We start from the raw sequence: 57671 nt of genomic DNA on the forward strand, positions 1-57671 counted from the left end.
TTCGTAACCGTTTGGCGCTTCTATTTCCACTAGATTATAGTTACCTATTGGTAAATCTTTTGATGTCGCTTCTCCTTTTTCGTCTGTTACTAACTCACCAACTACTTTTTTACTTGAATCTTCAATATGAAACTTCGCTCCAAGCAATTTTTTATTATCATTATTACTATCAACTTTTTTTATTTTTATTTTTCCTGTACTAGGCTTGTTCCAATGTTGCCAGTTAAATTTGAAATTGTGAAATTCAAATCCACCAGTTTGTTGTACCGTACTGACAAATGCTTGTCCATTAATTGAGCCGCCTTTTGTTTCTAAAACAGCATTTGGAGCAAACACACTCCCAACAACACCATATCCCTCTGTTGTGATCTTTTTCGCATTTGGAAAAACCCAAATCATTTTCCCGTATAGCTCAGTAAACGGTGAATTAGGAGAATAGGGTTGAGATGTAGGAATTATATCCGTAGCCCTACCAATATTGTTCGTGTCATATAGAATGGACCCATTTTTAAATGTAACCTCTATTGCATCCGAATACATAACGATAAAATCTTTTCCTTTAGCATTGGGTAAAAATACATCTCTTATATCTAAATTGATTTTCCCTGTCAATTCTGATGAAACATAAATATTAGGATTGTTTATATCTTTTCCAATACCATAACTCATATTTGGAATTGGGGTATTCGTTTTATATTGACCTGCATTTTTACTAACTTGGTTGACTATGTTGCGAAATTCATTAAATTTCGCGTCAATTTCTAGTTTTTCTTTATAAACGATACGATCATACGAAGATTGTATAATACGATCTGGATCACTCTCTTTTGTCATTACGACTATTCCGTTTTGAATGATAAAAGATTCCTCTCTTGATTTTTTAAATTTTCCAGACAATAACAAGGATGGATATCCCTCATCACCCCATTTTTCCCCAACTATATTAGATGTTCCTGCTGCTGCACCTACAATCGTATAACCTGATGCATCCATATCACCTTGAACTGCAATTGCTCCTTCAATATCGCCACCTACTGCTTTATGGTTACCAAAGACAACAGCATTATAACGCGATATATCACCTAGACCTTCTAAGTTTATCGTGGATCCATACACTGCTTTTGGTACATAGACAACAAAACTTATACATAACATTAACAAAACCATAAAATGAATACTTACCAGTTTTAATCGTAGCCTCAATTCCTTTGTTCCCACCTTTACCGTATTTTTTCTATAGTCGAATAAAGTGCACTTTTATTAGTGATCCTTCCCTACATATGTACTTTGCTGTTCCCTAAGTTTTTGGATACACTATTCATTAATCCGGGATAGATACATTCTATCTAATTATTTTTTTCTTATAAATTACGACTAGAAGCGTACATAACAATAGGATTGGAACTATTACCGTCCACTTATTAAACATAGATACCTCTGTACTCATTCCTTGTTTTTCTTCCTGGTTGAACTCTACACGCTCACCCCGAACTAGCAATCTATTGGTGTTTACTCCATAAGGCGTGCACGTAATTAATGTTGTATAATCTTTATTTTCTACAATTTGTAGATCGTCCGTTTCGTGTGGTAAAACTACTTTAATTTGATCTACTTTATAAGCAAGAACTTTGTCTAAAGAGTGAACATAAAAACGGTCTCCCTCACTCAACTTATCTAAATCTGTAAATAATTTTGCTGATGGTAAACCACGATGCCCTGTTAAAATAGTGTGCGTATTTTCTCCACCTACCGGGAGCGAAGAATAATCTAAATGACCTACCCCGCGACTCAATACTTCCTCAGTGGTCCCTTGATAGATTGGTAGTTTTATATTAATTTTCGATATTTCAATATACCCCATTACATCACCTAAATTTAACGCATCGGCATACGATTGATGATTACTTTTTTCTTCAGAAAATGGATCTGCAAATGTTTTCGTGGAAGTTTGAACTTGTTTATTATATTCGGCTGCTTCTTTTTCCCTACGTTCTACTTCTTTCTTTTGTAGTGATTTAATCTTCTTATCGTAAGAGCTAATCTCAGAATAATGTGCACGAGTCGCCAACCAATTACTAATAGTAGGATATAAAAAAATACCTAATCCAAATAAAAAAATACCTCCTAAAACAAGATTTCGTTTCATATTTCCACCTCTGTATATACTAAAATATTGAAAAGAGGGAAGCATTTTGCTTCTCCCCTTTTCACATCACATCGTTACATATTCCTAAAATCTTAATTATTAGCAAACTTTTTTCTAAAGAAAACAAATGCCGCTGTAACCATTAACGCAAGGCCTAGTACAGTGAAAAGAGTCGTTCCTATACCACCCGTTACTGGAAGCATCCATCCACTTTTATTATTTTCTATCGTTAATTTAACCGTTTGATTATTTTCGCTAATCTTTACATCAATGGGGTCTTTTAATAATTGATAAGAAGCTGTAGTACCATCTTCTTTTGTATAAGTTGGTGCTTTCGTTTCAAAAATTTGATAGTCTCCATACGGAATGTTAGTCCATTTAATGACACCATTTTCATCTGATACACCTGTGACTTCTTTTCCTGCTACAACAACTATTTTCCCATTTTTATCTTTAAGTACAAACTCTGCACCTTTTAATTTCTTCTTATCAGCACCATCAATTTTAGTTAACTCGATAATTCCAGTTGTCGGAACAACAACTACAGGTTTAGATTCCTTTTCTCCAATTACATCATTTTTATTTATAAAATCAATTTTTGCTGTATTTAAAATTTCGGAACCAGAAGCTACTCCTTCTTTTACTTGTGATTTAATTTGTAAATGAAATTCTTTTTTACCATCTAATTTTGTGAAATCTTTTACTGTAGCTGTTACTTTTTGACCTTCTACAGCTACCTCTACAATACTTGTATTTACTTCCGCTCCATCAATCTTCACAATCGGCTTTCCTTGAATCATTAAACGATTGTCCAAAGTATCTGTTACCACATATTTTTTGTATTCTTTAATGTCTTCTGGTATTAATGTTTTGATATCATAATTGTAATTAGTTAAAGGATTTATTGGTAGCGCTTCCAAATTTCCGTTAATCTTTTTATTAATAGTTGGTTCTTCATAGTTTTTCACTTCTACTTTAACTACTGTACCAGAAGTAATTGTTCCATCTTCGTTAATAGTTCCGGAGGTCTTTATAAAAAACTCTCGTTTAGTCGGATCTATTACATACCCTTTCGGCGCTTTTGTCTCTTGGAAATAGTATTCCCCATACTCTAATCCTTGCACGCGAATATGCCCATTACCATCTGTTGCTAACTCTTTTTTCACTTCCGTACCATCTTTTTTAAATAAAGAGAATACTGCGCCTGCTAACGCTTTTTCATTTGCACCAGTCTTTACTAAATCAACTGCACCACGTTTAATCTCATTTTTTGGATACATATGAACATCATAGTTTAGCACCTTACCCTCTTTATTCGTTAATGGAATATCCACTGTATACGTATTTGGATTTAGGTTAACATGCGGAGGTCCAGCCACTTCTTTCACTTCATAACGTCCTAGCGGAAGATCTTTTAATACAGCTTGTCCGTTATCATCTGTTACTACTTGAGTTGGGGTCGCTCCCATTACAGGTTTCACATCTTCTTTTACGATTTTCCCATCGTTTGAAATTTTTTCAAACGACGCAACCCTTTTCACTTCAAACGTTACACCTTTTAACGGCTTCGCATTTGTTGGCACCTCTTGATTTGCAGAGCCATCACCTTCTAGCCCTGGTGCTCCATCTTTTTCTTGTTCATACTTATGAATCGTTAAAGTACCTTTGGATGGTGAAGTTGCCTTTACTAATACACTAGACCATGTAGAAAATGTTAAGAAAAGCACTAAAAGCACACTAAATATTTTTTTCATTTCTCTTATCCCCTTTACTACTTCTATCATTTTAAAAATCTCTTTATTACTATTACCCTCTTAAAAGCAATAGTGTGCCAAGTATCAGATTTAAACGAGTAACATAAAACATAGTCGTCCAACAATCCGTTGTTTACAATCACTTTTTCACTCTTCTTATTTTCTATTATTACGTTGTCTCTCCGTATGATATATGTAGTTTTCTCCCCTGAATTACACTTATATCTCTACTTCAAAAATCGTTACATATTAACTTCCATCGCTAATTTTCATTAATTCCTCCCTTCCTATCACTATTTAAAATGCAATCTTCATCATTTTTTCATACATATAGCAATAACCAGTAAATAAGTGTGACGATACATATTTTACGTTACTCCCTAAAACTATTACCTGTATATTCAAATAATATGTGCTAACCATGTTAAATTATGGTATTATTCTTAGAAGTTTATAATTTTTTATATTTTTTATAGATATAATTTTTCCGTTTCTACTTATGAAAAAAGGAATATGTAAGCATTCAACTATTACGCACAACTGTAAGGAGGAAGAATATGACTAAAAATCTCAGTCTAGTTGAGATAGAGTACATTTGCAATATGTTTTTCCAATCTTTTGAAATCCCAGTTTATTTTTTAGATTGTAACAAAAATATTCTTATAGAGTTTACATCAAAAAATGATTCACATTCGTTGTATGCATCAAACATAGAACAGTTACATGTGCTTTTTCAGAAAAATGATACATATAATTCCCCCATTTTCAGAACTCACCAACATCTAGGGCACTTCATTTTAATTCACATAAAGAGCCATTATATGGTGAATGGTACTGTTATTATTGGGCCCTTGGCACATGTAAATTTTTCTACAAGTAAAACGGATAGTAATCTGAATTTTATTTCTAATTATAAAAAAAATTTAGATGTAAGTACCTTTTCAAATAACAGTGACTCACTTTGTATAAGTCCTAGTAGAATTTTAAACGAAGATGTATATTTTCCAATACAAAAAGACGAATCTATTTGTCATAATTTGTATATAGAGCAACAACTACTTGGAGCTATAGAAAACGGGGATAAAGAAAGCGCACTCAAATATTATTACGAATTCCAACAAGAAACTTTTTCATCCTTATCTTCATTCCATCAATTAAGACGTCATAAAAACATTTGTATTTCATCCATCACACTTGCTACTAGATATGCTATAAAAGGAGGACTTCCTTCCGAGATTGCTTACAAGATTTACGATCTACACATCCAAAAGACAGAGGATTTAAAAGACACAGAATCTGTTTGGGATTTATTAAGAAATGTTTTCTGTACTTTTGCGGACCGTGTAAAAGCACAAAAAGTACAGCAACATTCAAAGACTATCGCTATTTGCAAAAACTACATTTTTAAAAATATTTACAATCAAATATCTGTTAAACAACTTGCTAAACTTGCAAACGTGAATTCAGATTATTTATCTATTTTATTCAAAAAAGAAGTCGGTATTTCATTAATTGAGTACATTCAACGTGAACGAATCGAAGAAGCAAAAAAATTATTAATATTTACAACCTATCCCTTATCAGACATATGTGCTTCGCTGAATTTTAGTGATCAAAGCTATTTTACTAAAATTTTTAAGAAATTCACCAACGAAACACCTGGTAAATACCGAAAATCTCATATTGTCATTTAGAATGAATCTTTCATTAAAACAAAGTGTTTTTAGTAACTTATCAATGAAAGATTAGAGTTACTCCCAGATTCATGACCTTTTGGCTTTAGGCTATTTTTAAATCAAAAAAACACGTTACTATTCTTTTATTTTAATGAGAATAGTAGCGTGTTTTATATGTAATGTAGTTCTGTAGACAGTATAGCATCCAAGCGCAAAGTTTTATAGAAGCCCATAGCACCACTAACTACTAAAATCTTATTAAACAAAAAATTTATCTAATAATTATTTTGTGAAAAAATCCAAACTATTTTTTCGGTTAGTGATATTCTCTCTTTGGTATCCATAACATAATTTACATATAAGGCAGACTTCCTTATTTCGTTTTACTTACTTTCTACTTTATTTCTTTTAGGTAATGAACTCTTTTTTTCAAATGAATAATCCCTACTATTATTTTTGTATCTTTCTAAATTTACGAACCAAAGTGAGTACTGTACCTACAATAACCATCCATACGCCCATTGCTGTACTGTTAGTTGTACTGGCCCCCGTATTGGGAAGCTCTTTATATGTAGATTCTTTTTTATCAGAATTACTGTTGTTCGGGATATTACTGTTATTAGCAAGGCTATCTGCTTTTCTATTGTCTTTATCTTTCACATATATTTTTTGTATTTTATTTACCTCGTTACCCGCGGAATCTCTAACACTATATATTATTTCAAAAGTACCAGATTTAGATGCATCTACAGTTCCTTCATGCTCTACTTTAGAAGTAATGTCACCGTCCTCTTTATCAGTAGCTAACACTCCTACCATTGGATCAAATTGATCCCCCTCAGTAATTGTACTTGTAGCAGGTACTTTTAGCATCGGTCTTTCATTTTTTACTTCTTCTCTAACTTTGACCGTTATAGTTTGTTTCGCAGTTACTTCATGACCTTTAGAATCTGCAACTGTGTATGTTAATACGTAAGTACCGGCTTTAGAGGTATCTACTTCACCATCAACTTTTACTTTAGAAGTAAGATCGCCGTCTTCTTTATCAATAGCTTTTACTTTTTCCATTGGATCGAATGAATCTCCTACATGAATTGTCGCTGCAGCAGGCAATGTTAATGTAGGATTTAGATCTGATGTTTCTCCATTTCCCTCTACAATTACAGTCTGTGTTGCCGTTGCATTCCCTCCTTGAGAATCAACGACAGAGTAATCCACAATGTATTTGCCTGGTTTAGAAGTATCTACATCACCTTTATGTTCTACTCTATTTGTTAAATCACCATCTTCTTTATCAATAGCTTTTACATTTCTCATCGGGTCAAACGTATCACCTACACGTAGTGTACTTGTAAGCGGTACAGTTAAGTCAGGGACTTGGTTTGCTTCAGTTTTTTCGTTTTCTTTCACTGTCCCTTTAATTTTTGCTGCATCAAAAGCTTTTTGGACTGCTTCAACCTCAATTGAGTTCGCTCCATATTTGTTTGATGCAACTTTAAGACACGCTAATCTTAATTCAGAGAAATTAGAAGTCATGTTCAATTCATCAGTATTTGCATAATAGAAAATATCAAACATTTTATCTTCACCAATACCATTTACAGTTACACCGTTATGTGTGCCACCTTTTGCAATTAAATACGCGACTTTATTAATAATACTTGAGTTGAAATGAACACCCTCATTATCCTCTCCATTTAAATCACTGTATTTACTATAATCATCTGGATACGGTACTCCATCAAAAAATTTGACTGCAGATGGATTTGTCATATTACGGAGAACTGATCCACTTTGTTCTCCTATTGTCCAATTAAATTCCCCATTATTTATATATTTCTCAATAGCCGTTCCCATAATATCAGATAATGCCTCGTTAATTGCTCCAGATTCTCCGGAAAATTCAAGATTAGATTCGCTAGATGTAATAGCATGTGTAAATTCATGGCCCGCTATGTCAAACGCTTTTACCATTGGATCACCGTATATAAGCATACTAACATTGTTAATATTAGCACTAAATGCATTCCCCCAATTTTTAGGATCATCTGTTTCTCCGGAATCCCATGCATGTACAACTGATACTACTTTTTTTCCCTTATTATCAAAACTATTACGCTTATATTTGTCTTTATAAAAATCATATACCTTTGTTGCTATGAAATGGGCACTTACCGCCTTTGGATCATTAAATGTTGTTGAAGTGCTAGTTGCTAATATACCAGGATAATACCTTCCTTCAAAAGTAATATCTCTATAATTTACATCGTAGGTCTCAATTCCTTGCCCTCGTGTGTAATCAGCAAGCGCATATTTTCCGTTACTCTGTTCTGAAATACCAAATGTGCGAGTTATACCTACATCATCTATTCCTGTTCCAGTTAATGATATGAAATTACTTTTTTTAGTTTCCTTTAAGGATTCAACATGCTCTTCACTTACTTTTAAATCTGATTCTTGTACCATGTTTTTCAACATATCACCATTTTGAGCATTCACTAAATAAGTTCCAGATACATAGTTTGGTGTTGCAGCAGCAAATGTAACTTGATATGCATTGCTAGCCTGCCCATTATTTTCATCGACAAAAATAACTTCCTTAACTTCTGGCTCAGAAATAAATGTAATATCTTTCCCGTACTTCGTATAAATATATTGTTTTGCTTCTTCTTTTGATAAATTAATAGGATTCTTTAAATCTTCTTTTGCTAAATTTTGTGCGCTGTCTCCTGAAACACTTTTAATAATACCCTTTTTATCTACATGAGCAGTCAATTGGTGTCCATATACTTCTTTTCCTTCATATATTTGTTGCATACGCACAAGTGTAGTTCCATCATATGAACCACGTTTTTGAAGAACCTTGTAATCTACCCCTTTATCTCCACTAACTTGTTTTGGAGACAAAGCATGCTCCGTCTTTTCCTTAAGGGCATCTTTCACTACATTCTCTGGCGTCTTTTGTGATGGTTGTGTAAGTTCACCTGTACGGAACGAATCCTCTTGAATATCAACTTGCATTTTGCCCATTTCCTCTGCATAACCTACTCCATATGGTGTTACGCTTGTTAAAGCTACTCCTGTTGTTAATGCGACTATAGCTATTTCTTTTTTATTTTTCATGTTATTTCCCTCGTATAATTTCCTAAAATATGAAACTGCTAAAATTTATACAATTTATTCCTATCATAAAAAGATGACTTCTGTAATCAACAAAAGTCATCTCTTCAATATGTAATATCCCTAATATATTTTCAATGCATAATTTCTATATAAAAAGGAAAAAGCATTCATTAACGAGCATTTTGCAATACTTTTATTAGGTCATTTATATTTTCAACTTTCTGCTGAAACTGATCAAATCTACTATGTAGCAATGAAGGATTTTTATCTTCAGTTGAAATAACTTTTTTTAATTCCTGCTCTAATTTATCATATGTATCAAAGAAATTATCAAATTCTACACTTACAAGTTCTTCATTTTCTCGATAAAATCTTTTTGCTTCTATATAAGTCATATATGATTTATTTAAAAATCCTAATGAAATTAAATATTTAGAAGTGTTTTCTTGATATATAGCAATATTACATGCTATTTTAATATCAGAATAAGTCTTTTGAACAAAACAATGCAATTCAAAAATCTTAAACTTTAATACATTATTCATTTCATCCCCTCCATCCTATCTATTTTACAAAAAAAAAGAATATTATACAAAGTAAAATATCAATATAGTACAAAAATAAAAAGCGAAAGATTAAATCCCTCCGCTTTTATAGTAATACATACATTTCATATTGTGCTAAAGAATTCTTTTCAAATCCAGTTTTCTTTAAAAATCCTTCTAGTAAATTGTTGTTTGGAAACCCAATTGATAAACTTGCCACATTCAACTCATCTCTTGCAACTTGTAATAATTTTGATCCAATACTACGATTTCTATAGTCTTTGTCTACGAAAATAAAACTAATTTTACCTTGTTCATTCATACAAATAGAACCTTTTAATTCATTATCGACATATGCGCCATAAAATGTATTATTTGTTTTTTCGATATAATCCATATCATTTTGCCAATTTATATGGAAGTGTAACCATTTCTGAACTTCAAGTTTAAAAGCTGGAAATTCTAATTGTTTTACTTCAATTCCCTTACAGTCTTTAGGTATTATTTTAGTCAAATCTTTTAAATTATAATAAGATAGATCGTACACTTTTTCATAGCCTAACTTGGTATAGAAATGAATCGCACGGTCATTACCTACAATAACTTCCAGAAAAAGTTGCTTACAATCATTTTGAAGCGCCTCTTCTTTATGCAGTTCAAATAACTTTTGGCTCACACCAATACCGCGGTAATTCGGATGAACCGCTAATGTTCCACAGCGCATTGTTTTTATGTTTTCATAATCTTTTATCCCACCCAGTATTACCCCTACAGATTTGTTACCGTCTAAGGCAAGAAAGGAATGTTTTAGTGAATTCCCTTCTGGCCCAAAAAACCTTTTTATAAAATCTTCTTTTGAAACTTCCATTTTTATGATGTAATCTGAAAACCCATCTTTAAAAGCTTCATATACTAAATCTATACTTACTTCACTGCATTTTTTGTAATGAATCATATAAAATTATCCCCCACTTACTCGTGTTAAACTTAGCATTCAAATACATAAAATGTACTAGTGCCAATCTACCCATCATTCTTTAACTTTTAAATATACCATTTAATTTGAAATAAACGGGCACTTGCCTACATATCTCTCACTATTAATTTGTTTTATAACAAACGCTGCAATATCACTATTTTGAATCTTGATTCCTGGCATATCTACTAAACTCTCTTTTATATTTCCAATGCTCTTCCCTTCCATAACAAATGGTAGTCTAACAATTGTCCAATCTACATCACTATCTTGAATAGCTTGCAATTCTTTATATTTATCTTGCATCATCTTTGATAAAAACACTTTAAACAAGGTAGCTCCTATTTTATTTATAATTCTCTTCTGATCTCCCGTAACATCTAAAGACCCTCCAGAAATTAAAATATATCGTTTTATTTCAAATTCTTTCATTGCTTCTAAAATATGCTTTGATACTGTGCTAAAAATATAAGATTCATTTTTGGGTTGACCTACCGCATTAATTACAGCTCGACACCCTTTAAGTAATTTGCGTATTGAAGAAAAATCACGTGCATCCCCATCAATAATCTCTACATTTTCATTAGTTATCGTCATATTATTAGAATTTCTTGTTAATATTTTTACTTGATATCCCTTTTCTAACGCTTGCTTTACAAGGAATTTCCCGGCTTTTCCGTTTGCACCCAGAATAGCTATTTTATTTGTACTTTCCAATATTAACCCCTCTTACTATCTATTATTTACTACATTAATCTCATACACTCGTAAAAAAGCAATTAAATGCTCGCACGCTCGTTCACAAGCTAACATTTTAAAGATTTTTTGTTCCTCTTTCGTTTTATCATTTGCTTGATCTGAAGCAGCTTTTAAACATAGAAAAGGTTTTTTATTGATTTGGCACACATAAGCGAAAGCTGCTACTTCTTGATCAACCGCTAATGCTCCATATACAGTATGGAGTAAATATCTCATTTCAGAACTACGGATACGTTGATCTCCAGATAAAAATGTACCAAAATGAATCGGATCATAAGATCGTATCTTTTTTATTCTTCTTACAATTGACTTTGTTGTTTCAATAGGCGCTGTTCTACCATTGTATAAATTAAAAACATCTTCCCCCGAACCAGCAGCAGTAACATCGTGTTGTATTGCATTAAGAGCTACTACAATATGACCATTTTTCACCTTATTTGATAAACTTCCGCATATCCCTGTCATAAACAACTCATCTGGCTGAAACTCACTAATTAATAATTGTACACAACTAGCGCAGCTTACTTTGCCAACTCCAGTTATAACCGAGATAATTTCCAGATTATTTATATAATGAAAATGAAATTCCCAAGCTGCTCTTTTTTCAATGCGTTCGCTTGGATAATATTGATGCAAATACGTAAGTTCAGGTTCCCATGCGGCTACGATTGCAATACGTTTCATTACACGCTTCACTTCCCCCATTGTTGTCATTTAAATAAGTTATCTATACTTTCTCGTTCATAATCTAGAATCCATTTTTTATATTTCTCATATAAGTTTCGTATTGTTTCTTTATTCTTCGCAATTACTTCACATCCTCTATCATCATACATAAACATGATAATATCTTTTGTTGCATTTATGAGAAATACATCTGGATAAGAAATTTCTTTTAACTGCCAAAATGCTTCTTCTAGCCAAGGATATATAACTTTCAATATAACGCAGTATTTAAATATCCCTTTCATTTGTATTCGTTACGAATGTTTTAATCCCCTTTTTATACGTTACATGAAATTTTATGGAGAATCATTGCTACAAAATACATAAATGTTTGATATTATAGTAATGTTAATGATTTGTAAGGAAAGGAACTACATAATGAATAAAAACATATTAATTATTGATGATGATAAAGAAATTGTTGAGTTACTTGCTGTTTATTTGCGAAATGAAGGCTATAACATTTATAAGGCATACGATGGCGATGAGGCATTGCAAATGATTTCTACGTATGAAGTTGACCTTATGGTTTTGGATATTATGATGCCAAAACGAAATGGATTAGAAGTTTGCCAGGAAGTTCGTGAGAATAATACTGTACCTATTCTTATGCTGAGTGCAAAAGCAGAAGATATGGATAAAATATTAGGTCTTATGACAGGTGCGGATGATTATATGATTAAACCATTTAATCCATTAGAATTAGTAGCTAGAGTGAAAGCTTTGCTACGAAGATCATCTTTCCAAAATGCTACTACCCAAAAGAATGAAGATGGTATGATTCGCATTCGTTCTGCTGAAATACACAAACATAATCATACCGTTAAAGTAAATGGAGAATATATTAAACTTACATCTATTGAATTTGATATTTTATATTTACTTGCGAGTAATACTGGAAGAGTATTTAGCTCCGAAGAAATTTTTGAACGCGTTTGGAATGAAGATGGTTATGGTTCAAATAAAACTGTAATGGTCCACATTAGTAATTTACGAGATAAACTTGAAACAGTAATGAATGGAGAGAAGTTTATTCATACTGTTTGGGGAGTAGGCTATAAAATTGAGAAATGAAGCATTTGATATATTAAAAGATATCCCAAAATGGAAGATGATTTTTTGGTTCTTGTTAGCTATCACACTTACCCCTATTACTGAATTAATTATATATCGTCTTGTTACAAGTGTAATTGAAAGTTCACTTACGTTAAGCGAACTTGGAAAAGAGTTCATTAGAATTTTTGGGTATGAAAAATATAAAGGAATAAAGGAATCTCTATGGTTGATGATTGTCTCTTATTTATTTTTATTTTCTATTTTCTCATCCTACCTATACATTTTTTATCGTCACGAAAGAAAGCTTTACTATGAAACTTGTATTAAAAAAATGATAGAAGAGATTCGTTATATTGCAAATGGAAACTTCAATCATAAGGTTTCTATCGTAAATCATAATTATCTGGAAGAGCTAGCGACCGGGGTTAATCAAATTATTGAACAATTGAAAGTCTCAATTGATGAAGAAAGACAGGCAGAACAAGCAAAAAGTGAACTTATTACAAATGTATCACATGATTTACGTACCCCTCTTACCTCTATAGTTGGATACGTGAATTTAATCCACCATGATAATTATAGAGATGAAGTGGAATTACGTCATTATATACAAGTCATTTACGATAAAGTAACCCGTCTTAATGCATTAATGAATGACTTGTTTGAATATACACGTGTTCAAAATAAAGAGTTAAGTTTATATTCTGTCCCCATTGATATTGTAGAGTTACTTGGACAATTAACTGTTCAATTCCGCATACAAGTTCAAGAAGCAAATATAGAATGTCGACCTTCTTTCCCATCTCAAAAACTCATGGTATTAGCTGATGGAGACAAATTAGTACGTGTGTTTGAAAATCTTATTATAAATGCCATCGCTTATGGAAACGACGGTGGATATATCGACCTTGCTGCCTATGAAAGCAATAATATGATTACTATAGATATAACAAATTACGGCCAACCTATTCCTAGTACAGATTTACCTCATATTTTTGAACGTTTTTATCGCGTTGAAAAATCACGCTCTACAAACACTGGTGGATCTGGACTCGGATTGGCAATTGCAAAAAGTATTGTCGAATTGCATAAAGGAACAATCGAAGTATATAGTGATGATAAAAAAACAACTTTCACTGTAAAACTACAACCATATAAATGTTAATACAGCTTAATTTTAAGTCCAATTTCTTACCAAATAAGAAATTGGACCTTTTATTTTCCATTAACATCCAAAATTTAATAATCCTTTATAATTCTTTAGAAATTCTTTACCTTTTCTTTCTTCCTAATTAAGCATTCTTTTTTACAATAATATTATTGATGTCATAGTAGGAGGATCACTTATGCAATTCTTGAAAAAGTTCACAATTTTATTATTATCTTTTGTTATTACAGCACTAATCGTTTTATATTTTTACCTTTATGTAAATGGTCCAATTATTCAAGCTAAATCAGCTATTTTAATAGATGCTAATTCAGGTGAAGTTGTTTATAAAAAAAATGAAGAAACTCCTATACAATCAGCTACCTTATCTAAATTAATGACAGAGTATATCGCACTGGAACAACTGAACGAAGGAAAAATACAGTTAGATGAATTAGTAAAAATAAGTAACGAAGTTTTCCGAGCAGAAACGAGTCCTATAAAAGTAACTTCGAAAGATAAAACGACGGTTCGTGATTTACTTCATGCTTTGTTTTTGACAGGGAATAATCGTTCCGCACTTGCCCTTGCAGAACACATTGCTGGAAACGAAGATAACTTTACGCTTTTAATGAATGAAAAAGCAAAACAACTAAAGTTATCACAACCTTCCCCGTTTCTAAATGCTACTGGAATGAATAACGATACGAATAAACAATCAACTACAACAACGATAGACGTAGCTAGACTAGCAACACAATTAGTAAAAGACTTTCCAGATGTATTGAATATTACGAAACTAACCTCTTACCAATTTACCTTCAAAGATTCCAAAGTTTTCAATACCAATAAAATGATATATTCCCTTAATAAAAACATTAAACTCCAAGGTGTTGACGGCTTACAAACTAGTTTTTCAACTAATGGTAATTATAGTTTTGTCAGTACAGCAAAACGAGGAGATACTAGACTTATTTCAGTAATATTAGTCGCCGATGATGAAAACAGTACTTTTATTGAAACAAAAAAATTACTACAGTACGGTTTTGATCCTTCTTCGTACTCTGCACTCCAATCTTTTAAAGATGCTGTTACATCTTGGACAGTTTTGCTTCAGTTTAAAAATTTGATCATACAAACATTGTTGATTTTCTTCATTATTACAATTTTAATGTTTTTACATATACGTCAGAAAAAATCCGAGGATTTCAACTAAGAAATCTTCTTATATATAAAAACCGGCTTGCCTTTACAGTGCAAGCCGGTTTCTAAGTCTATAGTCCTCTTCCAATTAAATTCGCTGAAATAGGTTGAAGATTTAACTCCCTCGCCCATATAGATAGTTGACCGATATGGTGAATTTCATGTACAATTACGTGCCTTAAAACCTCACCATATGTATATGTTTTATCTGTCCACGAAGCTTTTAATATTTTACCTTCTAAGTTAGCTGACCATACTTGTAAAAAATCTTCTAATTCTCGTTTATATAAATCAGATAACGCTTTCACTTTCTGGATTGATTGATACTCTTTAAACTGCGGTGCATTATCTTCTTTTCCTTGAAGCGCACTAATCCAGCTATATTCAACATCTACAATATGAAACAATGTTTCTAAAATACTCCCAACACCACCAACACGTTTGCTGAGTAATTCTTCCTCTGAAAGTTGCTCACACCACTTAAACCAATCATCTCTTACCTGCCAATTGTATCGAAATAAAGTGTACATATTTATCTCTCCCCTACTCCAATTATCCACCTAACAGCATCTATTACATAATGTGGCTCATCTTTTTGAATATAGTGACCGCTTTGTTCTGCAATTACAAATTTATTATTGCTTGATAATCGTAATAATTCTTCTTGCAACTGTAACCACTTCAGTTGTGCAGCTTGCGAATAAAAAGCTTTTTTACCAGCAGCTAACACGACAAGTGGAATATTTCTCGTTGACTGACAATGTTTATCTGCTTCGCCTAGACTAAACATAAACTCTTCATAAGAACTTTCATATACAAATTGTTTATAGTAAGCTTCTTGAAAGTCTGGGGACATGATTGGTAAAAAATCTTCTTTATAATTTTCTGGTGTCGAATCCACCAAAACAATTCCCAGCATATCTTCTGGATAAAAAGCCGTAAATAAACGTGCATTTATACCACCAAAAGAATGTCCTACAAAAATATAAGGTGGTTTCAATTGTAATTGCGCTAAGCAACTTCTTAAATTTTTTACCATTTCAGAACTAATACGTTGCTTGGAACTCTTCCCACTTTTTCCTAATCCAGCTCGATCATATGTAATTACCGTCCCAAATTCAGTCAGCTCTTCAGCAATATGCTCCCATGCCTTGGAATAATCTCCATAACCTGCTTCCATTATAATAACAGGTTGCAACTGCTTTCCTTGGAATACTTTTGAATACATTTTAAAATCATCAACTTGTACATATTCCTCTATACATTTAACCATTGACGATCACTTCTCTCTGATTAAGTTCCTCTTCAATTTGATTAATTATTTCATCGACAGATAAAGATCCATCCAAAACAATATCTGAATTTGGCTTTACGGTATGAAGTGCCTCCAAATAGGCTTTTCTAGCATATGTTATATAATGTTTTAAATCATTATGTATTTCACTCATTGTATCTTCCTTAAAATCTCGCAAAATTCTTCTAGCCATCGCAATATCTAAAGGCGTATCGATAAATATAGTTACATCAATAAATTGTCGCATTTCACTATTTAAGTATGCAAAAGGATAATCTACAATAATATAATCTACATTACTATCCCGTATAAGATGCTGAATATCCTTAATTAATGGTGTGAGTACCCATTCATCATAATTTGCTCCATCATCAATCCATTTACAAATATCTGCAGGACAGTTATCAAAGTTATAGCTATCAAAATATAGTGCTTTTGAATTTATTAACTTGTGAGTTAATCTTTCTGTAACAGTAGTTTTACCTCCTCCTGAAACAGCTGCAATTGTAATGATTTTCTTCTTGTTATTCATAATTTCCCGCCCCCCTTTTAATTAACATAACATAATTATAGAAAACAATTATTTTCTAGCGCTCCATTCATATTCTAACATACTCATTTCCCATAAATTCCAATATGTTTCCCCCACTTTTTTTGACTCTCTTAGTAAGCCTTCTTTTACAAATCCTATTTTTTCATAACATGAAATAGCTGACGTATTAAAATCATAAACACCTAGAGTAACTCTATGTAGTTTTAATTCTTCAAATGCAATTTGCAGTACTGCTTTCATCATATGTTTCCCTATAGAACGCCCTCGCATTTTCGTATCACCAACTAACACTTTTCCAATCCTTGCAGATTTATTTATATTGTCAATTTGTCCGAGTGAAATATGACCAATAACGTCTGAATTCTCTTCATCTATTACTTTGAATGCAAGTGTATTTGAGCTTTCTATATATTTTTCTAATTGCTGTTCATTTAAAGGGTATGCAAATGCATTTCCTGACCATTGTATTAAAAATTCTTCGGAATCAATCCAATTTATTAATTGTTTGAAATCAGTTCTTGTAAATTGTTTCAGCTTGATCACTCTCATTCTCCTTTCACACAATCTTTTATACACCTTCAAATTTATTTCTATATGAAAAATATATTCCCTTTTAAACAAAATAAAAAGCCATTCATAAGAATGGCTTAGCATCAATAAAGCATAATTACTCTTTATTTGCTACGTCAACACCGTTAAAATCAAACTCATCAGCAACAGTTGTAGCAGGTGGTAAAATTGCTTCAATTTTACAAAGAGATATAATTGCTGCAACTGAACCAGGAATAGCAGCTAGCTTAACAACATCGCAAGTTACAGAAGAAACAGTACCTATATAAGTACGTCCTTCAGTGTTAATTCGCACTGTTTTATTAATTAATTTTTTAAGTTCGTCTCTAATTCCTTGTACACAAGAGCTGTCACATTTCTCATGCTTTTCTTTTTTACACTCTTCAAAAACATCCCAACAATCATCATGTTTACACGTACATTTTTTTCTACAATTATTAAATCGAGAACCCAAATCCTCACCCCCTAATCCTTTCTATTAGTAAAGTATGTCCAATAGCTTAAAAGTGTACGAGACAAAAGCATAGAAACAAAAAAACAAACACTTGTACTAAACTTTTTTTTATATATTAAAAACGAATATACTACTGTATGAATACTCAATTCATATACTCCAAATATGTAGCATTATTAGTATAAACGTGCTTTCAACGACAATAACATTCTTTTCTTTATTAATAACAAAACGGACCTCTAACAATTAAAGGCCTGTTTAATGAGTGGACTTGGATTTAATTCTGCTGAATTTAAAATTTAGACAACCTCTTTCTCAAACGAACCTGTTTTTCTTTTAATAAGCCGGCTCCTTTAAGAGGGACCAGCTTTTCCTATTACTTCACATATACATAGGCTTTGTTTGCAGTAATATAGTATGTTTTTCCTTTACTATTGTGCACCTTGTATTGTAGTGTTCCTTTAACACTTACTTTTGCATCAATAACAAACTCTAATCATACATTAACAGAACCAGCAACGTCTTTATCCTACCAAGTTGGTGAATCATAGAAACGTAAATTATTCCTTTTAGAAACACCACGTTTTCCTCCAATAGATGAATCTACTGTACTTTTTTATCGAACTTCACATAAAAGAATCGTATTTAATCTATTGCTCTTCGCCAAGATTCAACCAGCCATCTATGAGTTTTAAAAATGTACGCACCATTTTGTCTAACTAAAAGACCACATACACCAAAATCCCGAACACTCGCAAATTCTAATGCTCCTATAAATTTTTGAGCATATAAATTAGGGAATGCACGATTTGTAAGCAAGAATTTCTGACCATTTCGCAATGGAACATTCTAAAATTAGTATTATTATGGAATTTCCTCATATTTTATTAACTTCCTTATTAGAAAAAGATTATTTTATATAGATTACTATAAGCATCCATAAAGCCAAGGCGCCAATGATAGCGAGCACTATACGTGTAGATAGTACCCTTACTTCAAAGTCTGTTTTCTTGGAAGGTTCAGGATATGCAATTATGTAGATTCCCTTTAATAATGCAAGCCATGCAATAAACGTTAGGAACCCCTGCCAGTTGAATACCCATACATTATGTAGGATTACACTACCTAACCCTAGGAAAATCGATAGAAAACCATACATAATACCAAATCCTCTGTCTTCAACCACTAATTTTTTCAATTCACGTAGTACCGATGGACGTACGAAAAGTATTCCCGATACAATAACCGTTACCCATCCCCAAAACAATCCTAAAAAAGTACTAGTTTCCATTATTAATTCACTCCCCTCAATTATTTATATTTCAGATATTCCCCCCTTTAGAACAATTCCAACATCTTTATATATAGGCGAAATTCTGCTCTTTTTTAATACAAATAGGGCATATTCTATGCCCATCCTTAATCACCTTATTTCTCTACGAAATGAAATTTTCACATCATTCTTCGTCATCATCTATCCGAATCAACCAAAGTCGCTTTGTACTATTACCACACACTTTTTCATAGCTTGGAGCTAACATGCACCGAAGCCAATATAATGATTTATTCGCCTTTTCACTAACCTCTAAAATTGTCCCCTCTTTAATAAAATGATCACCTTGATACAATGTATACTCGCTTGTCCCATGGAATCATCATTATTCCCCTCCCTATTAAAATAGCATTTTTGTTTCAAATGAGGCTCTCATTAATTCGGATGAATTCACCAGTATTTTCACCAAAAAATTCATGATATCTTTAATTAGTGGAGTACTTCATTACTTAACCATTATCTTCAAGAGCCCCATAGACAATCGGGGTTTCTTTTATTTAAATAAAAATTTTGTTTAAACTTTACAAAACTCACCTATATTAAAATATCTTCTAAAATCCCTATTGAACATTTATAATACTTTTAAATGGTTTAAATTCTACAATCAGTAATGGAGGCATTTTAATGGGAAACATCCCAAATGTATCATCACAACAATCAAATCCTAATATACCCTCACAGCAAGTGAACCCTAACACCCAACAAGGTAATAATAAAAAAACAAGACACCGTATTATAACTATTTTGGCTTTAATATTACCTATTATTTTTGTCCTTCAATATTCTCTTAATAACCAACAAGAAATGATTAAAGAAAAACAAATTACGCTTAATACGGAGCAACAAAAATTATCTTCTTTAAAGAAGGATGGTCATTCCCTTAAGAATGATGTTAAAGCTTTAACAGATAGTGAAGAAGAAATTTTAAAATTCGCAAGGAAACTGTATGGATTTTCCAAACCGAATGAAACTATTTTTAAAATAACTGAATAAAATTACACTGCATTACCCAAAAGGCGATTTGAAAATACTCGCCTTTTTATATTTAATTTCTAAAGGAATCATACTAATCTCTCTTTCTATCAAATAAAAATTTTGTTTAATTTACTAAAATACAACCGCTTGTCCATTTCACTTTGCTTTATCATTACATTTACTATTAGTAATACGATTTTTAGAGGTGATAAATAATGGACGAGTTTTTATCTTTTGCTGCACTTAATCCGGGGTCTATTGGACCTACACTTCCACCTGTTCAACCCTTTCAATTCCCTACTGGTCCCACCGGTTCTACAGGAGCTACGGGTTCAACCGGACCAACTGGACCAACTGGACCAACTGGATCAACTGGACCAACTGGACTAACTGGACCAACTGGATCAACTGGACCAACTGGACCAACTGGTTCAATTGGACCAACTGGACCAACTGGACCAACTGGACCAACTGGACCAACTGGATCAACTGGGTCAACTGGATCAACTGGATCAACTGGACCAACTGGATTTAATCTTCCTGCTGGGCCTGCATCTATTACTTTGACTTCTAACGAAACCACGACATGTGTATCCACTCAAGGAAATAATACTTTATTTTTTTCGGGTCAAGTATTAGTAAACGGTAGTCCTACTCCAGGAGTAGTGGTCAGTTTTTCATTTAGTAATCCTTCTCTTGCTTTCATGGTTCCTCTTGCTGTCATTACAAATGCTTCAGGTAACTTTACCGCTGTATTTCTAGCTGCTAATGGGCCTGGAACAGTAACCGTTACTGCTTCACTTCTTGATTCTCCTGGAACAATGGCTAGCGTCACTATTACCATTGTGAATTGTCCGTAATGGTTTTATCTTTAAGTACTAAGCAATTTCTGATAAGATGAGCACTGATTTACAGTGCTCATCTTATCATTGGGATGTTCCTTTCAAATGAAATTTCGAAACACCCTACTAAAATAAAGCTTTTATTAAGAACTAATGACCTTTATATTTCTTAAACTTGTCATCACAAGTGATTTTTATAATTAGTTAAATTCTCAATATAGTTTATGTATATAATTCCATTCAAAGAAACATAATACCCACGTAACTATTTAAAAACACTTCGTTTTTATATCTAAATTCAAAAAGGAGCTACATAACATGGATAAAAAAAATCTATTAAGTCAACAACTTGATTATGTGTCATCGGATGCGCTGAATACTCCTAGTAAAGCCCAAGAGCAAATGCAAGAAACATCTCAGGAGGCACATGATTCAAACAAAAAGGACAGTACTCAAGCTTTACATGGCGACGATTTACCAATTTCAGATGTATATAGAACAACGAACAAGCAGTAAATTTGAAAGGGAAAAATCTTAAGAACGAGTGAACTTAATTCTTTTCCCTTTTCCTATTTAATTAACACTTTTATATGAAAACCGTACACTTTTTTGACACATCCACTATCACAATCTCCTGAAAATTCGTGATAATATTAATTTGTCGAATACGCCAAATTTCGACATTGAACGACAATGATATCTCCTTTATTGAATCCCTGTCCCCCAGGGATTTCTCCTTTTATTCATTACTTTTTTCTTCACTAAATTTTCATTCTTAACAAAATTCAATTACTCCATTGGATAGATATGCAACAGTATCCTATTTTGATAAAAACTAAAAACAAACAGACATACTTAACACTAATAGTAGATTTTTTAACTTCAAATTTACTTTTTCTCTCTTATCTTTTTGTAAACATTAAAAATGAGCTCTATTTACATAGAGCTCATTCGTAATTTTATAGTTTGCTAGACTGTAACCCCTGAATAACCGGAACTATTTCAGGATTTACAAGTGATGATAAATCCCCTAATTCTTTTCCTAAGTAAGCAGCTTTAATGACGCGTCGCATTACTTTAGAATTACGTGTTTTTGGTAAATCTTCTACAACGTGAATATCTTTTGGACACAATGCTTTTCCGATATGAGAGTTTACTAAACTCATTAATTCTTTCTTTAACTCTCCTGTGAATGTTACATTGTCCCTTAATACTACAAAACAATGACAAACTTCACCTTTTACATCATCAGGTACACCAATCGCGGCAGCTTCTATGACATCATTATGCTTCACAAGAATAGATTCATATTCTGCAGGTCCAATACGTTTTCCAGCAATGTTTAACGTATCATCTGAGCGTCCTGTAATAATATATTGCTCACCATCATAAATCACCCAGTCACCATGAACCCATTTATTTTCAAAACGTGACCAATATGTGTTCACATAGCGTTCATCGTCTTCCCAGAAGCTTTTCGTCATACCAACCCAAGGTTTCTCTAAACATAATTCTCCAACTTCATCACGAATTGGATTACCTTGATCATCGAGCACAACCGCTGCCATTCCTGGTAAAGAAGCGTTAAAGCTAATCGGTGCAATTGGTTTAATAAGGACGTTTCCGAAAATTCCACCAGAAATTTCAGTACCGCCTGAATAGTTACAAATTGGTACATTACTTTTTCCAACTGTTTCAAATAGCCACATCCAAGGATCTGGATTCCAAGGTTCACCTGTTGAGGCGAATACTTCTAAACTCTTAAGCGAATGTTTATTTACATACTCATCACCTTTTGCCATTAACGCACGAATTAAAGTTGGTGATATACCGAGATGTGTAATTTCATATTTATCAACTGTCTCCCATAAACGATCTGCCTCTGGAAAGTCAGGAACACCTTCGTACATGACCATCGTTGCTCCATTTATGAGAGAGCCGAATAGTAGAAATGGTCCCATCATCCATCCCATATCAGTTACCCATAATACGCGGTCACCTTGTTTGATATTCATTCCAAATCCTGCATCAAATGCAGCTTTCAAAGGGAAACCAGCATGTGTATGTACTGTTCCTTTCGGTTTCCCAGTTGTACCTGATGTGTAAATGAGCATTAACGGATCATCACTATGCATTTCTTCAGCATGTGTAAATGGTTTTTCTTTTTCTAGCGTACTCCATGAGAAATCGTAATGATGCGGTGTAAAATCATTTCCTGCATGACGAACGATAACAACTTTTTCAACAGTTGGACAATGCTCACAAGCTTTATCTACTTCATCTTTTAATGAAACAATTTTACCGCGGCGTGAAAAACCATCTGCAGTAATGATCATTTTTGATCCTGCCGCTTGCACGCGAGTCATGACTGCATCAGACGCAAATCCTGAGAAAATTGGTGAAATAATTGCTCCGATTTTCATAACAGCTAGCATCGCAACAACTGTTTCTGGAATCATCGGCATATAAATTGTTACACGGTCACCTTTTTCAATACCCGCATGTCTCAAACCGTTTGCAACGCGACTTACCCAGCTGTCAAGTTCTTCATATGTAAATGATTTTGAAGTTCCATTTTCCCCTTCATACTGAAGTGCTGGTTGCGTTCTTGTTTCATCATCTGCAAGCCAGCGTGATAAAACCGATTCTACAACGTTACATGTTCCGCCATTATACCACTGTGCAAACGGCGTACCATTTTCTAAATCTAGCACTTCTGTATAAGGTTTCATCCATTGATAGCCAACCGCTTTCTCAGCTTCTCCCCAAAACCAAGCTGTTTCTTCAATAGATTTATTATAAAACGTTTCATAATCTTCATAGCCCAATGATTTCATCCAACCATATAAACGCGTTTTTTCTTTATACTCTTCTGTTGGAAACCAAACTGCTTGTTTCAATGTTTTCCCCTCCTTGACTTTTGAGCAAGAAAGCCCTAAATAGGGCTTTTAAACTGGATAAACTGGATGTTTACGATCCGTAAATACTTGATATTTACTCATATACATTTCGAATCGTCCTTTTAACTCTTCTCGTAAATTGTTTGGATGAACAATACCATCAATGACCATCTCTGATGCTAAATGGTAAATATCAATATCTTTCTTATACTCTTCGCGCTTTTCAGCAATGAAGCTATCACGCTCTTCTTCTGGTAAAGCTGCAATCTTATTTGCATATACAGCATTGACCGCGGCTTCTGGACCCATTACCGCAATAGAAGCTGTCGGTAATGCTAGGCAGCAATCTGGTTCAAAAGCTGGACCTGCCATCGCATATAAACCAGCACCATATGCTTTACGAACAACGATAGAAATTTTCGGTACAGTTGCTTCACTCATTGCAGAAATCATTTTTGCACCGTGGCGAATAATACCAGCACGCTCTACTTTTGTACCAATCATAAATCCAGGTACATCTGCAAGGAATAATAATGGAATATGATATGCATCGCATAAATTAATAAATTTCGCTGCTTTATCAGCTGAATCGTGGAATAATACGCCGCCTTTCATACGCGGTTGATTTGCAATAATACCAACTGGCTTACCATCAATACGTGCTAAACCTGTAATGAGTTCTTGAGCAAATAGTTTTTTCACTTCATAGAAAGAACCTTCATCAATAACTCTATTAATGAGATCTTTCATATTGAAAGGAGCATTTTGATTTTCTGGAATGATTTGTTCTAACGTTTTATCGAATTGTTTCGGTTCTTGAGGTGTAACCAATGGAGTCTTTTCTAAGTAGTTGTTTGGAAAATATGAAATGTATTGTCTTGCTTGTGTAATCGCATCTTCTTCGGTCTTACATAAAACATCTCCACATCCTGATACAGAGCAATGCATACGTGCTCCGCCCATTTCTTCTAAGGTTACCTTCTCGCCGATAACCATCTCAGCCATACGAGGAGACCCTAAATACATAGATGCATTTCCTTCCACCATCATAACAACATCACAAAAGGCTGGAATATATGCGCCACCAGCTGCAGAAGGTCCAAATAATAAGCATACTTGCGGAACTTTACCTGATAATTTCACTTGATTATAGAAAATTCTTCCTGCACCACGGCGCCCTGGGAACATTTCAACTTGATCAGTAATACGTGCTCCAGCAGAGTCAACTAAATAAAATAACGGAACACGTAATTTTTCTGCCGTTTCTTGAATACGTAAAATCTTTTCAACTGTACGCGCGCCCCATGATCCAGCTTTTACAGTTGAATCATTTGCCATCACGCATGCCGTACGACCATGTATTTTACCCGTTGCCGTTATAACACCATCAGCAGGTAATCCAGTTTGTTCACAGTTTGCAAATAATGCATCTTCTACATATTCACCATTATCAAATAAAAGCGCTAAACGATCTCGAACGAATAGTTTTCCCTTTTCTTTGTTTTGTTCATGATATTTTGGTGCGCCGCCTTGTTTAATCGTTTCAACTCGTTCTTCAAATGTATTCGATTGTTGTTTTTGGTCTAACATATTTACTCCCCCTTATACATTGGTGTGCGTTTTTCCTTGAATGCTTGTAATCCTTCTAATCTATCTTTCGTATGGATTACACCTTCATACGCTTGTTTTTCCATTTGTAATCCGGTATGTAAATCAACTTGAATACCGTTTGAAATTGCTTCTTTTGCTAATCGAACAGCAATAGGACCATTACTAGCAATTTTCTCTGCTATTTCAATTGCTTTCTCTTCAAGTAAATGAGCTGGTACAACAAATTCTACTAAACCATATTCTTTTGCTTCTTGCGCCGAAATACGTCTTCCTGTATAAATTAATTCCTTCGCTCTACCAACACCAATTAATCTTGGCAAACGCTGCGTACCACCTGCTCCTGGTATAATTGCAAGTGTAGTTTCAGTAAGACCAAGACTTGCAGATTCAGCCGCAATTCTAAAATCACAAGCTAAACTTAATTCCGTACCACCACCAAGTGCGATTCCATTTATAGCAGCGATAACTGGCTGTGGTAATTGTTCAACCATTTCCATAGTGATGCGAATCATACTAACAGCATGACGAACTTGTTCTTCATTCATGCCAGCGCGTTCTTTTAAATCAGCACCAGCACAAAATGCTTTTTCACCAGCACCTGTTAGAATAACTACTCTAGTATTTGACTCTTCACTTATTTGAGTTAATATGTTTTGTAACTCTTCTAATAACGTTAAAGATAATGAGTTTGCTTGTCTTTCACGATTTAATGAAATCTTTACAACGTGAGGTGTTACATAATCAACTGAAATGTTTTGTAATTGTAGCATCTTCTCACCTACTTATCGTTTTATGTTGAAGCGCTCTATACACATGACTTGGTAATTGGATATTTAACTTACTTTGAATAAATTGACTCGCTCTCAATAACTTCTCTTCATCAATATTCGTTTGGACCCCTAACTTATGGAGCATATAAACTAAGTCATCAGTTGCAACATTACCTGATGCTCCAGGTGCATATGGACAACCCCCAAGGCCACCACAAGAACTATCAAATGTTGTAATACCGTATTCTAAAGACTTAACTACATTCGCCAGAGCCATACCGTACGTATTATGGAAATGCATTGCAAACTGCGAAGCATCGTATTTCTTTAATAAATGTTCTAATACTCGCTCTACTTGTAGTGGATTCGCTACACCGATTGTGTCACCAAGCGAGACTTCATAAATGCCGTATGAAAATAGTTGATTACATAATTCGTCAACTGCTGCGGTACTTATATCCCCTTCATAAGGACATCCAAATACAGTAGAAACATAGCCTCTTACCTTTTTCCCTTCGAATAATGCCTGTTTTGTTATATCTTCAATTACAACTAATGCTTCTTTAATTGATTTATTAATATTACTTTTATTATGAGATTCACTTGCTGATAAAAAAACATTCACCTCATCTACATTTTGCAAAAAAGCTCGTTCCAAACCATTTTGATTTGGAACAAGCGCTGCATATGTAACATTTGGATCCCTTTTTAGCTCAGAAAACACATCATTTGCATCTGCTAATGCAGGGACCCATTTAGGGTGAACGAATGAGGAAACTTCAACGTACGATAATCCCGCCTCTGTAAGTAGTTGAATCCATTTTACTTTATCTTTTGTGCCAACAATCTTTTTTTCATTTTGTAAGCCATCGCGTGGCCCGACTTCTTTAATGACAGCAAAATTAGGTAGTTTCAATTCGCTTCCCCCTATATCTCCCTATTCAATTTCTAGTAATACATCTCCTTCATTTACAAAATCGCCTTCTTGCACATTAATTTTCATAACTGTGCCAGCTTCTTCTGAAACGATTGGAATTTCCATTTTCATAGATTCCAAAATGACGACATCCTGCTCTTCCTCTACTGTATCTCCTACTCCTACAACAATCTTCCATACATTTCCTGCCATCGATGCATATACTTTCGTCATCATTTTTTCCCCCTTAATATTTTTAAATCTTATTTTTTAACAAGTTGTTTCGTTACAAAACCTGTTGTATAAATACCACTTTTGAACACATCGTCTTCCAATACTTGAATTAGCATTGGTGTGTTCGTTTTAATGCCTTCTACTTTTAACTCTTCTAAAGCATCATGTAATTTCGAAATTGCTTCTTCACGAGTTTCACCATGAGCAATAACTTTCGCAATCATTGGATCGTAGAAAGGTGTAATCGTTACTTGATTCTCCAAAAAGTGATCAATACGTACATTTTTTGGAAGCGTTAAATCTGTAATTTTCCCAGGTGATGGGAAGAAAGTTTTCGGATCTTCTGCATAAATACGTGCCTCAATGGCATGACCACTACGTTTTACATCATCTTGTGTAAACGATAATTTCTCACCATATGCAATTAGAAGTTGTTGTTCTACAAGATCTAAACCAGTAATTTCTTCTGTAACTGGATGCTCTACTTGTAATCTCGTATTCATCTCTAAGAAATAGAAGTTCTTCTGATCATCTACAAGAAACTCAACTGTACCTGCATTTGTATAACCTAGAGCTTTGGCAGCTTGTACAGCAACTTCACCCATCGCTTTTCGCGTACCTTCATCTAAAAATGGTGAAGGTGCTTCTTCAATTACTTTCTGATTTCGGCGCTGCACTGAACATTCACGCTCCCATAAATACACTGTGTTACCATGTGTATCTGCTAAAAGCTGAATTTCAATATGATGTGCATCTGCAATATAGCGCTCTAGGTACATTTCTCCGTTACCGAAGAAGTTTTGTGCTCTTGTTTTGTTACTTTCAAATGCTTTGGTGAGCGTTTGCTCAGTTTCCATCAACTGCATTCCAATGCCTCCGCCGCCTGCGGATGCCTTCAGCATTAATGGATAACCAATTTGTTTCGCAATTTCAATTGCTTCTTCAGCAGTTTCAATATTTGTAGTAATACCTGGAACTACTGGGACATCTGCAGCTTGCATCGCGATACGTGATTCGATTTTACTTCCCATCTTCGTAATGATTTCTTCTGAAGGACCGATAAATACGATTCCTTCTTCTCTACAGCGAACCGGAAAAGATGGATTCTCTGATAATAATCCATATCCAGGATGGATTGCTTCAGCATTTGTCTTTTTAGCTATTTCAATAATTTTTTCAAGGTTTAAATAGCTTTCTTGGACACGTGGCCCACCTACTAAGTAAGCTTCATTTGCCATCTTTACATGAAGTGCATTTTCATCTGCTTCAGAATAAATAGCAACTGTGCGAATACCAAGTTTTTGACAAGTTTTCATAATACGAACTGCGATTTCTCCGCGATTTGCAATTAATATTTTTTGAAACATAGTGATTCCTCCTTTTTATCTACATCCTAAATGTCTTGCAATTACGAGACGTTGAATTTCAGAAGTTCCTTCACCAATTTCTAATAATTTTGCATCACGAATATGTCGTTCTACTTCATATTCACGCATATAGCCGTATCCACCGTGAATTTGTACCGCTTGATTTGCAATACGACTAGCAGCCTCAGATGCGAAAAGTTTTGCCATAGCCGCTTCTTTACCGAAAGGTTTATCGTTATCTTTTAACCAAGCTGCTTTATGTACTAAATTACGTGCTAGCTCTACTTCAGTCGCCATATCAGCTAATTTAAATTGAATCGCTTGGAAATTAGAAATTGACTTTCCAAATTGTTGACGTTCTTTCGCATATTGCAGTGCACGTTCAAATGCAGATTGCGCAATACCAACAGCTAATGCTGCGATTGAAATACGTCCTCCATCAAGTGTATATAAGAATTGTTTAAATCCTTTATTTACATCACCAAGAATATTTTCTTTCGGTACACGTACACTATCAAGTACGATTTCACACGTATTAGAAGCACGAACACCCATCTTATCGTAAGGACTTGAGATTGTTAATCCTTCGCTTGTAGTCGGTACAATAAATGCCGAAATGCGTTTTCTACCATTGTCTTCAACACCGTTGACAGCGGTTACAATAATTGTATTTGCATACTCTGCATTTGTAATCCAACACTTCTCACCACTAATAACATACTCGTCTCCATCTAATACAGCTTTCGTTTGTGTACCACCTGCATCAGATCCAGCGTTCGGCTCAGTTAATCCGAAAGCACCTAAAGTTTTACCTGATGCCATTGGAACTAAATATTTCTGTTTTTGTTCTTCTGTACCGAAATAATAAATTGGAGAAGCACCTAATGAAATTGTTGCAGCGTAACTTAATCCTGTCCCACCACAAGCACGACCAATTTCTTCAACTGCTAACGCGTACGATACAGTATCGCCACCTGAACCTCCATACTCTTCAGGGAATGGGATTCCTAATAATCCTAGTTCGCCCATTTTTTGAAATGTTTCATATGGAAATTCCGCAGTTTTGTCATAATATACAGCTTTCGGTGCGATTTCCTTTTCAGCAAAGTCACGTACCATTTCTTTAATCATTTGTTTTTCGCGAGTTAGAGTAAATTCCATTCCGCTACACACCCCTTATCGAATATTGAGTTTCGACAGCGTGCGAGTTTCTACTACAAACATTACTACATAAAGACAAGAATATTAGTTAGATAATTGTTATAATTCTGTCATAATCTAATTTTAAAACAGATTCTGTACTAATGCACAAAAAAATTCCTACATTGTTCTACAACAACATAGGAGTTTTCTTGTCGAATTATGTAATTTAATGTTTAATAATCTCTACCTTTTCCCGAATCTGAAATCTCAACTAAAGATTCAGGGTATGGTTCGAAATATGTTTGTCTTAATAAATACTTTTCATCAAATCGAAGAGCCCACGATTTTAAAATTGCAAGTAAGCTACTGAGCGGGACTTTCTTTTCTATATATTTTTGTATCAAATCTAAAAAATGATCTTTTTCTTGTTTTTTCAGCTTAGTTTTAAAATATCCAAAAATATGCTCACATACATTTACATTCGATGTATAGCGGGGTGTGCGCATAAATAATTCATATAAAGTCTTCTCATAGTTTTCAAATACCACTTCAATCGTTTCATTTTTTTGATTTGCAATAATACGCCCTAATTCCTTTTGTTTTACCTGATTATATGCCATAAATAAATATTTATTGTCCGACTGAAACGATACAAGGTCTTTCATATTTTTATTATGTTTAATCCCTTTGTAATATGCGATTGTAAATAACCTTGTAAAGAAATGTTCTCTAATAATAAAATTCGACAATCTACCTTCTTCTTCAATTGGAAGATGCGAAAATTTTTTTATTACTGCTCCGCCAAATAATCCAGATCCCTTTCCTTTTGCTGGCGCTTTTTCAAAACCAGAATAAATTTTCACATCACGTGTACCACAACTTGGCGAACGATTCTTTAAAATAAAACCATCCACATCGGATATCGTTTGTAAAAAGTCATTTGAAAACTGCTCCATTTTTTTAGTTACATCTTCACGCGTCGACGGTTGCACAAGTCTATTTACGCCATTTTCTTCTACTATTCGTATCGTTTCGCGAGGAATGCCTAAACCAATTTCTACTTCTGGACAAACCGGGATAAACGTAACAAATGGCTGTAAATTTCGTATTGTTAAATCTGGAATCATCTCTGCATTATAACGACAAGCATCAAATTCTAAACATTTACTTACAACAATTTTCGGTTTAGCAAATTGGCGCATCATATTACCTCCGTGGTGTTAATCCGTACAATATAAATTGAATCGTATTTTCAATTTCCACTTCATCATCCCATTTTTCTTCAGGCAATAATAAAAATCGTGTTAATAATAAACCTAATACAGCTGATAAAGTAAGTCGTAATATGGAAGATGGTGGCATCTCAATAATTTCACCTTTTTCTTGAAACTTTACAATCAACTTTTTAAAATGTGAAAGTAACTCTGTTTCTACTAAATGTTGTATTTCATTTTTCAGTTCTGGTTGAAATGGCACTTCTTGAATCAATATTTTTATCATTGGAAAATGCTTTTTTGCAAATTCAAATCTATTATGAATAACAACTCTCAGAAGCCCTTCATATGATTCATACTCTGATTTAAATATTTCCTTTGCGAAGGCTTGTACGAAAAATGGTGCAGCAAACTTTGTTAATGTCGGCATGACGACTGCTAACAATAAATCTTTTTTCGTTTTATAGTAGCGGAAGATTGTTCCTTCCGCTACACCAGCCCGCTTTGCAATTTCACTTGTTGAAGTTGAAGCATAACCCTTTTCACCAAACATATCAACAGCTGCCTCTAATATACGCATTTGACGTTCATTTCGTTTATCCGTATTTGTTGCTGCAATTAATTCTTCCAGCCAATCCTTCTTCATCTATAATGCCCCTTTATATCATCATTATATTTTTCGATGTTTCTTTAATGCAAATACATTCCCTACTGCAAATAATAGAGAAAAAAGTAGTAATACAGTTAAATCTAATGCAATCTCTGTAAATCCTTGATTTCGAATCATCACTTGTCTCATCGCGTCAGCGCCATATGTGAGCGGAAATAATTTCCCTAACATTTGGAGCCACTTATTCATAGATTCAATTGGAAACAAACCAGAAAAGAAAATTTGTGGCACAATGACAAGCGGTATAAACTGGATCATTTGAAATTCATTATTTGCGTATGCGGATAAAAACGTCCCTAAAGTTAAAGCGGTTAAAGAAAGCATACATGTAATAAGTAGCGTTAGCCAAATGGAGCCAGCTACATACAAGTCTAAAATATAAACTGAAAAACTTACGATAATAATGGATTGTATGAATGCAAAGATTCCAAAACCAATAATATATCCTACAACTATTTCCCATCTTCTTACCGGCGTCGATAGTAACCTTTCTAAAGTACCACTTAAACGTTCTCTTACAAAAGACACCCCTGATAAAATGAATACAAAGAAAAATGTAAAGAAACCAATTAATACGGGACCAAGCCCATCAAACATTGTAAAGTCTTTAGAGCCATGTAAATAATTCACTTCAGGTTTCATAATCGATACGTCGTTCTTCTCTGTACTTTTTTGTAATATGTGGAGCACAGCACGATTTTTTGACGAATCACTACCCTCTAATACAATTTTCATTTTTCCATTTTCTAAACGAATTACTGCATCTACCTTTTGATTTTCTAACTCAGACATTGCCTTTTCTTTACTATATTCATAAATTGATGCTTCCTGATTTTTCATCACTTTTACAATTGGAGCGGGCATATCAACAATAGCAATATGCGGTACATAGTCTTTTTGTGTAAACACTAGCGACAATAACCAAAGTAATAACATAGGTGCTCCAAACATCATGGCTAACGAACGCTTATCTCGAAAAAATTGGCGAATAATACGAATGATTACACCAGTAACTCTCATGATGGGGCCACCTCTTCCATCAAAAAGACATCTTCAATCCGTCCTGATGATACCCGCTTTTTCAATCCTTCAGGTGTTCCAGTCGCAACTAGCTTTCCTTCTCTAATCAATCCTAGACGCTCACAAAACTCAGCTTCATCCATAATGTGTGTCGTTACAATTATAGTTGTGCCTTTCTTTTTCAAATCATAAAATTTTTCCCAGATCGTTTTTCTAAGAAGTGGATCTATCCCAACTGTTGGCTCATCTAAAATTAATATTTCAGGTTCATGAAGGAGTGCTATCGCTAATGATAAGCGCTTCTTCATCCCGCCTGAAAAATGCTGTACTTGCTTTCTCATATGTTGTGATAATTGTACTAGGTCAAAAACCTCTTCAATTCTTTCCTTTTTATGTTTTCCCTTTACTCCATACATCGTTGCCATAAAATCTGCATTTTCATATGCTGATAGTTCTTCATATAATGCATCAGCCTGAGCCATATAACCAATTCTTTTCATTTCATTTAAATTAGGCATGTTCGTGTTGTAAACAAGCACTTCACCTTCCGTTGCCTCATTAATACCTGCAATCAATTTTATAAGAGTCGTTTTCCCTGAACCTGAAGGCCCAACTAAACCAAATATTTCTGCTTTTTCAACTTGCAATGAAAGATTGTGTAAAACTTCTTTTTTCCCAAAGCTTTTTGATACAGTCCGTAAAACAATGGCAGGTTGCTGCACGTATTCTTCCCCCTTTTTAAAAATGAGTGAGTACTCACTTTTATTTTACTCTTGGGTAATTATATGTCAAACCTCATTGATTAGTATGTATTTTTCATCAATAATTTTAAACAATGAAACAGAGTCGACATTAGAATATCATTTCTTAAAGTCGACTCTGTTTCATTTAAATTATATATTTCATTTTACGTTTTTAAGTTCATATATTTCCTAATTCTAGCAACATCTAAAGAATATTCGATAACTAATTGCTGTAACGGTAAAATAACTGTGTCAGGATATAAATGTGCATATTGTAATGTTTCTGCGTATTTTTCTAACCTTTTTTCTAAATACTTTATAATTTGATCTGGATGACTTACTAATAAACATTTGCAATAATAATGTATTTGTTCCTCAATCGCCGTATACTCTTCAATTTCATATTCTTTATGCATGTGTACACCCCTTTAAGTTTTTTACATGAATTACTTATCACAAAGTTTTTTACATGAATTACTTATCACACTTTTTACTCGACTAATTTTTAAGTTTTTTGATTATTTACACTATAACAAACTCTTCGGGTCAAAATTTGTTACTTTATGTAACGTAGAAAATTTTTAACAAAATTGTAATGTTAACTAGTATAAATTGCATACGGCCTATTTCTTTTTTCTATACAAAAATCGTACAGTTCAATTTAACTGCACGACTACAAGTTCTGGCCTATTAAAAATTCTTTGCAGAATGATACTATTGCCTAATCCTCTACTCACTACCATAGACGTATTTTGTTTTTCATATAAACCGGCTGTATATGTAGGGAATATACCTTGATTCGGAGCAACTAATCCTCCGATAAATGGTAACCTAAATTGTCCACCATGAGCGTGTCCTGATAAAACTATTTCTATTTGCTCATCAGCATACTCTGTTAAAAATTCAGGCCTATGGGATAGTAATACATTATATGTATCCGGCTGCATTTCAAATTTCGCTTTTATAATTTCATCTTTTACAACATTTCCTTCATCACGGTTTCCAGTAACAAATTCCGGATCATCAATACCAAGTAAATTTATTTTTTGTTCCCCTTTTTGAATACTTACATGTTCATTTCTTAAAATAGTAACATGATGTTTCTTTAATTCTTTCTCTAAATCATTATATTTTCCTGACCATTTTTCATGGTTTCCTGTCACAAAATAGACAGGATACTTCTTTACAAGTTCTCGGATTAGTTCCATACTAACTTCCGGATCGTATGATTTACTGTCAATTAGATCACCCGTAATAGCAATAATATCTGGATTTATGATTTTTACTTTTTGAATTAAAGTTTCTTGACTGTCGCCAAATTTTTTATTATGTAAATCTGAAATTTGTAGAATTTTAAAACCTTTAAAAGAAGAGGGGATTTTATTAGATGTTATTTTAACCTCAGTTATACTAATTAAATTGTTCTGTACATATAAAAAGATACTAAAACTTACTAAAATACCAATAACTAATATGATTCTTTTAGTCTTCTTTTTCATTTTTCCTCCTAAAATCTTGATCAGTACTACAATGCTCAATAAACATTCCGCGCCCTTCGAATTCAGAATAACTGAAACTTTTTAAGTGATTTGAAGTATTTTTCATAGTATTTCTCTAATAAACACTTACTGCTGTTTTCCAATCTCATTCGTATTAACTGCTATAAAGTGTAGCTTTAATATCCTAGGTGACCTGCATAATTGTATGATATCATGCTCATTTTCTAGTGGACTTATAACAAATCACTGGAAGCTCTTCATCATATTATCATTTATCTTACTTAGTTTAATAACGATATAATGATAATTCCTATAGTTTTTTATAAAAAAATTGTGTATTTTTCTCGAAGTATATAATATATTTGCTTACAAATATATTATTACCACTATGATTTTAATTTGTTTAAAACGTACATAGAGAGAATTGAAACACTAAATTACCTTATGAAAAGTCATTATTATGTTATTAGTTGGAAAATTGAAAAAATAAGTGTAGATAGATATCATTGTGAATGAATATATAATTAATTTTAATTTCCTGACATAATTTCACATAATTCTTAAACTAGTTTTTTGCGTGCATTATGAAATAAAATATTGCGCAATGTCAGTTTTTAAAAGATTATATATCAAAACTTTAAGAGAGGAAGAAAAACTATGAAGATGAAAAGAAAAATCATGATGACAACAGCACTTGCAGCTACATTAGCTACAGGTGCACTACCAACTACATCAGTGTTTGCTGCAGAAAAAGAGGCTCCTATCCAACAAAAAGAGGCTCAAATGGGTATTCAACCATTAGCACAAAATAATTTAGAAACAGCTGTTAATGCTGCCTTAAATGGTCCAGAAATCAAAAAAATAAAAGTATTTGAGCATGAATTTAACGTAAAAGAAATAGAAGTAGTAAATCTAGGTGGAGGAAAAAAATATGTTAAGGGACAAATTTCTCATCATTTAAGTTTCCGTCCAGATGATCAATTTTATTATGAGTTTACTGTGCAAGATGGAAAAGTAGTAGATAAGCCTGTATTTAATATTGATAGAGGTGGTTGGACACCATTTGCTGCTCCACTTTTATCAATTCTTGCTGCGTATAATGGAATTCCAGTTAATCCAAATGATTTAAATACACTTGGTCAGCAGATTGGTAAAGTTATAGATGGAAGCTGGGAACATGCAGCCCAATCTATCGCAACTGTAGTTAGTCTAAGTTTTAATGAGTAAAATGTTTTAATTTTTATTAGCATTGTAGGGACCACTTTTCCTAAATAGCCTTGTTATAAGAAATTCCTGAAACAGCTATAAATAGATTTTTACCGCTCACTCACATTATCTTAATTTGTTAACCACCTTATCATTCATAATATGTCACAAAATAGAAGTCTTTTTAAGGCTTCTGTTTTGTTTGTATACAATACAGCAAAAAGCTTATTTTTACCTATCTATGCTTCAATTTTTTAAAAATCCGTTTGGCTATTAGATATAAATTATTACAATAAACTAATAATATCTTAAGTTAGCTCACTACCTCTTTTTAATTACAAAAATTCATTACATTAGGAATAAAAAACAATAAATATAGTAAAAAACCATCTTATTATAGCTATTGTTTAAAAGTCAGGAGAGATATAATGAACAAAATAAAAATGAAAAATTTCTTTAAAATTAGTATCCTCACTTATTTTACACTAGCAATTTTAAGTGCACCATCTACTATTTTAGCTGATAGTCATCCAGGTTATTCTTATGAACCCAATATAGGATATCAGAATCCATCATGGATGTCAGAAGTAGCTGATTCAACAAAATTAAGTGAAATATCTATTCCAGGAACTCATGGTACAATGGCTTTACATGGAGCAAGTTTTCTTGATGAAAATTTGACAAGAAATCAAACTATGAGTCTACCCCAACAATTAAATTCTGGAATTCGATATGTAGATATGCGCGTTAAACGTGTAAAGGATTCTTTTGCAATGTACCATGGCATTGTAAATCAAAAAGCAGTGTTTGAAGATGTATTAAAAGACGCAATTCAATTTTTAAAAGATTATCCGACAGAAACAATTTTAATGCGCTTAAAAGAAGAAACTACACCTGAAAGTGGATCTCCATCATTTGAGGAGATATTTTTAAAATATAAAAACGTTAATGCTTCATATTTTTGGGATCCTAATTCCGTACCAACTATAGACAAAAACAACCCTACTTTAGGAGATATCCGAGGTAAAATTGTAGTCTTACAAAACTTTACATCCTCTCAATTGTACGGTATTGATTACGATAGTTTGAATATACAAGATAAATTTGAAATTGGAAGCGGACCAAACGAAATATATGAAAAATGGAATGCGATAAAAATTCATCTACAAAGTGCAAATACTAACTTTAATAATGGAAAAATATATCTTAACCATTTTAGTGGTACGGGTGGTGCAGCCGCATTTTTAAATAATGTATATCCTTGGTTTGTTGCTAGCGGAAAAGAGAATAGAAATACTGATAGTAACCCTAAGTTAATTCAAACGAATTCCACTAATGCGTGGGGTGATTTTCCCCGCGATAGAAATGGGCAAGTATATTATGGTGGGATGAATACACTTGGGACCGAACTCTTACAACAAGGTGGAATTAAACATTCTGGTATTATCGCAGCTGATTTTCCTGGACCAGGTTTAATTGATAGTATCATTAAATTAAATGGTGTACATTCAAATGAAAAAGAGATATTAATTTCGCAAATTCCATCCGAATCTAGCCCTTTATCCGGACAAAAAAATCGATCCAGTCAAAACTTTAAAATTGATAGTTTACCTGTAGGTACCAAAGAATTAAAATGGGTTATTGAACCTTCAGAAAAAGATCATCCTTCTACTATCTCTTTCAATGTAATGATTGATGTTTCCCTAGGTATCGATTCTATTCGTTGGAAAAATATTTCACATGGATCTAGGACTGAAGCTTACACAAATACTAAATATTATATCGCAAGTCCCATTGGTGCCACTAACAAATTCACTGTGAAAATATACGCTATTACAAATTAGAAAATAAAAAATCCCAATGGAATACCATTGGGATTTTTTATTAATTTCATTTTGTAAACATTAGATGGGGATTAAATGTATTAGTACATCATTTAAACCATTAGAGAATTTATTTTTCGAACACCCTTTATTTTCAAAGAAAAACCCCAAAATGTTAACTACATTTTCCTGATTATCATTTATTCAAAACTGCCTTCCAAAGCGATAGAGCAAAAATCCAATTTGTGTCACCATTGCCTTGATAATCTTGAACTGCTTCATACACTTTTCCCTCATGTACTACTCTATCACCTTTAGTATATGCTTTTCTCGCATCCCATTTTTCATATGTGGAATCCTCTGCCTTTGTTGTTACACTCAAAACATCACTTCTACTAGATTCATTTCCAGCTAAATCAACCGCCGTTACTACATATTTATACGATGTATTAGCCTTCAATTCTTTATCCATAAAGGATGTATTAGCCGTTGTCCCAATTTTACTCATAACTCCAGCGCTTTCTCTATATACAATATAATGGTCTACACCTACATTATCTTCAGACGGACTCCACATCAAATCAACAGTTGTCGCTGTTTTACTCATACTATGTAATCCTTTCGGTTGAGTCGGAGCTTCTGTATCTGGAGTTTCATTTGTTGTCTTAACTTTTAGTTTTTCACTTTCTTTTGATATGTTTCCAGCAGAGTCTAATGCCTTTATTGTATAGGTATATTCCGTATTTGCTTTTAGCTTTTTATCAATAAATGTTGTACCTGGTACCGTATCAATTAATTCTCCATTGCGTAACACTTGATACTCTTTTACACCTATATTATCCGTAGAGGCCTTCCATGTTAGTGTAACACTATTGGCAACAACTTTAGACGCATTTAATCCAGTTGGTTGACTTGGAGCTACTGTATCGGGAGTTTCATTATTTACTAGATTTACATCAATTACATTATAAAACGCATTTGACGTATCTGCTACATCCCATACAGCTAAAATAACATGATAACCATTGCGATTAGTTGGTACATTAATTGTATGTGTTAAATTATTTGATGCGGCCGAACCGTCATGTTTCACAGTTCCAATTGGTTCTAAGTCAGCACGTGTTAATGGCTTATTAGGATCCCACCCCTTTTTTGTAATGTAATAATGCCATTTACTTGTAGAATGTGCAGCTGTATATTTCCATGTAAATGTATTTGCTCCACCCATAATCGTATTTTTAAACCAGCGATTTGATGTTTGTTGGTCAAGAATTCCTCCAAATAGTCCTCCTGCCGAAGCGATTTTCCCATCAATCGGTCCACCATCTGGGAATCCTTTAGGTGCTTCTAGGCTTTGAGGCTCGTACATTATATTTCCACAATTCAAATTCAATGCTCCATAATTCTGACTACATAAAGCAGCACGACTGCTTGGTTTTTCAACAAATCCATGTGCATACGCACTTTGAGGAATCATTGTAATAGCCGTCATCCCTGTAGCTAAAACACAAGCACCAATTCCTTTTTTACTTTTTCTTAATCTTTCAAATTTAGATGTAAATTTCAAATTCATTCTTGTCCCCCCCAATATATTATTGTTATCGCTAATATAATAGCAATATAAAGATAAACGAACAAATTACTAGTAAATATACTAATATCACTCATACATTGTTACATTTATTATTATTTTTAATCTCATATAAAAATAAAATAAATACAATAACTCTATTTTGTAACATTATGTATTAATAGAGGAATGAAAACCTCACTTAATTTCACAAAAAATTCAAATATTAATTTAAGGAATTATACCTTATTTAGAAAAAATACACTTTTAAAGTAAAAAAGTCTGGAAGGAACTGATAATATCAGTTTCTTCCAGACTTCACATTTCTATTATATAACTTGCAAATAAGTCATTTCCAAAGCTAAATTCACACATATTTTCTAAACCTTAAAAAGCACAATAAATAATTTACTTATATTCACATGGTGAATGTACACAAATCCTTTTAATCTTATATTTCTTCCTATAAGATACCATAAGATATCCAACTTAACTTTATAGTACTGGTGAATAGTCATCTTCTACCCTGTAAATCCTTATTTTAAACAAATCATCTAGAGATTGATAATGTAAAAGAAAGGAAATGAAAACCTAATTTATTATTTATTCCATAACGTTTTATCAATTTATTATATTATTTTTACCTAATAAGGTACAGGAAAAAACAAAAAAACTTCAGTGTGCTTGCAATTATTATAAATATAAACGTTTTTAGGGTGAAACGTTTAAAGGGTACTTTACTGAATTGTTATTAACTGCTCCTGTACCTAGTATTTAAATTAACTTATGTCAATATATTTTACAACACAAGTGTTAAACGTTACATATTTCTATATTTAATGATACATTTCATCAATATAGCCCCCTAATCTTTAGGCTAAATATAGAAATTTAGGCTCGTTAGGATTTAATTGTGGAATTCTCATCATTGCAAATGAATTGATTAGGCACATAACTGTCACAAATTAATTACTTATCTATTTTTTCAACTATGAAAATTTTATTACCACTTCAATATTTACTCTTAAACTAAAACACATTTATACCTACAATTAATTTATTATCTTTCAAAAGAGTCGATAGTTTTATATTTTTTATTTTTTTATTGTACATTTGTACATTTGATGTTAGGATTATGCCTATTAAAATTGAATCCTAACGATTCTTCTTTATAATTTCTATATTTTAAATACCAAATAAAAATATAGATTCTGAAACACGATCAAAATCAGAACAAAAATGTCGTTATTTTACAATGATGTCGTGGAATACCTTTAGAATGGAAAGATACATGCAACAACGTGTTAAGGGGTTACAGGGGGAACAAAAATGAGAGACTTTTTTGATGATAAGTATAAAAATATTGAATTAAAAAGGAGGTTAATAAATTTAATAAGTGACATTAGCGAGTTCAAAGGAAAATTAGCTGCTTATCAGGAACAAAACCCTGACATATTTAATAATTTAGAAAAAACTATACCACTACATTACATAAAAAATTTCACAACTATTTATGAAGATGTAAAAGTTCCTAATAAAAGATTAAAAGAGCTTATTTTAGATGATATAGTACCTCAAAATATTTCAGAAGATGCTATTTTTTGTTATTATCAAACACTTTCTTTTGTACATAAAAACTCCTGTACTTTATTAATTAATCCAGCAACTATACAGGAATTGCATTTTCAACTAATACATTACATTACCTCGGACAGTGCCAAATGGCGTGAAAAACCTTTTATTATTCCAGGAATTCCAGAACATGGAATGCACTTGAATAGTTACCGCATTCTTCCGCATGAACTTATTCCACAGTTTATGGAGCAATTATGTGATCAATACAACTCATTAAATACTAGTAAGGGGCTACATTCACTTTTATTAATAGCTCGTTTTATATTAAATTTTTATTGCATAGTCCCTTTCAATCAAGGTAATAACAGGCTGGCATTTATGTTAATGCAATTGCTGTTAATTAAGAGTGGACATACATTTGTAAAATATGTATGTTTGGATAAATATATTAAGAAACATGAATCTGATTATTACAATTCGATTTATAAATCTTCGGTGAATTGGTACTGCGAGGAACATAATAATAGCTTTTGGTTAAAAACGTTTTTAACAATTATATTAGAGGCTTACAAAGATCTTCATAACACAGTTCTAGATTCTATATGTAAACATACTAAAGTTGAGAGAATCCAGGATTTTATACTTAAACAAAAACAACCCTTTACTAAGGAAAGTATTCGTAACACTTATCCAGACATTGCAGAGAGTACCATCAGTAAGGCTTTAAATTCATTGCAATTATTTGGGCATATTAAGCTAGTTTCAAAAGGAAGAAACGCAAAATGGACTAAAGTTTGACTATACTTTTAAAACTCTTACAGTTCAAAAATTCAATGGTAACGTTATCAATAGTTTTCATGACTTTAGGTTCAAATTCATTGAATTTCATTTTAATTTTAGGCTATTATTGCTACTTTAGTTATTTCTAATTCCTACAAAAAATTTATAGGAAAAGGTACGTTTCCCTCCACCTTTTCCTATAAAAATATTATATAAACACAAAAAAGTTGTCGAAAAAAGTCGCATTTTAATATTTTTTCTTTATTTTCTGGTTGTAAACGTTTCATTTTCATGTTACTATCTTAATCAAACAATAGAGGGTTATAAAAATGAAAATATTTCTTTCCCATAGAAACATATAAACGTACGGTAACATCAAGAAAATAAGGCCAAAGAAATATTTGATACCTACCAAAATAATCAATAGGAATTTTGCGCTTTAATATTTCTGTCAATTCAGAAAAAACATTTTGTCCCTAAACAAAAATTGTTAGCATGCAAAGTTCAAATACACTAGAACACCCAAATAAATGTAATGTCCTTTTTAATCGAGCATTAAAGTATAAAAAAGAATTCTTCCTACAAAATTCAGCTGATTAACTTAAAGACATCTAAATTACTACCTTAATTTCCCTCTATTGTTGACTACATATTTACCAACTATGAAAAAGAGCCTATCCAGGGCTCTTTTTTGTATAATCATTCAAATTCTATCTTGATACTTATATTTTCACACAAATTACCTCTACTTTTTTGCTCTTAATTATTAACTTCCATTCCCAATTTGTTTAAATTTGTGAATAAAATTCCATCATATAAAAATAATAAATACAACTAATCGTTATATATTAAAGAGGTGTCAATTTTGTCCTTAAATGAAGAGACCTTAGAAATTAAATCAGATAAAAACATTGAAAAGATCCAAACAAGTAACTTAGAAGAGCTTAAAAATACATTAGATAATATCTTTGATATTAGTGCAGATTTAATCGAACATCCTTTGCAATTAAAAACAAACACGAATATTTTACTATATTATTTTGAAGGCCTTACAGATGGTGTCGCTTTAAAAGGCAATGTTGTTACACCATTATTACAAAAAGTAAATGAGGACAGCCAAATATTTAATTCTAATATTATTGCTACTCATACCAAAATAGTATATACATGGAATGACATTAAAGAAGGATTACTTGAGGGTCAATGTGTTCTATTTATGGAAGGAGAAAAGCGCTCACTTCTAATAAATACAAAAGGCTGGGCAGAAAGAGCAATTCAAGAACCCATCTCAGAAGTTACTATTAAAGGCTCACATGATGGATTTATTGAGAATGCCACAAAAAATATAGGCTTAATTCGTCGATATCTTCCTTCAACAGAGTTAAAGATCAAAAAGCTGACAATTGGCGAACGAGCAACTTCAGTAGTCTATTTAATTTACTTAGGTGATGTAGCAAACGCAGATGTAGTCCAAGAAATAGAAACTAGAATCTGTAGAATTAATACGGATGCGGTATTGAGCATTGGAGAACTATCTAATTATACAAAAGATCAAAATTGGACTCCTTTTCCACAAGCTTATTTAAGCGAACGCCCAGATGCAATTTCAAATCATATTCTTGATGGGAAAGTAGCAGTGTTAATGGATAGATCCCCTGGTGCAATGATTGTTCCAATGAATTTAATTGGATTTTTTCAAACTCCAGATGATTATAATATCCATTGGCTCATTGCATCATTTTTTCGCTTATTACGATTTGCAGGATTTATTATAGCTATTTTTTTACCGGCATTTTATATTGCTATAGTCTCTTTTCACTTTGAAATCATTCCTATAGACTTATACACTTCTATTGCAACATCAAGAGTCAAAGTCCCTTTCTCCCCCTTATTGGAAGCTTTTATAATGGAAATTACACTAGAAATGCTACGTGAAGCTGGCATTCGCTTACCACAACCCATTGGACAAACCATAGGAATTGTTGGAGGGATTGTAATTGGACAGGCGGCTGTTCAAGCTGGTCTTGTAAGTAACGTTATGGTTATTATCGTATCTATTACAGCCATTGCATCATTTATTGTTTCTAATTATGATTTATCAAGTTCTATACGCCTTATTCGTTTTCCAATGATGTTATTGGCATACTTTTATGGGATTGTAGGGATTGTTAGTGGATTAATGCTCTTATTTGCTCATTTTGTTTCATTAACTTCCTATGGCTCACCATACGGATTGCCAATCGCGCCCTTTCGACTCAATGAATTAAAAGATTCTTTTGTAAGATTTCCTATTTCTATGATTACCACCCGCTCGAGTACAGGACAGCCGAAACAAAAAAAGAAAAAAGAAGGTGGTTCGCATGGGGAATCTTAAATTCCAAAACATAACTTTATTCGAATTTATTATTTTCATTCATTCACTGCAACTTGCATCAGGTATGTTAATTATGCCAAGCCCACTTGCTACTACGGCTGGCACAGATGGCTGGATTTCTATCATACTTGGATGGATAACTACTTCTATAATCGGCGTATTTATTATATTAATGTTACAAAAAAACCCTAACAAAAATTTCTCACAAATCTTAAAAACATACTTTGGTAAATGGATAGGGACAATTCTTTTTCTTTTATATGCCTTTTATCTATTCTTTGCTGGCTTTAATACTTTATTAAAGGCAACCGATATTGTAAAAGTGTGGATATTCCCTTCCACTCCTGCTTATCAAATCACCATATTATTACTATTGCCTTTTATTATTTTAGCCCTGAGTGGGTTAAGGGCTCTTACTAGTTATTCTATGCTTGTTTTCTTCTTCACTACTTGGATGCCACTATTTCTTCTTTTTTCACTACAGACTAACTACAACCCTTTACACCTACTACCTATTGTTAAAGATGGATTATACCCTATTGTAAAGGCAACAAAAGAAACCATCACTCCTTATGCTGGCTTAGAACTTGCATATTATATATACCCGTTTTTACAAAAAAAACAAAAAGCCATAAAAGGACTACTAATTGCGAATACCGGAACCATGTTTTTCTATCTATATGTGACTATTCTTTCTTATATATACTTTAGTCCAGAGGGGATAAAAGACGTAATCTGGCCAGTATTTCATCTGTTAAAAGGAGTTCGTTTTTCTTTCATAGAACGATTAGAAATTATATATATCGCTTACTATTTAATTGTATTCTCTACTACGATATATCCGTATTTATTTTTCAGTTTTGAATCTGTGACCATTTCACTTCAAAAAAACGCCCGCAATTGGGCGCTGCTTGCTTTTATGTTATTTATAGTTGGCCTATTTATTTTCCTAAATCCCGATGTGGATCAATATTTGTTTATATATTCTCTTATGGACATCTTAAATGTCGTTTTCTTTATTCTATTACCAATTTTATTTTTCGCTTACAGTATTCTTTTCACTTGGATTACTAGGAGGAAACAACTTTGATTCGAAAATGGATATGGATTGTGATTTGTTGTATATATATAATTGGTTGCAGTCAAAGAATTCCTCTTGAGAAGGTTTCATTAATACTGTTAATTGGCTTGGATAGAACCCCTAATGGAGACATAAAAGTTGGAACAAGTATACCACTCTTTCATCATAAACAGCCCAAAAGTACTATAGAACATTGGACACAAGCATCAACTGTATATACTGGATTCAGTAAGATAGATACGAAGTTAACGGGCTTTATGACAGCTTCCAAGGCTGAAATCATTTTAATTGGGAAAAAATTAGCGCAAGAAGCAAATTGGTTGCAGGAGCTTGATTCTTCTTACCGTGATCCTTACGCTACCATTAATGCTAAAGTAGTACTTGTAGATGGACCTGCAGAAGAAGTTTTTAAAATTCAGAAGCCTAGTAAACCATCACTTTCATCTTATATAAATGGTGTAATCGAATCGTCAATTCAAAATAACCAATCCGTCTCTTCTACAATTCAACAATTAATGAGAGAACAAAATGAAGAAGGAATGACGCAAACTGTTCCAATTATCAAAAAAACAAAGAATGAAATCGACACAGTAGGAATTGCATTTTTAAATCGAAAAGGGAAATATTTAACTCAAATTCCTAAAAAAGATGTTAAATTTTTCAATCTTATAAATAAGCAAAAAAGTAGCGGGCGAATGATACTACACCTTGCGCTTCCCCCTAAAAAGTCCAACAAAAAAATAAACACTTCTATCTTCGTACAGAACGCGACAAGAAAGGTAGATGTTAATTTTCAAAACGGAAAATTTGTATTTGATCTCGATATATATGCTAATGTAGCTTTAATAGAAAAAACCAATGCGAATTTAATTAAGGGTCACTATGATAATAAAAAAAATATAAATAGTTTAAAAAGGACTATTCAAAAAGAAATTAATAATAATTTACAAAATATAATAAATGAAATACAGCAGAACAAAATTGATCCAATCGGATTATCCCTATATGCTAGAGCCTTTCAATATAATGAGTGGAAAAAAGTAAAAGGAGATTGGTTGCAAGCGTTAGCAGAGGCTAAAATAAATGTAAAGACACACGTCAAAATAAAAGATACTGGGACCATTAGAAATTAGATTAGCCTATTCTTTTATTTGACAGCTTTTCTCAGTCGAATTTCCTTTCCTCAATAATTATTATGTAAAAGACGCTAACTCAAAGAAAAATTTTTCGGTTCTTTTAAAAGGGCAACAATTCAACTACGGTAATCAAGTACAAGTTTCTAATTTAAGGAACTGAAGAACTTATAATTCTGGTGCAGTATATATGCCAGATTCCATTCCAATTGCAACTCCATGACATAGCATCAAAGCCGAAATTCCTAAGTGAAGGAATTTCGGCTTTTTGAGGTCGTACGAATATCTTGGTTTTGGTTTTATATACCTTGATAGAATAGATACATATCAGCATATTTGTGCATAATGTTTTCGTTTAATGTGGCTTTAATAAATCATTTTTAGTTTAAATATCCTATACTAATAACAATGGAATTTTATTACTTATCCCTTTAGATTATTTCAAATCTCTTTCTTTTCTATATCAATAACTAATTATTATCAGATATCATATCCATAAAAAGCTACAAGAAATAATGATTTATTATTAAAAAGCAAAAAAATACTGCCCTTATGCCTTACTGTTGTCCCCTTTATTACGTATCAGATTTCTATCTATATGTGATGAGGGTTTTCATCTTTTTCAATAATCAACTTTATATAGAATATTTAACTTGGTTATTACTCTTAATGGATATCATGCTTTTTAAAGTTTCCACCTTTTACTTCCGCAACATCATATACAGTTACAAAGGCATTTTCATCAATTTCATGAATAAGTTCTTTCATTTTATTTTCTTCTAAACGACTGATAACACAGCTAACTTCTTTATAAGCTTCTTTCGAAGAGCCTCCATAAATTTCGTTATAGATTGCACTTCTTCCGAGACGTTCCCAGATTGCATCTATCATTAATTTAGGTTCTTTTAAATCTAAGATTGGACATATATAACCAACTTGGGGCTATTATTAGATTTCTAAATGTATACTGCACTAAACACCTATTAACACTATACACATAGTGTTAACCATTTTAATTGAATATTAATAATAGTAAGTATAAACATTATCGATTTACTATATCTTACATTTATGTAAAAATAGATGTATGTTAAGCTTTTTCAAAATCTTTCCCCTAATAAAGATTTGAAGTAACATTTCATGATTTTCCTTACAGTTAATATGCCTTGAAAAAGAACCCTATAGGGTTCTTTTTCTTCTTATTACATCTACAGCAGTTACTTATTTAACATACAAAAAGGACTGACAATTACTTGTAGTCCTTTTTGTACCTAAATATACACTTGTCTTAAGTACTTAATCCTTTATTTTATTATGCATTATTATTAACTAAACATGTCATTATCATTAGAACCATTGGTAACACCATTAAAACTAACTTTTTAAAGATCTTATTACCATTTGCATGAGTTATGAACCTCTTCATTCCCATTCCTACCTTAATATATAGCACTCATATACATCATACTAAATATGTAAAATATTGTAACAAGAGAGGGTCTTTATCAACAAATACCTTATTATTCTGTTTCTTTTTTCTCAAATCTATAGCACCTAAACATCATTCAGTCCTCAAACATATTTTTAAAATTAATTTCACATTATATTAAATAAATGCTAAATAGCCGTTCATAATGAACGACTATCAAGCATCTAACTAATAATTTGAATGTTTTTCATGTTAATCTATTTTGTTTAATCCCGTTGAAGTAACTTGATAGATTCTTTTTTTGCCTATATATTCTTGTTTATTATTCTCAAGGTTAGTAAGTGTAGCCCGTGTCTTTTCATTTACTGCTTCCCCTTCTATATGGGTAAACTCGATATAATCTCCCACTTTGACTGGCACAGTTTGGCTTTCAACAGTTTGCTGTCTATTTCCTACTATTTCCTTATTGTACACAACACTACCGGATGAATTCTGTACTTTGATACTCGCATACGTATTATTAAAATAAGAATGTGGTACGCCTGCTTCTAAATCCACCTGCATTTTTTCTGTTACCCTATTATAATTTACTTTTGTAATTTCTCTATCACTATATCCTTTTAAAGACCAACTAAATTGATTTCCGTCTAAAACCGTTGTTTCTGGCATTTTTTCTACTTTCTTCAGACCTTCTTTTGTAACTTTGTACATTGCTGTTTTTCCAAAGCTTTCTTGTTTACTATTATCTACATTTGTTAAAGTAGCTCTATGCACACCTTCTAGATGTGTTAACTCAATATAATCTCCTACTTTAACTGGGACTTTTTGCGATTCAGCATTTTGTTGTTTGTTTCCATAAATGTCTTTCTTGTATACTACTTTGCCTGATGCATTTTGTACTTTAATATTCGCATATGTTTCATTAAAATAATGATGCGGTACGCCTGCTTTTAAGTCCACTTGCATTTCTTCTGCTGACTTATTGAAATTGATTTTAGCAAACTCGAAATCACTAATTCCTTTTAGTGACCATGCAAATTGATTTCCATCTAAAATTGTTACTTCTGGCATTTTTTCTACTTTTTTCAAGCCTTCTTTTGTAACTTCGTATATTGCTTTTTTTCCAAAGCTTTCTTGTTTAATGTTATCTACATTTGTTAAAGTAGCTCTATGCACACCTTCTAGATGTGTTAACTCAATATAATCCCCTACTTTAACTGGAACTTTTTGCGATTCAGCATTTTGTTGTTTGTTTCCATAAATGTCTTTATTGTATACTACTTTGCCTGATGCATTTTGTACTTTAATACTCGCATATGTTTCATTAAAATAGTGATGCGGTATTCCTGCTTTTAAGTCCACTTGCATTTCTTCTGCTGACTTATTGAAATTGATTTTAGCAAACTCGAAATCACTAATCCCTTTCATTGACCATGCAAACTGTTTTCCTTCTAAAATATTATTTGCATTAGGCACATCTGGTTTAATCGGATTAGAATCCGTCCCCTTCCAAATCTCTGCTGTTAAAATTGGATATCCTAATGCAGCCACATTTTGAATGGTATCATTATTTGGACGTAATCCCCACTTCTCAAAGAAAGGCATCAAATTTTGTTTGGCTACTTTTGATGCTGAGATCATAAATAATTGTTTTTTATTTTCATCTGTTTGTGGAAGTTCATCAGAAGGCATATCTCTATACAATTGATGCAGTTTAGGATAGAAGTCTTCTCCATATGCTAATTGTAGTTGCCAAAGCATAACAAGCTTAACAAAAGCATCACTAATTTCATCATAATTTTTATTAGATTGTTCTAAGTATTGAAATGCCTTAGTATAAGCACCCTCTTGTTGCAATCTAAAAGGTTGATTAGATGTAAATGCTTTTTCTACAGAAAGGCTGTAAATATTATTTTGTACTTCTGTCATATTATAAAACTTCCAAGGTGATTGCTGTCTCAAATGCCCTGCCTCATGCCATGGACCCCAACCATCTTTTATAAATTTATTAATATCTAACACGTATTGGATTGCGTCTCCCACATATGCGGTTCGATAAGAAGTTGCATACATATAATAATCAGGAGAATGATTTTCTTCTACGTAATGAATATAATGTTTATCTGCTTGTTCTTCAGATAATCCAGCTACTTTGTCTTGAATTCGAGTAGCTTCATCCATCTTTTTTAAGAGTTGTACAGGATCTGTATTAGAACCTAACAAATATTTCTTAACACGTGCCGGGCTGGCCGTAATTAATACACGTTCTCCTTTTAACTCCACTGCATGTGCATTTGGATATTGGTCCAGCATGTTTATTAAATCTTGTTTCGTATGTTTGCCTAGTTCAAAGAAAGGAGTAGTCGCTCCACCCATTGTGACTGTTGTTCGAATAGTGCCACCTTGTTGTTTATTATAAAAATAAATCATCCCCCCATTTGGAGATTGGATTGTGTTTATACCAGGTTTTAATGTAAATGATTTTATTTTAGAATCTTCTCTCCAAGAAGCATCATACGAATACGTTCCAATGTATGCTTGAATATTTTGATTTCCTTCTACATTAATCGTTATTTGTTCATTTGGCTTTGCATATAAACCAGTGGGTTCATATGGACTAAATGCCATACTTTTTCTTTCCTGTTGTTTCAGTATCTCAACATCCCCTTTTCCTGGGACTGTATATATTCTGTTTTCTGATTTAACTGACTTTTCCTCTTGCAATGATGTCGATATTTTTTTTTGCTGCTTTGTTTCCTCTGCAAAGACATCTGATGAAGAAACCATTCCAGTCGTAAGCATAGTTACTGTAGCAGTAGCTGCAAGTATTTTTCTAGTTTTATATTTTGAGTTATTCCCCATATTATCTCCCTCATTTTCCCTTAGTACATGTAAGGACTATTATTTTATTTATCATGTTTTTACATCAAAAACTATTTACGCTATTTATGTTGTATCTAATACTCTATTTTTTCTCATAATAGTCTCCTTTTCTTTATTTCTAATTGTTTATAAATGTTATTTGATGACACATAAAATAACAACTTTACGATAAACTCATCAATAACAACCTATTATGTTTTGATTTAGTATTCTTAACTTCCATCTAATTGTATAAAAGTATTCAATTAGGAAAATAAGAATATAAAGCTCACTAATCATAGATTAGGTTTTACGGAAAAATTCATAAAAATCATTCACCTTAAAAATTCAAACTTGTATAACTACTTTCTACATATAGGATGGAATTATAAAAATATTTCAATAAAACAAAAGACAGAGGCCTGATTATACCTCCGTCTTTTCAATTTATAAAGAACAAAAAATCATTTTATAACTGTATAAATGCCCTTGCAACAAATACCGTATTCCGCTATTTTTTTGAAGAAACAGGATCCATTTTTAATGTTTTTATCCCTTCTTTTAATGTAAACGCATCCGCTCTCAATGTTTTCCAACTATCTTTCGCTGCATTCAAATTAGGTTTTAGGAATTTGAATTTATTTTGATCCGCTTTTTGGGATGCTTTATCAATATGACTAAGCACTCCCGAATATTGAGAATCTAAATCATGCCATTGTGCAGACATATAGGTAAGTGCATTAATAGCCGATCCAATCGCATTGTGCATTTCATTAATATTATTATACGCAACACCAACTACACGATTTAATGTTACTTTATAATCTATAGTCTGACGTAATTGTGCTAACAACGGCTCTAACGTACCTAAATTATTTCTTGCTACCCCTATCATTACACCACCAGCAATCCACGTAGGAATTGAGGGAATTGATACAGTTATTATTCCATCTGATTCTACTTGTTTAAAATGTCTAACTTGCTCTAAAACTTCATTTAAGCGCTTTTCATCTTCATCAATTCCAGATGCTTGGTTTTTCAGAATCGAATGCAAAATATCTTTATGACCTCCAAATGCCCGGACATCTTCTCCAATACTATCTCTTAACTTAGCTAGTTCTTGTATTAAATTCTGTGTATACGCTTGATTTTGTTTAATCTCACCTTGTAAATCTGTAATGCCTTCTTTTAATGTGTCTGCATCCCCTTCATTAATCGCTTCTACTAATGTGTCATAATAATTGTCGAATTTAGTATCATACTCTACAATCCCCGTCAGTGTATCTAAAAGTTGTTTTTTTATGTGTGAATCCCATTTCGTAGCATGCTCTCTTGCATTCTTTTGATCTTGTAGAATTTGACTAGGTAGATTTGTATATCCTTTAATGTCAATTCCTTCAAAGTTAACATCTGGGTTTTTAATTAACAAATAAGAGTAATCATTCATAGATTTTGCAAATACCCCAGCATCTTGCAAAGCTTTTTTCATCTTTTCGCTGTTTACAGAAAGAGATATATCTTCGGTACTAGTTTGTTCCATTTTACTTTCACTTGCGAAGGCTGCCACTGGAGAAACTACAGTAGTTGTTGTCACAGTTAAAAACGTCGATACAGCAAGTAGTTTATAAGGAAAGTTTATGTTCATTTTAATTCCTCCTATACATATATATTGATTTTTAATTTGTTTTTTCTTGTTTAAAAGCAATGTCTTTTGAAATGAATTCTGCATCCTTATGAATATCATTCCAACTTTGTTTTGCAGCCTTTAAATCATCAGGTATTAAAGAAAGTTTATGTTCTTGCATTTGGTCGATATTATCATATAGATCTTTATAATTCGCTCCCATCGTATTCCATTGTTGCTGAATATTCGTTAGAGACATGATTGCTTGATCCACTGTTTGATACAAATATGTCAACGTGTCTTTTGTATTAGTAAGTGAAATAACTGCTTGGTTAGCAAGATCGGCTTTCATACTTAATTCTCCGATTTTATTAGAAATTTCATTATAAGAGTTCATATGATTAGATGCCGCAACACCAGCTGCTGTTCCTAAACCGATACCAGCTGCCCCTAGAGCTGTTAGACCACCAACAACAGCTGGTGTCGCTGTGCCACCGGTCACAACAATTACTACCGCTCCTGCAATCGTTCCAATAACTAAAATAGCTGCTCCTAATCCACCACCAATTGACCAGGCTAATACATTATCAAAATGTGCTTTCTGCGTAGAACGTAAATTCTCAATTTCGGCCTGAAGTTGTGGGACTAGTGCTTGTTTTCCCGCTAATATAGCCGTTAATCCCCCTTGTCCATCTGGACTTCCAACATTATTTTTAAAATCTACAGTATTCGTATACAACTTTGTTTTGAAAGCTTCTAACATCTTAATAACTTCCGTAACTTCATTTGAATTTGTATGAATTGTACCGATTAAATCCCCTATTCCTTCTTTGAGGCCTGCCTTATCTTTCTTTTTTACAGTATCTACTAGTGTGTCGTAATAATTTTGAAATTGTTCATCATAATTCACAATATTACGTGCTGTCTTTTGAATGTTTGGCTTCGCTGTATCTAACCAGTAATTTGCATTGATTCGTGACAGTTCCTGATTCAGGTGAATGTTTTTGATTAATTCTCCCCCTCCTGAACCTAATTCAATGTTGGATAAATTTACATTCGGTTGCTTAATCATTGTTTTTGCGTACAAATCCATTACAAGAATATGAGAGCCTGTTTCAGCCAACACTTTCTTTAACCCTTCAGGTCCTAACGCATAATTTTCTATTTGCTGTTCTTGTGCTGTCTGTTCTTGTGCAAGTGCATGAATAGTACTACCATTCGTAGCAGTTATAACCGTTGCTAAAGTGGCCAAAGTTATGACCTTAAATGGAAATTTCATTATTTGATTCTCCTCCTTATTTTCAGTTGCATTATAATTTTTTGTTAAACCTAATTTCTTAATATTAAAATTTATTAAATTATTCTTCGAGTTGATTTGTTACATTCTTTAGTCGTCTTAATGTATCTTTTTGAGACTGAGTGTTATTCGTATCAACTTCATTCGATAATTTTGTAATACTATTATTTATTAGATTCAAATCCTCTTTATAACGTTTCATTAGCTCAATCTCTCCATCGACTTGATTAGCAAATGTATGCAAATCATTTTGCATGAAAAGAATCATTGATTTTTGTAAATCTGCTACTGTTAATTTAGTTGTTAAGTCATATAATTTTTGATTTTGTTTCTCTAAATCATTTAAATATGCTCTTTGCTCTGCTGTTAGTTTATTAATTTCGGCAAAGGTACTATATGTTTTTTTAATTTTTTCAGGATCAATCACTTTCATAAGATCATACTCTTTCGTTTTTGTAACTGCAGCTGCAGCAATTTCACCTTTTTTACTTTTCTCTATTGCTTCACGTGCTTCTTTTTTGGCAGCTTCAATTTCTATAACTGATTTTCCCTTTTCTGTTGCTTCTTGCTCTGCTTTCTTCTCTGCTTCTACAATAGCATTGTTTATTTCTTTTCCTTTGTTATACGCCACTACTGCGGTTTGAGCAGCCGGTTCAATGATATCTTTTGATAGACTATAAATTTCTTGGAATACCTTTAGCCCTTGTTCATTTAAAGCTCCTGGTAATAATGCTATTTGCTGTAAATCATTTTGAATTGATTTTTTTGTATTTAGCATTTCATTTTTTAACTTGTCTATTTTTCCTGTTCCCTCTGAACTAAGTACACTCTGTGCTTTTATCACATCTGTATCAAGATTTTTCAGTTTCTTATCTACCTGTAGTTTAAGATCTGTTAACTCATTAATCTGACGTTGCACGTTTTCTTGGTTTGTTATAGTCATATCTTGAAGAACTTCCAGTCTATCTAAAAACCCTTCTTTATCTTCCTTATTATCTACAAATCCTTTTAATGTTGGATAATAGCTATTAAATTTGGTTGCAAATCCTTTACTTTTTGAATTTAGTAGAATTAATTTTGGATATAGTTCTGAGGACCACTCTTTCATATCTTGTTTAATTAGAAATTGAGTTGTATTTAAAGATGGAACTTCTTCAAGTTGCACATTCGGACTTGCTAAGGCTCCATCTATAAAGGTTTGTGTTAATTTGGAGTGTGCACCTATTTTTCGTAATGCTGAGGAAATATCTATATTTTCTTGTTTCGTTTCTGCCTGAACGGTTGGCGTTGCGAGAGTATTGATAGGAATAGTCGCTCCAGTAACGATTGATGTTATTAAAAATCCTGTCATAATTTTATTCTTCATTCCGTACACCTCTTCACTATTGTTTTTTACAGTTTTAATCGTAAATGTTGTACAACCTAACGTTAGGATTTCTTCACACATACTTGAGGATAGAGATTTTTTCAAAAAAGTAATTCCATCTCGTTTTTTATTTATTTTTGAAAGAATATAAGGGCCTTACTTCCCCCTCATTTTAAACACTATGTTTTTCATAAGTAAACCAGAAAATCGCTTTTATTAAATTTGATTTTTCAGATATTTATTATTCAAATTATAAAATATTATATTTAAAAAAGTTAAATCCAAATTTCATTTCATAAAGTGAAATAATTATACTATGATAATTAAACATAAAAATCCTTTTATTCACCAAAACCTATATCAATCCCTCATCCAAAAATAATTTTAATATAATTTAATAGTAATTGACGCATATGTGTCTTTTAGATGGATATGTAAAATTACATATCCATCTAGGAGTAACTAGCATACATACGCCAACAATATTATTATCGTATAAATAATAATATTGTTACTACGAACACCACAGGAGAAAACTCCCCTCATGCACTCTAGGGGATAGAATGTCTATGTAATAAAATTTTTTACTTATATACTTACTATTCATTATAGAAATACGAAAAAGCGATTCTTTTCACATGAAAAGAATCGCTTTCTAGGTTCATATTTTCAATTACGTTACATAAAGAATTGAGAAATTATCATTTAAGAGCCTTAACTATCATTTCAGCTGCTTCTGCAATTAGTTGATTATCATAGGTAGCCTCTTTCTCTTCTTTACTGGATAAAACTGCGATGATAATAGGTGCTCTATTTGGCGGCCAAACGATAGCAATATCATTTCGTGTCCCGTAACTTCCAGCTCCTGATTTATCCCCAACTATCCAGTCAGTTGGCATGCCTGCACGAATAAGTTTGTCTCCTGTAGCATTTCCTTTCATCCACTCTGTAAGAACTTTACGTTTATGATCTGGAAGCGCATTTCCGACCGTAAAAGCTTTAAGATTCGTAGCAATTGCTTTCGCTGTACTAGTGTCACGAATGTCGCCTGGAATAGCTTCGTTTAACTCTGTTTCAAAGCGATCAGACATAGTAACCCGATCCCCCATCTGTCTAAGCGCTTTTTCATAGCCTTTCGGTCCGCCTATTTTATGGAATAAAATGTTCCCTGCAGTATTATCACTGTAACGAACAGCAGCCTCAGCGATTTCTCCTAGTGTCATTCCAGTATCTACATGTTTCTCTGTAACAGGTGAATAATCCACTAAGTCCTCTTTCGTAAATTTGATAACTTCATTTAATGTATCAATTGAGTTTTGCTGTAGTAATACCCCTGCCGCTAAAGCCTTGTAGGTTGATGCAAAGGCAAACCTTTCGTTAGGTCGATAAGAGATTGTTTGATTTGTACCAGTATCAATCGCATATACACCTAATCGAGCATCAAATTTTTTTTCAAGTTGAGAGAATTCTTTATGCGTCGCCTGATGTTTATGTTTCACTTGTCCTTTCTTTTCTTTCGCTTCAACTTGCAGTGCCCCTCCTGTAAAAGCTTCTAGGGTTGTAAGGCTTAAACCTAATATACCAACGCATATACCTATTTTTAGCATCCTATTGTTTTTCAAAATCATCATTCCTTTCAAGTTCTTAACACTTTTTTTACTTACACATAATAGACAATCACCGAAACAAGTTTGTTCCATAAACTAAAAAAACTTTATAACTAATATCGGTGTTATAAACAAAATAAGAGATAGCAACTATGATAGCTGCTATCTTTCATTTCAAATCTTCCTTTAACTTATAAAGGCTTTTATATAAACAGGGTCACTTTCCCTAAGAAAAATACTCACATTTTACTAATTTTGATTAGAACTATCTGTACTAGCAGCTTCACCATGTATACGTTGCTGTTTTAAATCAAAGTATACATCTAAAACTTCCTTTCCAATTATAGAATTAATTCCACTTTTATCATCATGAAGCCATGGGACTACAATAGAAAATGCCACTTCTGGATTATCATATGGAGCATATCCAACTAATGTTAAGTTGTAACATTCCATACGTTCTCCTTTTGCATTTCTACCAATTGGATCATCTCCACCATATACAGTTTGAGCTGTCCCTGTCTTTCCTGCTGGTTTATATGAAGCATTTTTGAAATGCTTCACGCCAGTTCCATCACCTTCTTGGAATACCCATCTAAACCCTTCTTTTATCCGATCAATATGTTCTGTCTTCATATCAATTCGATTTAATACGACAGGCTCTATGGAGCGTATAACTTTACCAACCTCTTCTTTTATTGATTGTTCTCGTATTTCTTGTACAA

The 57671-nt window shown here is 32.7% G+C and carries 50 protein-coding genes and 5 pseudogenes (1 of these 55 running past the window's edge); 13 read left to right on the plus strand and 42 right to left on the minus strand.

Translation table 11 applies throughout. The annotated features are described in order from the left end of the window. The 3 genes from ACXY7N_RS00005 to ACXY7N_RS00015 all read right to left on the minus strand — a co-directional run. Positions 1-1203 (minus strand): collagen-binding domain-containing protein (locus tag ACXY7N_RS00005; RefSeq protein WP_488592217.1); only part of this gene is annotated, 1203 nt, incomplete at its 3' end. A gap of 139 nt (positions 1204-1342) precedes the next feature. After that, a complete protein-coding gene (locus ACXY7N_RS00010) occupies positions 1343-2146 on the minus strand; it encodes a class C sortase (protein ID WP_082181476.1) in 804 nt (267 codons plus the stop codon). Positions 2147-2238: 92 nt separating this feature from the next. Beyond that, positions 2239-3900: a SpaA isopeptide-forming pilin-related protein gene (locus tag ACXY7N_RS00015; RefSeq protein ID WP_082181477.1), complete on the minus strand. Its 1662-nt coding sequence runs from the start codon at positions 3898-3900 to the stop codon at positions 2239-2241. A 557-nt stretch (positions 3901-4457) separates the two neighbouring features. On the opposite strand from ACXY7N_RS00015, the gene ACXY7N_RS00020 reads away from it, so the two are divergent. Then, entirely contained in the window at positions 4458-5594 is a 1137-nt protein-coding gene (locus ACXY7N_RS00020) for an AraC family transcriptional regulator (protein WP_016134540.1), read from the plus strand. A gap of 432 nt (positions 5595-6026) precedes the next feature. On the opposite strand, the gene ACXY7N_RS00025 is transcribed toward ACXY7N_RS00020, so the two are convergent. The 6 genes from ACXY7N_RS00025 to ACXY7N_RS00050 all read right to left on the minus strand — a co-directional run bounded on the left by ACXY7N_RS00025 (position 6027) and on the right by ACXY7N_RS00050 (position 11950). Continuing rightward, positions 6027-8699 carry a M4 family metallopeptidase gene (locus ACXY7N_RS00025; protein ID WP_488592218.1) on the minus strand — a complete coding sequence of 891 codons (2673 nt, stop codon included), beginning with the start codon at positions 8697-8699 and terminating at the stop codon, positions 6027-6029. Between the two features lie 170 nt (positions 8700-8869). Then, positions 8870-9244 carry a hypothetical protein gene (locus tag ACXY7N_RS00030; protein WP_488592219.1) on the minus strand — a complete coding sequence of 125 codons (375 nt, stop codon included), beginning with the start codon at positions 9242-9244 and terminating at the stop codon, positions 8870-8872. Between the two features lie 106 nt (positions 9245-9350). Further along, entirely contained in the window at positions 9351-10199 is an 849-nt protein-coding gene (locus ACXY7N_RS00035; RefSeq protein WP_016134537.1) for a GNAT family N-acetyltransferase, read from the minus strand. 102 nt (positions 10200-10301) lie between these two features. Continuing rightward, positions 10302-10937, minus strand: a complete 636-nt coding sequence (locus ACXY7N_RS00040; RefSeq protein WP_016134536.1) for an SDR family oxidoreductase — start codon at positions 10935-10937, stop codon at positions 10302-10304. 15 nt (positions 10938-10952) lie between these two features. Then, complete coding sequence (locus ACXY7N_RS00045; RefSeq protein WP_016134535.1) at positions 10953-11693, minus strand: phosphorylase family protein; 741 nt, start codon at positions 11691-11693, stop codon at positions 10953-10955. After that, positions 11690-11950 (minus strand): DUF3885 domain-containing protein, encoded by a 261-nt coding sequence (locus tag ACXY7N_RS00050; protein WP_016087788.1) that lies wholly within the window; start codon positions 11948-11950, stop codon positions 11690-11692. Before ACXY7N_RS00050 ends, ACXY7N_RS00045 begins: the two co-directional genes overlap by 4 nt. Positions 11951-12083: 133 nt before the next feature. On the opposite strand from ACXY7N_RS00050, the gene ACXY7N_RS00055 reads away from it, so the two are divergent. The 3 genes from ACXY7N_RS00055 to ACXY7N_RS00065 all read left to right on the plus strand — a co-directional run bounded on the left by ACXY7N_RS00055 (position 12084) and on the right by ACXY7N_RS00065 (position 15124). After that, positions 12084-12779 carry a response regulator transcription factor gene (locus tag ACXY7N_RS00055; protein ID WP_016087789.1) on the plus strand — a complete coding sequence of 232 codons (696 nt, stop codon included), beginning with the start codon at positions 12084-12086 and terminating at the stop codon, positions 12777-12779. After that, positions 12769-13926, plus strand: a complete 1158-nt coding sequence (locus ACXY7N_RS00060; protein WP_016087790.1) for a sensor histidine kinase — start codon at positions 12769-12771, stop codon at positions 13924-13926. The genes ACXY7N_RS00055 and ACXY7N_RS00060 overlap by 11 nt, the downstream gene beginning before the upstream one ends. Positions 13927-14107: 181 nt before the next feature. After that, positions 14108-15124 carry a D-alanyl-D-alanine carboxypeptidase family protein gene (locus tag ACXY7N_RS00065; RefSeq protein WP_016134533.1) on the plus strand — a complete coding sequence of 339 codons (1017 nt, stop codon included), beginning with the start codon at positions 14108-14110 and terminating at the stop codon, positions 15122-15124. Positions 15125-15182: 58 nt separating this feature from the next. Here the strand turns inward: ACXY7N_RS00065 and ACXY7N_RS00070 are convergent, their stop codons facing one another. The 9 genes and pseudogenes from ACXY7N_RS00070 to ACXY7N_RS00110 all read right to left on the minus strand — a co-directional run bounded on the left by ACXY7N_RS00070 (position 15183) and on the right by ACXY7N_RS00110 (position 19610). Next, entirely contained in the window at positions 15183-15641 is a 459-nt protein-coding gene (locus tag ACXY7N_RS00070) for a DinB family protein (RefSeq protein ID WP_016087792.1), read from the minus strand. Between the two features lie 2 nt (positions 15642-15643). After that, a complete protein-coding gene (locus ACXY7N_RS00075; RefSeq protein WP_367888497.1) occupies positions 15644-16384 on the minus strand; it encodes an alpha/beta fold hydrolase in 741 nt (246 codons plus the stop codon). Next, on the minus strand, positions 16377-16937 hold the full coding sequence (locus tag ACXY7N_RS00080) for a nucleoside/nucleotide kinase family protein (RefSeq protein ID WP_016087794.1): 561 nt from the start codon (positions 16935-16937) through the stop codon (positions 16377-16379). Before ACXY7N_RS00080 ends, ACXY7N_RS00075 begins: the two co-directional genes overlap by 8 nt. A gap of 48 nt (positions 16938-16985) precedes the next feature. Next, entirely contained in the window at positions 16986-17507 is a 522-nt protein-coding gene (locus ACXY7N_RS00085; protein ID WP_367888498.1) for a GNAT family N-acetyltransferase, read from the minus strand. A 118-nt stretch (positions 17508-17625) separates the two neighbouring features. After that, complete coding sequence (locus ACXY7N_RS00090; protein WP_367888499.1) at positions 17626-17982, minus strand: hypothetical protein; 357 nt, start codon at positions 17980-17982, stop codon at positions 17626-17628. A 376-nt stretch (positions 17983-18358) separates the two neighbouring features. Then, a pseudogene (locus tag ACXY7N_RS00095) lies at positions 18359-18665 on the minus strand (N-acetylmuramoyl-L-alanine amidase); the annotation flags it as partial. Next, positions 18658-18835, minus strand: a pseudogene (locus tag ACXY7N_RS00100) (terminase large subunit); the annotation flags it as partial. The pseudogenes ACXY7N_RS00095 and ACXY7N_RS00100, both read right to left, overlap by 8 nt. Positions 18836-18892: 57 nt before the next feature. Further along, the gene (locus ACXY7N_RS00105) at positions 18893-19273 is read right to left on the minus strand and encodes a hypothetical protein (RefSeq protein WP_000450249.1); all 381 of its coding nucleotides are present in this window, start codon (positions 19271-19273) and stop codon (positions 18893-18895) included. A gap of 166 nt (positions 19274-19439) precedes the next feature. After that, complete coding sequence (locus ACXY7N_RS00110; RefSeq protein ID WP_016087799.1) at positions 19440-19610, minus strand: hypothetical protein; 171 nt, start codon at positions 19608-19610, stop codon at positions 19440-19442. Between the two features lie 329 nt (positions 19611-19939). On the opposite strand from ACXY7N_RS00110, the gene ACXY7N_RS00115 reads away from it, so the two are divergent. After that, a complete protein-coding gene (locus ACXY7N_RS00115) occupies positions 19940-20308 on the plus strand; it encodes an FtsB family cell division protein (protein ID WP_016087800.1) in 369 nt (122 codons plus the stop codon). A 197-nt stretch (positions 20309-20505) separates the two neighbouring features. After that, positions 20506-20562, plus strand: a pseudogene (locus ACXY7N_RS00120) (exosporium leader peptide-containing protein); the annotation flags it as partial. 17 nt (positions 20563-20579) lie between these two features. Here ACXY7N_RS00120 and ACXY7N_RS00125 read toward each other — a convergent pair. Then, positions 20580-20873, minus strand: coding sequence for a hypothetical protein (locus tag ACXY7N_RS00125; RefSeq protein WP_488592220.1), 294 nt, complete (start codon positions 20871-20873; stop codon positions 20580-20582). A 45-nt stretch (positions 20874-20918) separates the two neighbouring features. Beyond that, on the minus strand, positions 20919-21134 hold the full coding sequence (locus ACXY7N_RS00130) for a hypothetical protein (protein WP_000237380.1): 216 nt from the start codon (positions 21132-21134) through the stop codon (positions 20919-20921). A 316-nt stretch (positions 21135-21450) separates the two neighbouring features. On the opposite strand from ACXY7N_RS00130, the gene ACXY7N_RS00135 reads away from it, so the two are divergent. After that, complete coding sequence (locus ACXY7N_RS00135) at positions 21451-21648, plus strand: hypothetical protein (protein ID WP_000358738.1); 198 nt, start codon at positions 21451-21453, stop codon at positions 21646-21648. Positions 21649-22091: 443 nt separating this feature from the next. On the opposite strand, the gene ACXY7N_RS00140 is transcribed toward ACXY7N_RS00135, so the two are convergent. From ACXY7N_RS00140 to ACXY7N_RS00200, 13 genes are all read right to left on the minus strand, one after another. Continuing rightward, positions 22092-24032, minus strand: a complete 1941-nt coding sequence (locus tag ACXY7N_RS00140; RefSeq protein ID WP_353811313.1) for an AMP-binding protein — start codon at positions 24030-24032, stop codon at positions 22092-22094. A gap of 48 nt (positions 24033-24080) precedes the next feature. Then, entirely contained in the window at positions 24081-25622 is a 1542-nt protein-coding gene (locus ACXY7N_RS00145) for an acyl-CoA carboxylase subunit beta (protein WP_016134526.1), read from the minus strand. A gap of 2 nt (positions 25623-25624) precedes the next feature. Next, positions 25625-26413 carry an enoyl-CoA hydratase gene (locus ACXY7N_RS00150; protein ID WP_353811314.1) on the minus strand — a complete coding sequence of 263 codons (789 nt, stop codon included), beginning with the start codon at positions 26411-26413 and terminating at the stop codon, positions 25625-25627. A 4-nt stretch (positions 26414-26417) separates the two neighbouring features. Beyond that, positions 26418-27329, minus strand: coding sequence for a hydroxymethylglutaryl-CoA lyase (mvaB, locus tag ACXY7N_RS00155; protein WP_016087805.1), 912 nt, complete (start codon positions 27327-27329; stop codon positions 26418-26420). A 21-nt stretch (positions 27330-27350) separates the two neighbouring features. Beyond that, positions 27351-27566: an acetyl-CoA carboxylase biotin carboxyl carrier protein subunit gene (locus ACXY7N_RS00160; RefSeq protein WP_001985297.1), complete on the minus strand. Its 216-nt coding sequence runs from the start codon at positions 27564-27566 to the stop codon at positions 27351-27353. A 26-nt stretch (positions 27567-27592) separates the two neighbouring features. Beyond that, on the minus strand, positions 27593-28930 hold the full coding sequence (locus tag ACXY7N_RS00165; protein ID WP_016087806.1) for an acetyl-CoA carboxylase biotin carboxylase subunit: 1338 nt from the start codon (positions 28928-28930) through the stop codon (positions 27593-27595). Between the two features lie 15 nt (positions 28931-28945). After that, positions 28946-30091: an acyl-CoA dehydrogenase gene (locus tag ACXY7N_RS00170; protein WP_016087807.1), complete on the minus strand. Its 1146-nt coding sequence runs from the start codon at positions 30089-30091 to the stop codon at positions 28946-28948. 215 nt (positions 30092-30306) lie between these two features. Next, the gene (locus ACXY7N_RS00175) at positions 30307-31275 is read right to left on the minus strand and encodes a YbgA family protein (protein WP_016087808.1); all 969 of its coding nucleotides are present in this window, start codon (positions 31273-31275) and stop codon (positions 30307-30309) included. 4 nt (positions 31276-31279) lie between these two features. Then, entirely contained in the window at positions 31280-31933 is a 654-nt protein-coding gene (locus ACXY7N_RS00180) for a TetR/AcrR family transcriptional regulator (RefSeq protein ID WP_064469782.1), read from the minus strand. A 24-nt stretch (positions 31934-31957) separates the two neighbouring features. Continuing rightward, complete coding sequence (locus ACXY7N_RS00185; RefSeq protein WP_016134523.1) at positions 31958-32977, minus strand: ABC transporter permease; 1020 nt, start codon at positions 32975-32977, stop codon at positions 31958-31960. Next, complete coding sequence (locus ACXY7N_RS00190; protein ID WP_016087811.1) at positions 32974-33699, minus strand: ABC transporter ATP-binding protein; 726 nt, start codon at positions 33697-33699, stop codon at positions 32974-32976. The genes ACXY7N_RS00185 and ACXY7N_RS00190 overlap by 4 nt, the downstream gene beginning before the upstream one ends. Before the next feature lie 185 nt (positions 33700-33884). Then, a complete protein-coding gene (locus tag ACXY7N_RS00195; RefSeq protein WP_000548621.1) occupies positions 33885-34136 on the minus strand; it encodes a hypothetical protein in 252 nt (83 codons plus the stop codon). A 240-nt stretch (positions 34137-34376) separates the two neighbouring features. Next, the gene (locus ACXY7N_RS00200) at positions 34377-35219 is read right to left on the minus strand and encodes a metallophosphoesterase (RefSeq protein WP_016134522.1); all 843 of its coding nucleotides are present in this window, start codon (positions 35217-35219) and stop codon (positions 34377-34379) included. Between the two features lie 657 nt (positions 35220-35876). Here ACXY7N_RS00200 and ACXY7N_RS00205 point away from each other — a divergent pair. Beyond that, complete coding sequence (locus ACXY7N_RS00205) at positions 35877-36446, plus strand: hypothetical protein (protein WP_000782799.1); 570 nt, start codon at positions 35877-35879, stop codon at positions 36444-36446. A 407-nt stretch (positions 36447-36853) separates the two neighbouring features. Further along, positions 36854-38269, plus strand: coding sequence for a phosphatidylinositol-specific phospholipase C (locus ACXY7N_RS00210; protein WP_016134521.1), 1416 nt, complete (start codon positions 36854-36856; stop codon positions 38267-38269). Positions 38270-38444: 175 nt separating this feature from the next. On the opposite strand, the gene ACXY7N_RS00215 is transcribed toward ACXY7N_RS00210, so the two are convergent. Then, positions 38445-39821 carry a lytic polysaccharide monooxygenase gene (locus ACXY7N_RS00215; RefSeq protein WP_353811316.1) on the minus strand — a complete coding sequence of 459 codons (1377 nt, stop codon included), beginning with the start codon at positions 39819-39821 and terminating at the stop codon, positions 38445-38447. Between the two features lie 1326 nt (positions 39822-41147). On the opposite strand from ACXY7N_RS00215, the gene ACXY7N_RS00220 reads away from it, so the two are divergent. The 4 genes from ACXY7N_RS00220 to ACXY7N_RS00235 all read left to right on the plus strand — a co-directional run bounded on the left by ACXY7N_RS00220 (position 41148) and on the right by ACXY7N_RS00235 (position 46761). After that, positions 41148-42191, plus strand: a complete 1044-nt coding sequence (locus ACXY7N_RS00220) for a Fic family protein (RefSeq protein WP_016087816.1) — start codon at positions 41148-41150, stop codon at positions 42189-42191. 847 nt (positions 42192-43038) lie between these two features. Then, positions 43039-44547 (plus strand): spore germination protein, encoded by a 1509-nt coding sequence (locus ACXY7N_RS00225; RefSeq protein WP_016087817.1) that lies wholly within the window; start codon positions 43039-43041, stop codon positions 44545-44547. After that, positions 44534-45637, plus strand: a complete 1104-nt coding sequence (locus ACXY7N_RS00230; RefSeq protein ID WP_016087818.1) for a GerAB/ArcD/ProY family transporter — start codon at positions 44534-44536, stop codon at positions 45635-45637. The genes ACXY7N_RS00225 and ACXY7N_RS00230 overlap by 14 nt, the downstream gene beginning before the upstream one ends. Next, a complete protein-coding gene (locus ACXY7N_RS00235) occupies positions 45634-46761 on the plus strand; it encodes a Ger(x)C family spore germination protein (protein ID WP_016087819.1) in 1128 nt (375 codons plus the stop codon). The genes ACXY7N_RS00230 and ACXY7N_RS00235 overlap by 4 nt, the downstream gene beginning before the upstream one ends. 666 nt (positions 46762-47427) lie before the next feature. Here ACXY7N_RS00235 and ACXY7N_RS00240 read toward each other — a convergent pair. The 8 genes and pseudogenes from ACXY7N_RS00240 to ACXY7N_RS00275 all read right to left on the minus strand — a co-directional run. Next, positions 47428-47667, minus strand: a pseudogene (locus tag ACXY7N_RS00240) (DUF2179 domain-containing protein); the annotation flags it as partial. Between the two features lie 409 nt (positions 47668-48076). Beyond that, positions 48077-48187: pseudogene (locus ACXY7N_RS00245) on the minus strand (fascin domain-containing protein); the annotation flags it as partial. A gap of 255 nt (positions 48188-48442) precedes the next feature. After that, entirely contained in the window at positions 48443-51052 is a 2610-nt protein-coding gene (locus tag ACXY7N_RS00250) for a putative mucin/carbohydrate-binding domain-containing protein (RefSeq protein WP_353811317.1), read from the minus strand. A gap of 511 nt (positions 51053-51563) precedes the next feature. Next, on the minus strand, positions 51564-52697 hold the full coding sequence (gene hblA, locus ACXY7N_RS00255) for a hemolysin BL binding component B (RefSeq protein WP_016087825.1): 1134 nt from the start codon (positions 52695-52697) through the stop codon (positions 51564-51566). A gap of 31 nt (positions 52698-52728) precedes the next feature. After that, entirely contained in the window at positions 52729-53958 is a 1230-nt protein-coding gene (gene hblD / locus ACXY7N_RS00260) for a hemolysin BL lytic component L1 (protein ID WP_080117974.1), read from the minus strand. A 76-nt stretch (positions 53959-54034) separates the two neighbouring features. Next, entirely contained in the window at positions 54035-55339 is a 1305-nt protein-coding gene (gene hblC / locus ACXY7N_RS00265; RefSeq protein WP_488592221.1) for a hemolysin BL lytic component L2, read from the minus strand. 701 nt (positions 55340-56040) lie between these two features. Then, positions 56041-56967: a class A beta-lactamase Bla1 gene (gene bla, locus ACXY7N_RS00270; protein ID WP_488592295.1), complete on the minus strand. Its 927-nt coding sequence runs from the start codon at positions 56965-56967 to the stop codon at positions 56041-56043. A gap of 228 nt (positions 56968-57195) precedes the next feature. Then, positions 57196-57671: the end of a peptidoglycan D,D-transpeptidase FtsI family protein gene (locus ACXY7N_RS00275; RefSeq protein ID WP_488592222.1), read on the minus strand. The gene runs 1657 nt beyond the window's last position; 476 of the gene's 2133 nt are visible here — the last part of the coding sequence; its start codon lies beyond the right edge, outside the window; it ends in the stop codon at positions 57196-57198.

Source organism: Bacillus sp. 5w2, assembly GCF_054353775.1.

What these genes read in the sequence shown, in the direction of transcription:
- ACXY7N_RS00030 (WP_488592219.1), bottom strand. Translation starts at nt 9,244, where the DNA reads ATGAATAATGTATTAAAGTTTAAGATTTTTGAATTGCATTGTTTTGTT.
- hblC (WP_488592221.1), bottom strand. Translation starts at nt 55,339, where the DNA reads ATGAAGAATAAAATTATGACAGGATTTTTAATAACATCAATCGTTACT.
- ACXY7N_RS00205 (WP_000782799.1), top strand. Translation starts at nt 35,877, where the DNA reads ATGAAGATGAAAAGAAAAATCATGATGACAACAGCACTTGCAGCTACA.
- ACXY7N_RS00150 (WP_353811314.1), bottom strand. Translation starts at nt 26,413, where the DNA reads ATGCTACAATTACAAAACATTTCAGTTGATTATGTAACACCTCACGTT.
- ACXY7N_RS00250 (WP_353811317.1), bottom strand. Translation starts at nt 51,052, where the DNA reads ATGGGGAATAACTCAAAATATAAAACTAGAAAAATACTTGCAGCTACT.
- ACXY7N_RS00210 (WP_016134521.1), top strand. Translation starts at nt 36,854, where the DNA reads ATGAACAAAATAAAAATGAAAAATTTCTTTAAAATTAGTATCCTCACT.
- ACXY7N_RS00045 (WP_016134535.1), bottom strand. Translation starts at nt 11,693, where the DNA reads ATGACAACAATGGGGGAAGTGAAGCGTGTAATGAAACGTATTGCAATC.
- ACXY7N_RS00165 (WP_016087806.1), bottom strand. Translation starts at nt 28,930, where the DNA reads ATGTTTCAAAAAATATTAATTGCAAATCGCGGAGAAATCGCAGTTCGT.
- ACXY7N_RS00115 (WP_016087800.1), top strand. Translation starts at nt 19,940, where the DNA reads ATGGGAAACATCCCAAATGTATCATCACAACAATCAAATCCTAATATA.
- ACXY7N_RS00180 (WP_064469782.1), bottom strand. Translation starts at nt 31,933, where the DNA reads ATGAAGAAGGATTGGCTGGAAGAATTAATTGCAGCAACAAATACGGAT.
- ACXY7N_RS00215 (WP_353811316.1), bottom strand. Translation starts at nt 39,821, where the DNA reads ATGAATTTGAAATTTACATCTAAATTTGAAAGATTAAGAAAAAGTAAA.
- bla (WP_488592295.1), bottom strand. Translation starts at nt 56,967, where the DNA reads ATGATTTTGAAAAACAATAGGATGCTAAAAATAGGTATATGCGTTGGT.
- ACXY7N_RS00065 (WP_016134533.1), top strand. Translation starts at nt 14,108, where the DNA reads ATGCAATTCTTGAAAAAGTTCACAATTTTATTATTATCTTTTGTTATT.
- ACXY7N_RS00070 (WP_016087792.1), bottom strand. Translation starts at nt 15,641, where the DNA reads ATGTACACTTTATTTCGATACAATTGGCAGGTAAGAGATGATTGGTTT.
- ACXY7N_RS00200 (WP_016134522.1), bottom strand. Translation starts at nt 35,219, where the DNA reads ATGAAAAAGAAGACTAAAAGAATCATATTAGTTATTGGTATTTTAGTA.
- ACXY7N_RS00220 (WP_016087816.1), top strand. Translation starts at nt 41,148, where the DNA reads ATGAGAGACTTTTTTGATGATAAGTATAAAAATATTGAATTAAAAAGG.
- ACXY7N_RS00020 (WP_016134540.1), top strand. Translation starts at nt 4,458, where the DNA reads ATGACTAAAAATCTCAGTCTAGTTGAGATAGAGTACATTTGCAATATG.
- ACXY7N_RS00160 (WP_001985297.1), bottom strand. Translation starts at nt 27,566, where the DNA reads ATGATGACGAAAGTATATGCATCGATGGCAGGAAATGTATGGAAGATT.
- ACXY7N_RS00055 (WP_016087789.1), top strand. Translation starts at nt 12,084, where the DNA reads ATGAATAAAAACATATTAATTATTGATGATGATAAAGAAATTGTTGAG.
- ACXY7N_RS00185 (WP_016134523.1), bottom strand. Translation starts at nt 32,977, where the DNA reads ATGAGAGTTACTGGTGTAATCATTCGTATTATTCGCCAATTTTTTCGA.
- ACXY7N_RS00015 (WP_082181477.1), bottom strand. Translation starts at nt 3,900, where the DNA reads ATGAAAAAAATATTTAGTGTGCTTTTAGTGCTTTTCTTAACATTTTCT.
- ACXY7N_RS00170 (WP_016087807.1), bottom strand. Translation starts at nt 30,091, where the DNA reads ATGGAATTTACTCTAACTCGCGAAAAACAAATGATTAAAGAAATGGTA.
- ACXY7N_RS00025 (WP_488592218.1), bottom strand. Translation starts at nt 8,699, where the DNA reads ATGAAAAATAAAAAAGAAATAGCTATAGTCGCATTAACAACAGGAGTA.
- ACXY7N_RS00145 (WP_016134526.1), bottom strand. Translation starts at nt 25,622, where the DNA reads ATGTTAGACCAAAAACAACAATCGAATACATTTGAAGAACGAGTTGAA.
- ACXY7N_RS00085 (WP_367888498.1), bottom strand. Translation starts at nt 17,507, where the DNA reads ATGAGAGTGATCAAGCTGAAACAATTTACAAGAACTGATTTCAAACAA.
- ACXY7N_RS00080 (WP_016087794.1), bottom strand. Translation starts at nt 16,937, where the DNA reads ATGAATAACAAGAAGAAAATCATTACAATTGCAGCTGTTTCAGGAGGA.
- ACXY7N_RS00130 (WP_000237380.1), bottom strand. Translation starts at nt 21,134, where the DNA reads ATGGTAATAGTGACGCTAGCCATTGTTCCAGGAGAATCAAGAAGTGAA.
- hblA (WP_016087825.1), bottom strand. Translation starts at nt 52,697, where the DNA reads ATGAACATAAACTTTCCTTATAAACTACTTGCTGTATCGACGTTTTTA.
- ACXY7N_RS00105 (WP_000450249.1), bottom strand. Translation starts at nt 19,273, where the DNA reads ATGGAAACTAGTACTTTTTTAGGATTGTTTTGGGGATGGGTAACGGTT.
- ACXY7N_RS00035 (WP_016134537.1), bottom strand. Translation starts at nt 10,199, where the DNA reads ATGATTCATTACAAAAAATGCAGTGAAGTAAGTATAGATTTAGTATAT.
- ACXY7N_RS00230 (WP_016087818.1), top strand. Translation starts at nt 44,534, where the DNA reads ATGGGGAATCTTAAATTCCAAAACATAACTTTATTCGAATTTATTATT.
- ACXY7N_RS00050 (WP_016087788.1), bottom strand. Translation starts at nt 11,950, where the DNA reads ATGAAAGGGATATTTAAATACTGCGTTATATTGAAAGTTATATATCCT.
- ACXY7N_RS00010 (WP_082181476.1), bottom strand. Translation starts at nt 2,146, where the DNA reads ATGAAACGAAATCTTGTTTTAGGAGGTATTTTTTTATTTGGATTAGGT.
- ACXY7N_RS00135 (WP_000358738.1), top strand. Translation starts at nt 21,451, where the DNA reads ATGGATAAAAAAAATCTATTAAGTCAACAACTTGATTATGTGTCATCG.
- ACXY7N_RS00075 (WP_367888497.1), bottom strand. Translation starts at nt 16,384, where the DNA reads ATGGTTAAATGTATAGAGGAATATGTACAAGTTGATGATTTTAAAATG.
- ACXY7N_RS00195 (WP_000548621.1), bottom strand. Translation starts at nt 34,136, where the DNA reads ATGCATAAAGAATATGAAATTGAAGAGTATACGGCGATTGAGGAACAA.
- ACXY7N_RS00175 (WP_016087808.1), bottom strand. Translation starts at nt 31,275, where the DNA reads ATGCGCCAATTTGCTAAACCGAAAATTGTTGTAAGTAAATGTTTAGAA.